Raw genomic sequence first — 57671 nt, 5'->3', positions numbered from 1 at the left:
ATGCTGTTCGAGCCGGAACCGAAGGAATAGGCGCGCGCATAGCGGCCATCGTTATCGGTATACAGCGGCGTCGGATTGCCATTGACCACCAGCTTGTGGACGCCGCGCTCCTTGCCCGCCCTGGCAAGCTCGCCGCGGATCATGCGCCGGCCGCTCTGCGCGCCGCGGTCGACCAGCGAATACGGATAGTTGACCGCCAGTTCCTGCGAACGGTCGGTCAGTCCCGCGCGGTTCCAGCCGCCGACGGGCGTGGACATGCTCTTGTCGCCCGCTTGCGCGCCTGCCGGTCCGGCCAGCGCCAGTGCCATTGCGCCCGATATCAGGACGAATAACTTCATATCGCCTCCAGGTTCAGGTCGACCAGCCGGCGCGCCAGCTGCTCGACATAGTCCTCGTCCTGGCCGCGCGGATGATTGCGCAGGCCCAGATGCAGGTATTCATGGGCCAGCGTGATGCGGTCTTCGCGCGTGGCGATCGGACGCATGAAGATGCGGTTGCGCGATTGCTCGGAATACGGCGCGCCAACTGACAAGGCGCAGATCAGCGGCGCCTGCGCCGGCACTTCATAACCGGCCTCGCGCAGCAGCACGCGCTGCCAGCGCGGCACGGCGCTTGCCAGCCACGCTTCGTTGGCGTCCAGCCGCTGGCAGCGCGCGCCGCTGTTGCCGACGGTGGCCAGCGCGCCGCCCGGATAGGCGTCGGCCAGCACTTCATCGTATCGTTTGCCCTGTTTTGCCAGCTGTACCGCGCGCGTCCACGCCAGCGTGTTGTCCGATGGCCGGTCGCTGTGATAACGCACCGTCACGCCATCGACAATCAGCTGGTCGGTCCAGCGCGCGATCGCCAGCGCCGCCGGCGTGGCCGGGCTGGGACTGACGCGCTGGGTGGCGCTGCTGTCGGCAATCTGCTGGCAACCGGCCACGGCCACCGCATTCTGCTGCAGATAGGTGCGCGCGGCAATTGCCAGCGCCTTGGCCGCTTCCGGCTCGGTGGCGCTGGCCTCGCGGTCGAGCACGCGCGCCACATATTCATTGATGCCGAAGCGGCCGCGCAGCTGTATCTGGCCACCGGCGTCCTTCGACAGCATCATTTCGCCGTTGCTGCGCAAGGCCAGGTTCTGGCCGTTTTGAAACTGCACGTGATAGCGGCCATTCATGGTTCCCACCGGCGCCGCGCCCTGCTCGCCACGCACGCTGCGGATCGGATAGCGCTTGAAATAATCGACCACCACGCAGCCGCTGTCTTCCACCGCGCGCAGCGGCGGCAGGCTGGCGGCCAGGCGCGGCGCCCACTGCTCGAACACATTGCTGCTGCCGCCGGCGCCGCCAAACCAGACCGGCGTGCCGTCGGCCAGCCAGCCGGCCGCGCCACCGATGCGCTTTCTGTCCTGCTGCCAGGAGTAGGTCTTGACGCGCAACTGGCCGCCGAACCAGCGGGCCGTGCCGGCGCCGCGTCCGTCCAGCACCACCCGCAGCAGCGCCGCTTCGGCGTCGAGGCGGCTGGCGGACGGGATGCTGTCCAGTGCGCGCAGCAGGCTGTCCAGGCGCACCATGCGCTCCGGCGCCAGCCGCGAGGGATCAGACAGCCAGGCAAACTCGCCTGCCGGCGCGGCACCCAGGCGGCCGGTCCAGTACTTGCGCCAGGGCGCTGCCGTGATCATCAGGCGTTTGGGAGAAAAGAACAGGCCGCACGATTGCGCCAGCGCCGCGTCGTGGCCGATGCTCTGGCCGGCGTCGCAGCAATACACTTCTTCCGGATCGCGCCCGCCGCAGCGGTAGTCCGGCATGGCCACCTTGCTATCGGTTGCATACACATACACGAACAGCTTCCACAGGCTGGCCAGCGGCACCTGCCGTGCGCCGTCGAACGGTGGCGGCGCGGCGCCACCCTGGCGCAGCTGGCGTACTTCGATCTGGTCGCCACGCCACCACGCCACATCGAGCGAGGCCGCGCCAGATGGCACGGCCACCAGCATGGCCAGCAGCGCAGCGATGGAGGCACGTCGCAGCATTACTCGACCTTCAGCGCGCGCATGGTCTTGCCGCCGCCTTCGAACGCTTTCTGCTCCGGCTGGTACATACGGTAGAAGCGCGCCGGCGGCAGTACGTAACTGCCCTTCTGTGCAAAGCGGATCAGATGGCGCACGGTGACGTCGCCTTCCAAAGGCTCGACCGGCACTGCGTAACCGTCGCGCAGCTCGGTATGGCGCGCGCGTTCCAGCGCGGCCGGCTTGTCGCCCGCCATCACCATGCCCCAGGTGGTCGATTCGACCATTGCACCAGGCGGCAGCGCCACTTCCAGCAGGCCGAAACGGTGCTTCGTTCCCGGCGCGGGCTTCAGCGTGATTTCATCCAGGTACAGCGCGTCCGTGCTCAGCGCCTCGCCCGGCTTGACCAGCTCCGTGGTATAGCCGCCCTTGCCCGCCTTCATGCGCAGGATGCGCCGTTCGACGGTGACCGGCAGCGCCTGCGCTTCGGCGGCGCGGCTGTCGTACTGCACCACCGCCACCGTGCCTGCCGGCGCGGCCGTCGCAGCGAGGCGCAAGCGGTCCGGCACGGCTTTCGCGTCAGTCCAGCGCCAGACTGCCTGACGGCTGGCACTCTCATGCTTTTTCCATGCTCCGTCGAGCGTGACGGCGGGCGCAGTGCCGAACGAAGCGCCGCCCAGTTTCTTCTGCACCCACAGCAAGGTCATGGCGCGGTCCAGGGTCGGCATTTCTGCGCGCACGCCGGCCAGCACCGCATCGGCCTGCGTCGCCGGCACTTCGCCGGCCAGCATCAGCACTGCCTGCGCCACCGGCGCTTTCGACTCGCGCAAGACCTGCCATGCACTGGCCACCTGCAGCTGCAGCCCATGCGGCAAGGCGATGCCGTTCTGGCCGGCGACCAGCGCCACCAGACCCAGGCTCATGGCCTGCGACTCGCGATCATCGGCGCCGCCCAGCAGCAGGCTGCCAGTATCGCCAGGCTGGCGCGGCTTGCCGCCCAGCGTGGCGATTGCGCTGTCATCGACCAGTCCCGAAGCCAGCGTCTGCGTCGGCAGGCCCATCTCGCGCGCCATCCACAGCACCAGCGCACGGTCGGTCAGCGAGTCCTTGCGGCCATGTTCGCTGTACACGGCCAGCAGCTTGTTCCAGTGCTCGGGCGGCAGCTCGATGCGCAGCGCGCGCGAGGCATACCAGTCGGCGTAATAGGCGTACGCCGTCATCAGCGCGTTGCCAGCGGTGGCGTTGCCCCACCAGCCGAAAACGGCGTTGGGACCTGCCATCGACACCAGGCGCAAACGCTGCGCGGTCAGCATCGCCTGCAGGCGTTCGTGCGGCACGCCGGCATCCGGCCCCAGGCTTTGTATCGCCAGTGACAACGGAATCAGGCGGCTGGCCGTCTGCTCGACGCAGCCATACGGGTAGTCGATCAGGTCGTCGGCGATACGCGCGAAGTGGCTGGCCGCGCCCTGCGCAAACGAGACGCGGATATTGCGCGCGTCCGCCGGCAGCTTGAGCGCAATCTCGCCGGCGGCGCCATCCAACGGCAGCACCAGCGAGCGCGGGCTGCTCCAGGCGGCGGGCAGCGTCTGCATGGCGGTGTCCAAAGCATCGACCAGCTTGCCGTTCTGTTTCAGTTCCAGCCGCAGCGGCCCTGCAGCGCCAGCAGCGAGCGGAAACTCGACGTAGTTCACGCCCGGCCTGGCCGACAGTTTTTCCGTCCTTGCCGGGGTGCCGCCTGCGCCGCCGGACAGCGTGAGGTCCAGCGCCTGCTCGGTGCCGGTCTGGTTGAACACGGCCACCGAGGCGCGCGGCGCGTCGCCGGTGCGCATCCAGTCGGGCGCGGTCCACTTGGCATAGAAGTTTTTATCGGAGCGCAGATAGCCGGTGCGCTGGCCCACGCGCCCCTGGTCGTCCATCGCGCGGCCGGTAATCCTCCAGCGCGTCAGCGCGTCGGGCATGGTGAAGGTCACGCGCGCATTGCCAGCCGCATCGGTCCTGAGCGACGGCGCCCAGTACGCGGTATCGATATTGTCGCGGCGCGGGCGTTCCAGCACCTTGACGCCACGCTCGTTGTAGTTGTGGCGGGCCGGCGCGCCGGCGGTGCGGCCCTGCGCCATGTCGTAGCTGATGAACGACAGGCTGGCCGTGGTGCGCACGTTGTTGCGGCGCGGATGGTAGAAGAAGTCGCCGATTTCGGGCGCGATTTCCGGCTGCAGCACATAGATCATTTCATCGACCACGCCCAGCGCCACCAGCGTGCTCAGAGGCTTGCCATCGAGCGACGCCTTCACGTCGAGCGTTACCTTTTCGCCGGGCTGGTAGACCTCCTTGTCGGTCTTGAACTGCAGCGCGATGCGAGGCTCGATCACCTGCAGGCCGGCGTTCTCGAACACGAAGTCGCCATTGCGCGTGTACGCCACCGAGAACGTCATGTTCGGACCATGCTCTTCTTTCACCGGAATGCGCACGCGCCACTGCCGCGCTGCCACGCGCTTCGCCTGGTACCAGTCGGCGCCGCCGGCCATCAGGCCATGGTGCTCCACCTTGTCGCGCTCCAGCGTGAACAGCGCCTGGTCGACCTTGTCGGAGAACGTGATCAGCGCCTCGGCGGTATCGCCCGGACGATAGCGGGCGCGGTCCAGCACGATCTCGATGCTGCCCGGCGTGGCCTGCACGCCGTCACCGGTCACCCAGTGGCTGGCGGCGGCCAGCAGGTTGCCGCGCTCGTCGCGCAGCGCCAGCTGGTAGGAACCCGATGCGGGGAACGTCACGTCCCAGCCCTTGGCGTTCGGATCGAACGCGCCATCGGTCTTGGTCTGTTTTTCCAGCTGCACCATCTCCCAGCGCACCGGCCTGGTAGTGCCCTGGCCGTTCGCCACCAGGTCGAAATGCACGGACTGGTTCGGATCGGAAAACTGGCGCGTGGCCTTCAGCTGGTAGGTAGTGATCGAGCGTTCGATCATCAGCTCGCGCGTGGCCTTGACGCGGTAGGCCGCGCCATCGGTGGCCAGCACCGTCAGGATGTAGCGCGACGGATCGGTGGCGGCCGGCAGCGTGAAATTCACGTTGCCGCTGCCATCGCTGGTGACTTCCTCGGTCTTCAGCGCCACCGGGAACAGGCCGCTGTAACGCAGCTCGCCTTCGACCATGGTGTTTTGCTGGCTGCGCAGCGACAAGGTCATCTTCGCGTTTTTGACCGGCTTGCCATCGGGGTAGCGCAGCGCGATGCTGCCCTTGATTTCTTCGCCCGTCTTGAACTCGGGTTTCGCTGGCTGCACATTGATTTCAAAGTGCGGCTTGACGTATTCGGCCACGCGGAAGGCCGCGCCATACACGCCATCCTTGTAGTTGAAGCGCAGCTCGTAGCCGCCGGCCGTCGCTTCCGCAGGCAGGCGGAAGCGCGTTTCGGCGCCCGTCTCGCCGGACAGTTGCAGCGTTTGCGTCAGCAGCGGCGTGCCGTTCGGATTGAGTACCGTCAGGCTGATGGGCGCCGCGCCGGCCGCCTGCGAGTCGCGTGCGGAAGTAAATTCGCGGCCCAAAAACTTCACGTTGACTTCATCGCCGGGCCGGTACAGGGGCCGGTCGGTCACCGCATAGATCTTGGTGTTGTAGATCTCGCTGTCGTAATAAAAATTCTCGGACACGAACACGCCGCCAGCGCGGTCCTCGCCCAGCACATAGGTGTGCTCCGGGCTGCCGCGCTCCATCGAGGCCACGCCATCGGCGCCGGTGGCGGCCGACTGCAGCACGCCGGTGCCGTCGGTCCAGACCACGCTGGCGCCAGCGACGGCCGCGCTGTTGTCGCGCCGCGCGGTCCACACCAGCATCTGGCCGGACGACACCTTGGTCACCGCCATCGTGTCGGACACGAACACCAGCGTGGTGGCGCGGTGCTCGCCGATGATCGCTTCGATCAGGTACAGGCCGGGCTTGCGTTTGCCGAGCGGGATCATCACGTTGCCGGCGCCGGCGACGATGAAGTCGCTGCTGGAGCCATCGAGCTTGACGCCTTTCGGCGGCTCGATCGCTTTCGCCTGCCACAGCGGATAGCGGAAGCTGTCGACCAGCTCCATGCCCTTGATCGGCTTGTACTGCGGATGGTTGGCAAACACGGTCGGACGGCGGATCGCGTCATTGGTGGCCAGCTGCGGCTGCTCTTTCGTCACCGCGCGGCGCGCCTCGCCCGAGAACAAGCGGCGCCAGACCAGGCGCGACTGCTTCCACCAGCTGTCCCACAAAAAGCTCAGCGTATTGGCCAGGCCCTCGCCCTGGTAATTGCCCTCGACCTGGATGCGGTGCAGATTGCGCTGCTTTTTCAGGAACTCCATCGGTTCGGGCACGCGGTAGACCACGATATCGGCGCCGGAATACGCTTCCAGGTTCATGCGCCCCATGTCGCGGCCCGGCACTTCCAGGCGCACGCGCGCTTCGTCGCCGCTGCCGTACGTGGCGTCCGACAGCAGGAAGAAGGGTTCGCCCTTGAAGGTGGTGTAGTTGCTCGGCTGGCGCTCCTGCGCCGAGGCGCCGCCCATGAGCACGAACGCCAGCAAACTCGCAAAAAGCAGCTTCATGATAAAAACGCCAGCCGGTATACCCCGGCGAAATTGGGATTGTTGGGCACAGGTTGCCACCGCGTGTCCTTCCAGGTCGTGAGTTGTTTGATATCGACGGTCCGCAGACCATTGTCGTCGGGGGTGACGGTGCCGGTGTGGTAGGCGATGCGCGCCCCCATCCAGACCATCAGATGCTGTTCGTCGCCCTGGTCGAAAAACAGCAGGTCGCCAGGCAGCGCCTGGCTGATCTCGCGGGCGACAAAGCGGCTGTTGTGCTGCACCAGCGCCAGCGCCGTGACGAAGTGGCCCACGGTGCCGCCCGTTTGCACCCAGCGGTTGCGCAAGGCCGCCTGGTTCGGATCGAGCTCCAGCTCGGGCGGCAGGCGCCGGTCGCTGGCGATGCCGTTCGCATGCAGCCAGCGCGCGTCGTGCACGGTGAGCGCTTCGTTGACGGCAAAGCGCACCAGGCCGGCGCAATCGCGATGGGTCCAGCGCGGCGATGGTCCCCGTTCGATCTGGGCATTGACGATGCGCAGCATCCAGGCCTGGAAGGCGCGGCTTTGCGCCTGCGACAGCCGCACCTGCTCCTCGGCGGGCATACGCAGGGCCCATGCACCTGGTACGGCCGCCATCGCAGCGCAGCCGGCCAGCAGGCGCAAGGCGGCACGGCGCGCAGTGACCACTGTCATCGCGCCGCCTCCTGCCATTCCAGCGGTACCCAGGCGGTGCCGCTGGCTGGCTGCTGTGTGAGCACCATGCGCAGCGGCGGATATTTTTTCAGCGCGTCCAGGCGCGGCACCAGGTGTTCATTGGCCGCCGCGCGCAGCACCGGCTCGTTATTGGCCGGCAGCGTGTCGAACGCCTCGAACTGGATCAGTTTGGCCAGCGAGGCCGGCGCGATCAGGCCGATGGTGCGGGCGCCATCGGGCAGCAGGTCGCTGGCTGCCGGCGCCTGCTTGCGGCGCACCGCCAGCACCTGGTCCACCAGCTTGCTGTCGGCCGAGAACACCACCGTGTTGCCCACCACCGCCAGCGCCGGCGTGGCCTGGCCCAGCGAGGTCGCAATGCTGCGCTCCCAGCGCACTGCGCCATCCTTGCCGGCCGTCTTGCGCACCGGGTCCTTGCCGCCGATGGCCGCTTCGAACAGGCTGCCGTACAGTGCGTCGTCGCCGGCCTGGGCGCTGCGCGTGGCGACAAACACGGGCGTATGCAGGCGTGAATTGCCATACCAGCAGGCGGCGGCCGGCCCTTGCAGGTGGCCGGCCAGCGGCACCACCGGCTCCGAGGTCTTGCTGCCCAGGCGCTTGAGCACGGGCGCCAGGGCGTTCCAGTCCACCGGCACGCTGAAACAGGCGCTGGGACTATGCGGCAGCACCGGCCACAGGGCGCTGCTGTCATAGCCGCCCTTGCCATCCTTGCCGTCCTTTTTCAGCTTGTCGGCATTGAGCAGCACTGTTGACTGCCATGCCCCTTTCTGAAAATCGAAGCGCAGCGCTTCGAGCGCGCCGAAGAACGGCTGGTAGCCGAACGACAGGAAATCCGCCTTGACGGCGATGCTGTGGCCGTCGGGTGCGGCCTGGTCGAGATGGAACTGCGGGTGAAAGATATTCTGCTTGTCCGCCTGCGGCGCCAGCAGGCTGGCCACGGTTTTCTCGGCCGTGCCATCGCCATCCTTGTTCTCCTCGCCGCCGTACAGCATGCCGGGATGGGACAGGATCACCAGGCGCTGGCCATGTGCGGCAAACAGCAGGGTGCGCCGCCAGGCATAGTTCAATGCATAGACCGGTACCGTGTCGCCATCGACGCGCAGCCTGCCGGCCACGCTCATCTGCGTATCCTTCAGGGCGACCTTGCCCACCTCTTCCAGCAACCGCGTCAGCTGGTTGCGCGAGACGGCGATCGCAAAGTGCTTGAGCGAGCCGTCGGCATCGCGCCACAGGGCCACTTCGGCCGGCTGGTCCAGCACCATGCGCAGCAGCTGGTCGCCCCAGCCCAGTTGGTGTTCATAGGCGATGCGGCGCAGGCTGCCCTTCAGGCCCAGCCGGTCTTCGCTTTGCTCGTAATAGAACAGGAATTCCTCGCGCAGCACGTCGCGCGCCAGCGGCACCGTCAGCAGGTCGCGCGGCAGGGTGGACAGGCTTTTCGTCCTGACCAGCGCATCGGGCCTGGATAAATCCAGCTTCAGGCTGTTGACGGGGCCCATCGCACCCCAGCCGAAGACGCGGTAGCTGACCAGCGCCGCGGCCACCACCGCCACTGCGGCCAGGGAGCCGAACAGGACTTTTTTACTGAATGCTTTTTTAGCCAGCACGTTGTATCCTCTTTACCGTAGCATTGCCAAGTTGGTAATTATTGATAAATGGTAACATGGCATTTGGCGCCGCAGCGCACCGCTGACACGACAGCGTAAAATAGCGGTTTCGCCGATTCCAGCTGCCGCCATGACCATCCTGCTCACCACCCTGAACGCCCGCTATACCCACGCTTCGCTGGGGCTGCGCTACCTGCTGGCCAACATGGGACCGCTGCAGGCGCAGACGCGGCTGCAGGAATTCGTGATCGGCGCGAAAACCACGGAACTGGTCGAACGCATCCTCGTCAACCAGCCGCGCATCATCGGTTTTGGCGTGTATATCTGGAACGTTGAAGAGACGACCAAGCTGGTGGCCATGCTCAAGCGCGTGGCGCCCGAAGTAATCATCGTGCTGGGCGGGCCCGAGGTGTCGCACGAAGCGGGCGAGCAGGAAATCGTCCGGCTGGCCGACTACCTGATCACGGGCTGGGGCGACGTCACCTTCCCCAAGCTGTGCGGCGAGATCCTGAACGGCCCGAAACCGCTGATGAAGATTCACGCCGGCGTGCAGGCGCCGCTGGCCGAGCTGCAAACGCCCTACTCCTTGTATACAGACGACGACATCAAAAATCGCACGCTGTACGTGGAAGCGTCGCGCGGCTGCCCGTTCAAGTGCGAGTTCTGCCTGTCCGCGCTGGACAAGACGGCCTGGCCGTTCGCGCTCGAGAATTTTTTGGCCGAGATGGAGTCGCTGCATGCGCGCGGCGCGCGCCTGTTCAAGTTCGTCGACCGCACCTTCAACCTCAATATCAAGACCAGCCTGAAGATCATGCAGTTCTTCCTCGATAAAATCGAGGCCAATCCGGACGATCCGATCTATGCCCACTTCGAGCTGGTGCCCGACCACCTGCCCGATGCACTGAAAGAGGGCATCAGCAAGTTTCCGCCCGGCGCGCTGCAGTTCGAGATCGGCATCCAGAGTTTCAACCCGGAGGTGCAGGCGCTGGTCAGCCGCCGCCAGGACAACCAGAAGGCGGCCGACAATATCCGCTGGCTGTGCGAAGAATCGAACGCCCACCTGCACGTGGACCTGATCGCCGGCCTGCCCGGCGAAGATGAAGCCAGCTTTGCGGCCGGCTTCAATAAATTAGTGGCCCTGAAGCCGCACGAGATCCAGTTCGGCATCCTGAAGCGGCTGCGCGGCACGCCGATCATCCGCCACACGGAAGAATTCGGCATGGTGTTCGACCCGCATCCGCCCTACACCATCCTGGCCAACAAGCACCTGGACTTCATGAGCATGCAGCGCCTGGTGCGCTTTGCCCGCTACTGGGACCTGGTGGCCAACTCGGGCCGCTTCGCCAATACGGTGCAATGGATGCTGGGCGACGCGCCGTTCGAAAACTTCATGGATTTTTCGAACTGGCTGTATGCGAACACGGACGCCACGCACCGCATCGCGATGGAAAAGCTGGCCAAACTGGTGGCGCAATGGCTGCAGACGCGCGGCATGAGCGCCGTTGAAGCCAACGCGCTGGTGGCCAGCGACTATGCGGGCGGCGCCAAAGCGGCGACGCATGGCCACCCGGCCGAACCGCCGAAAGCGGCGAAAGCACCGCCACTGGCGGCATTGCCGCAACGCCAGGCCCGTCATTTGGCGTCCTAGAGCGAGCCAGGCCACATAGCGAACTGATGAGGAATGGAACATCTGTGGCAGTCTTTGCCATTCTCCCTTAAACTGGCGCGATGCCGACTGTACAATCGCCGAAACTGACCCTCTCCGACGCCAGCTCCCAACAGGGAGCTACTGTCGCTGCCAGCGGCACCTGGCAGGTGCACGCACTGGCGCAAGACAATGCGATCAAGGCCATCAACGCCCAGCTCAAGCCGCTCAAGGATGATGCGAATGTCAGCTGGGACCTGTCGGCGATCGACAGCATGGACCATATCGGCGCCCAGCTGTTCTGGAATGCATGGGGCAGGCAGCGCCCGGCGCAGCTGACGCTGGCGCCAGCCCAGGAAGAATTTTTCAAGCGCATCGAAGAAACCGGCCCGCTGAAAATTGCGCAGTCGCGCGCCAACCGCCTGACGCCCGTGATGAAGCTGGGCATGGCGATCCTGGTGTTTTTTGAACATCTGAAAGGCTTTATTGCCCTGATCGGCCAGGTCACGCAGGACATGGGGCGCTTCCTGCGCCATCCGCTGCGCGGGCCGTGGCGCGAAATTTCCGCCAATATTTTCCATGCCGGCTTCCAGGCGCTGGGCATCACGGCGCTGGTGGGGTTTTTGATCGGCGTGGTGCTCTCCTACCTGTCGGCGCAGCAGCTGCGCAACTTCGGCGGCGACATATACCTGGTCAACCTCCTGGGCATGAGCGTGATCCGCGAACTGGGGCCGCTGCTGGCGGCGATCCTGGTGGCGGGCCGCTCGGGTTCGTCCATCACGGCCCAGCTGGGCGTGATGCGCGTCACCGAGGAACTCGACGCCATGCTGGTGATGGGCATCTCGCACGGTTTCCGCCTGATCATGCCGAAAGTGCTGGCACTGGCCATCTCGATGCCGCTGCTGGTGATCTGGACCGACACGGCCGCGCTGATCGGCGGCATGGTGGCGGCCAAGATGGAACTGAACCTGTCGGCGCGCTACTTTATCCAGAAGCTGCCCGATGCCGTGCCGCTCGCCAACTACATGATCGGCCTGGGCAAAGGCGTGGTGTTCGGCATGCTGATAGCGCTGGTGTCGTGCCACTTCGGCCTGCGCATCAAGGCCAATACGGAAAGCCTGGGGCGCGGCACCACCACCGCCGTGGTCACCGCCATTACCGTGGTGATCCTGGCCGACGCCGTGTTTGCCATCGTCTTTAATGGAGTGGGCTACTGATGAGTGAAGACAGCAGCTGCGCCGTGAAGGAGAAAGACGGCGAGAATGAAAGCAAGCTCGATTTCCACGGCGACACCCCGGTGGTGGAAATCACCAATCTGTGGACCAAGTTCGGCCGCACGGTGGTGCACCAGGACCTGAACCTGGAAATCGAACGGGGCGAGATCCTGTCCATCGTCGGCGGCTCGGGCACCGGCAAAACGGTGCTGCTGCGCCAGATGCTGGGCCTGGAACATCCGTCGCGCGGCTGCGTCAAAGTGTTTGGCGAAGACATCAACAAGGCCGACCGCGACCATCTGCAGCAGTTGCGCAACCACTGGGGCATGCTGTTCCAGCAAGGCGCGCTGTATTCGGCGCTGACCGTGTTCGACAACGTGGCCCAGCCGATGCGCGAACTGCGCGTGCTGCCCGAGGAACTGATCCGCGATGCCGTGCTGCTGAAAATGAACATGGTGGGGCTGGGGCCGGAACATGCGATGAAAATGCCGTCGGACCTGTCGGGCGGCATGATCAAGCGCGTGGCGCTGGCGCGCGCCCTGGCGCTGGAACCGAAGCTGTTATTTCTCGACGAGCCCACGGCCGGCCTGGACCCGGATTTGTCGGAAAGTTTTGTTACCCTGATCCAGTCGCTGCACCGCGAGCTGGGGCTGACGGTGGTGATGGTCACGCACGACCTCGACACCCTGTTTGCCCTGTCCACGCGCATTGCCGTGCTGGCGGAAAAGCATGTGATCGCGCTGGGCACCACGCGCGAAGTCATCGAAGTCGATCACCCGTTCATCAAACAATTCTTCCTGGGCGACCGCGGCAAGCGCGCGCTGGCCGTCCTCGATGAAAAACAGGCCGCCGAGGCGCCGCCGGAACCTGCCCCCGGCACTGACAAGAAAGCGGAGAATTAATGGAAAACAGATCACATGCCCTGCTGACGGGCTTCTTTACACTGGCCCTCTTGATTGCCGCGATTCTGTTCGGCATCTGGTTCAACCGCGACCGCGTCGAGCGCGTGCCCTACCTGCTGGCCACCACCCTGTCGGTGCCGGGCCTCAATCCGCAGGCGGCCGTGCGCTACCGCGGCCTGGAAGTGGGCAAGGTCGACGCGATCGATTTCGATACGCAAAAAGCCGGCCAGATCCTGGTGCATATCAGCGTCGCGCCCGACACTCCGGTCACCAGCACCACTTTTGCCACCCTGGGCTACCAGGGCGTGACGGGCATTGCCTACATCCAGCTCGACGATGAAAGCGTGGGTTCGAAACTGTTGGGCACCAGCAAGGAGCGGCCATCGCAGATTCCGCTGCGCGCCGGCCTGCTGGACCAGCTGGAAAAACGCGGCAAGCGCATCCTCGACCAGGCCGAACAGATCACCAATAAAGTCAACAACCTGCTCAGTCCCGACAACCAGGAAGCCATGCTGGCCGCCTTTACGGAAGTGGGCAAGACGGCCAAGGCCTTCGGCGAGATTCCGAAGCAGCTGCAGCCGACGCTGCAGCAATTGCCGCAGCTGACGGACGAGACGCGCAAGAGCATCGCCGCCATCAAGGGTGCGGGCGATAACGTGACGGAACTGTCGCTGACCTGGAAGAAACTGGGCAATGACCTGCAAGCGCCCGGTGGCGTGCTCGACAATGTCAACGGCACGGTGGCGCGCGTGGGCCGCTCGGTGGAAACGGTGGCCGATGGCGTGTCGCTGGAAGTGCTGCCGCAAGTGATCGAACTGAGCGGCGAAGCGCGCTCGTCGATGCGCGCCCTGAAAAACACCATGAGCACGCTGAACGAGCAGCCGCAAAGCATCTTGTTCGGCAACCCCGACATTCCGCCCGGCCCGGGCGAGCCCGGCTTTTCGTCGCCCGGCAAATAAGGAGATCCTAGATGACTTTTTCTGCAACTTCACGCACCGGCGCCGGCGTAGTCACCCTGGCAACAGCGCTGCTGCTGGGCGGCTGCGCCAGCCGCGGCCCGCTGCCGACCTATTATGACTTCGGCCCGCCGGCCTCGCCGGTTGCCGCCGTGGCGCCAGCCGCCGCGCCGGCGCTGCCGGTGCTGGTGATCGCCGACGCCAATGGCCCGTCATGGCTGGATAACCAGCGCATGTATTACCGCCTGCTGTATGCCGATGCGCAGCAATCGCGCCCGTATGCCTACAACCGCTGGAACACGCCGCCGCTGCAGCTGCTGAGCCAGCGCCTGAAAACCCGCATCGCCCAGGGCGGCATCAAGGTGCTGGCGACCACCGATGCAGCCGCCGGCATACCGCTGCTGCGCATCGATGTCGATGATTTCTCGCAGAACTTCGATACCGAGAAGCAAAGCAGCGGTCAAGTGACCTTGCGCGCCTCGCTGTTCCGCGGCCATGTGCTGGTCGACCAGAAAACCTTCAGCCGCAACAGCCGGGCCGGCAGCGCCGATGCGCAAGGCGGCGCCCAGGCGCTGGCCTCGGCCTCGGACGCCATCGCCGCCGACCTGCTGGCCTGGCTGGGCACGCTGACCATCCCGAAAGAATGACACCGGCCGCAGCCCACGCCCATCCGCAGGCGGCGCCACCGCATCCACCTGCGCCCCGGCGCTCGTCGCCTGTTTCGCGCGCGGCGCTGCTGGCCTATGTGTTCCTGATCGTCTACGCCAGCTGGTTCCCGTTTACGGGCTGGCACAGCAATGGCTTGTCGCCGCTGACGTTTCTTGAAAACACCAAGATGCCGCGCTACTGGACCGGTTTCGACGTGGGCGTCAATATCGTCGGCTATATTCCGCTCGGCACGCTGATCGTGTATTCCCTGTTTCCGCGCGTGACCTGCTTCCTGGCGGTGCTGCTCGCCACGCTGTGCGGCATGTTTATTTCCGGCAGCATGGAAGCGGTGCAGACCTACCTGCCCAGCCGCGTGTCCTCGAACCTCGATTTCTATACCAACTCGGCCGGCTGCTGCGTCGGCGCCATTATCGGCGCGCTGTCGGCGCGCTGGCTGCTCGACCGCAGCCGGCTGCTGCGCTTGCGCCAGCGCTGGTTCGTCCAGCATGCGAGCCAGGGCCTGGTGCTGGTCGCGCTGTGGCCGCTGGCGCAGATCTATCCGCAAGGCTATCTGTTCGGCCTGGGCCAGCTGCTGCCCATCCTGTCGGACTGGATGTCGACGCTGATGGGCATGGAAATTGACCTGGCGTCCTACCTGCGGCCCGATACCGTGCTGACGGTCGAACAATACTGGCTGTCGGAAACCATCATTACGGCCTGCGGCATGACGGGCGCCGCATTGGCCCTGCTGTGCCTGCTGCGCCGCGCCGCGCCGCGCGCCATGCTGGTAATCGCCCTGATCGTCACCGCGCTGCTCATGCGGGCCATGGCCAGCGCGCTGCTGTTTTCGCCGCAGAATGCGTTCGTGTGGATCACGCCGGGGGCGCAGGGCGGCTTCCTGATCGCCATCATCATGCTGGGCGGACTGGCGTTTGCACCGCATGTGGCGCAGCGCCGCATCGCGGTGGCGACACTGCTGCTGAGCCTGGTGATCGTGAATATCACGCCGATCAACCCCTACTTCATGTCCACCCTGCAAGGCTGGGTGCAAGGCAAGTTCCTCAACTTCAATGGCGCGGCCCAGTTCCTGGCCCTGCTGTGGCCGTTCATCGCGCTATGGTTCCTGTGGCTGCCGTCGCACAAGCTGAACCGCCAGGAAGAACTGCAGCGACAGCGGCGCGAAGACCATCCATAAGCGTTATCATGGCGCACAGACCAACCGCAGGAGTACGGAAATGAGCGACGCCCCCTATTTTGAACGCCACGTTTTTTTCTGCATGAACAAACGTGAAGACGGCCGCAACAGCTGCGGCGACCACGGCGCCGACAAAGCGCAAAAACATTGCAAGCGCCGCATCAAGGACCTGGGCATGAGTGGCGCAGGCAAGATCCGCATCAACCAGGCCGGCTGCCTGGACCGCTGCGAAGAAGGCCCCGTGCTGGTCATCTACCCGGAAGGCACCTGGTACACCTATGTCGACAACAGCGATATCGATGACATTATCGATACCCACCTGGTCGGCGGGAAAGTCGTCGAGCGCCTGAAGATTTGACGCCAACTTAAGAGACAATTAAGAGAGAAGCACCAGTATGAGCCTGATGAACCGAAATTCCGAAAAATTCACCCTGGCCGGCCATGCCGGCAGCATGGAAGGCCTGCTCGACTACCCGGCCGACACGCCACGCGGCATCGCCTTGGTGGCCCATCCGCACCCGCTGTACGGCGGCACGATGGACAACAAGGTCACGCAAACCCTGGCGCGCGCGTTTGTCGCGCTCGGCTATGTGGTGGCGCGCATCAACTTTCGCGGCGTGGGCGCCTCGGAAGGCGTGCACGACCATGGCGCTGGCGAAACGGACGACATGCAATTGTTGTATGAGCACATGCGCAGCCTGTATCCGGGCCTGCCGGTGGCGCTGTCCGGCTTCTCGTTCGGCACCTATGTGCAGTCGAAACTCAATGAACGCTTGACTGCCGCCGGCGAGCCGGCCGAGCGTCTGGCGCTGATCGGCAGCGCGGCTGGCAAATGGGCGATGGCCGACATTCCAGCCGACACCATCCTGATCCACGGTGAACTCGACGACACGATTCCCCTGTCCGCCGTGTTCGACTGGGCGCGGCCGCAGGATATTCCCGTCATCGTGATTCCCGGCGCCGACCACTTTTTCCACCGCAAGCTCAATCACATCAAGCAGCTGGTGATTGCCTTGTGGCATGGTGACAAGCCGGCAATTGCAGCAGATGAGCCTTGAAGTGTGGGCTTACTGCTGCTTCCACGGCTATAATTGATCCGTTTTTTCCACGCGGCCATGTCATCAACAACAGCATGGCCCTCAGCCTTCACCTTTTTTCGCAGACCAGCCTCCATGAAAAAACTTTTAGCGGCACTGGCCTCCAGTGTATTTTTCCTATCCGCCGCCTTTGCGCAGACCGTTCCGGCCCCGACCATCGCCGCCAAGTCCTGGCTGCTGCTCGACGCCACCAGCGGCCAGATCATTGCCTCGCAGGATCCGGATGCGCGCATCGAACCGGCCTCGCTCACCAAGATCATGACGGCCTACCTGACGTTTGCCGCCATCCGCGAAAAGAAACTGGCGCTGGACCAGAAAGTGAATGTCTCCACGCGCGCGTGGAAAGTGGACGCCAGCAGCTCGAAAATGTTCATCGACCCGGCTACTCCGGTGTCGATCGATGACCTGCTGCATGGCCTGATGATTCAATCGGGTAACGACGCCGCCGTCGCGCTGGCCGAAGCCGTGGCCGGCGATGAAGGCACGTTTGTCGTGCTGATGAACCGCGAAGCGCAGCGCATGGGCTTGAAAAATACGCATTTTGCCAATCCGCACGGCCTGCCCAGCCCTGAAAACTATTCCACGGCGCAAGACCTGTCCGTGCTGGCCAAGCGCGTGATCGCCGACTATCCGGAATTCTATAAAATCGATTCGATCAAGAGCTTTACGTACAACAAGATCACCCAGCCTAACCGCAACCGCCTGCTGTGGCTGGACCCGACCGTCGACGGCATGAAAACCGGCCACACGGAAGCGGCCGGCTACTGCATGATCGCCTCGGCACGCCGCCCGGGCGGCTCCGGCGAGCGCCGCCTGATCTCGGTAGTGCTGGGCACCACCTCCGACCAGGCCCGTACGCAGGAAAGCCAGAAGCTGCTGAACTGGGGCTTCCAGAACTTCGACACCGTCAAGCTGTACTCGAAAGGCCAGGCCGTGGCCACGCCGGAAGTGTGGAAAGGCTCGAAGAGCACGGTAAAAATCGGCTTTGCCAACGACGTGCTGGTCACCGTACCGAAAGGCACGGCCGCCAAGATGAAGCCGGTGCTGGAACGCAAGGATCCGCTGGTGGCACCGCTGCCGCAGAACGCCGCGGTCGGCAAGCTGAAAATGGTGGTGGACGGCAAGACCCTGCTGGAACTGCCAGTGGTCGCGCTCGAACCGATCACCGAAGCCTCGATCTTTGGCCGCGCCTGGGATTCGATGCGTTTGTGGATGAAATAAGCAGTAACGCAATAACAAACAGCCCGCCGCAATGCGGGCTTTTTTTTGCCTTGCGCAAGGCTATAATCTTTCAGATCAGCCAGTCGCCACTCTCGGAAAGCCAGCCCATGACCCATGTTTTTCCCGCCAGCCTGCAAGCCCCGCGCAGCCGCCTCTCACCGAATGGACTGGAACTGTCGCGCATCGTGGCCGGCATGTGGCGCATCGGCGAATGGAATATGTCGGCGCAGCAGCGCCTGGCGTTCATCGAGCAGTGCATGGCGCTGGGCGTGACCAGTTTCGACCATGCGGACATCTATGGCGACTACAGCGCCGAAGGCCTGTTCGGCGAAGCGCTGGCGCTGCAGCCGGGGCTGCGCGACAAAATGGAGCTGGTCAGCAAATGCGGCATCAAGCTGCTTTCGCCGCACCGGCCCGGCCATGCCATCCAGCACTACGATACCAGCGCGGCCCATATCACCAGCTCGGTCGAGCAGTCGCTGCGCCAGTTGCGCACCGACCGGCTCGACCTGCTGCTGATCCACCGCCCCGATCCGCTGATGGATTTCGACGAGATCGCCAGTGCGTTCAGCGAGCTGAAAACTGCGGGCAAGGTACTGCACTTTGGCGTGTCGAACTTCAGCCGCCACCAGTTCGAGTCACTGCACCGGCGCTTTCCGCTGGCCACCAACCAGGTCGAATTCTCGCCGCTGCACACACAGCCCGTGTTCGATGAAACCTTCGATGGCCTGCAGGACCTGGGCATTGCGCCGATGGCCTGGTCGCCGCTGGCCGGCGGCCGGCTGTTCCAGGGCGGCGACGCGAATGTGGAAAATTTGCGCAATGTGATCAAGGATATTGCCGACGAACTGCAGCGACCATTCGCCAGCGTGGTGTTTGCCTGGATCATGCAGGTGCCATGCAAGCCGCTGCCGCTGACGGGCACCGGCCGCATCGAGGCGGTGGGCGTGGCCGTGGAAGGCACGCAGTTCACGCTCAGCCGCAGCGACTGGTTTGCCATCCTGCGCGCGGCAAGAGGGCATGAAGTGGCTTAATCGATTTCGTCGGGGTCGTTGAATACTTCAGGCAGAGCAATCCCGCGCCAGCCCAGGTGCCACGCCAGATTCAGCGCCAGGGTGACGGCGATATACACGGCAAAGAAGAAGGCAAAGAAACTGGTCTTCAGCCACACCAGCATGCCGACGGCCACCGCCACCACCAGCAGCAGAGCCAGGCTTTTCTTCTGCTTGGAGCTGGGGAAGCGCAGGGTCGACACCATCAGGCTGCCCACGCCGACCAGCAGCAGCATCAGCAGATAGCTGTGCAGCTGGCTGTCGATCGGCGCCGGCCAGGCCACCACCACGGCCGCCACGCAGGCGGCGCCGGCGGTGATCGGCATGCCGACAAAATACATCGGGTCGGTCCTGCCCACGTTCACATTGAAGCGCGCCAGGCGCATGGCGCCGCAGGCAACAAAGAAGAAACTGGCCATGCCGCCAAAGCGCAGCAGCAGCGGATCGTGCACGCCCATCTGCACGAAGCCGTAGCAGTACAGCAGCACGGCCGGCGCGCAGCCGAAATTCATCACGTCGGCGATCGAGTCGAGCTGCATGCCGAAGTCGGAGCCGGTGCCCGTCAGGCGCGCCACGTAGCCGTCGAGCGCATCGAACACGCCGGCCAGTACCAGCAGCGCGGCCGCCAGGCGGTAGTCGGCCGGGTCGCCCGTACCGGCGTTGTCGACCGAAATGACGATGCTGGCGAAGCCACAGGCTATCGACAACAAAGTCACCATACTGGGCAAGGCGTACTTGGCGCGCTGCAGGCGCGACTTGGGCAAGGTAGTCAAATTAGGGGCAATCAAAAAAATCGGTGGAAAAACAGTGACATGGCGAATAAAACAATGCGTCCATTCTACCCTGCGCAACAAGCTGCACACGACTGCACTTCTCTTTTCTGCGCGCCGCAAAAATACCTTAGAATCAGTTCACAGGCGCCAATTCCAGCCATCTCGGCAGTTTCTTTCTCGTTCATACAGGAGTCAGCTTGATCGCCTCGTTCCAGCATAGCAAATCCCTTGTTCCCGCACTGTTGATTGCGGTCCTGCTTGCTGCCTGCGGTGGCGGCGGTGGCGGCGACAGCGGCAGCTCCACGGTATCGACGGCCACGCCGGGGCCGCAACTGATACAGGAGACCGGCGCGCCGTCGATGACGGGCAATATCGCCACCGATGGCTACAACTGGATCAATTACCGGCGCAGCCAGGTCGGCCTGGCCGCCCTGACCCGCAACAGCCTGATCGACACGGCGGCCCAGGGCCATTCCGACTACCTGAAAGCCAACAGCACCGTCTCGCACGACCAGGTTGCCGGCAAAACCGGTTTCACGGGCACCACGCTGGCGGACCGCTTCGTCAAGGCAGGCTACACCCTGAACCGATCCAATTCCTATGCCTATGGCGAAGTGATTGCTGGTGCGGCCAACAATTCCGGCTTTTACCTGGCGGAAGAATTGATTACCGCCATCTATCACCGCTTTGCCATCTTTGAACCGGTCTTCAAGGAAGCGGGCGCCGGCGCGGCCATGGGCGCCAACGGCTATGCCTACTTCACGGCCGACTTTGCCGCCAACAATGGCTATGGTCCGGGCCTGGCGGCCGGGCAACTCGCTACCTACCCGGTCAGCGGCCAGCTCAAGGTGGCCACCAGTTTTTCCAGCGATAACGAAGAGCCCGATCCGGTACCGAACCAGGATATCGTCGGCTATCCGATCAGCGTGCATGCCAATATCTACGACATGCTCGGCGTGACGGCATTTACGGTACGCCAGCGCGGCGCCACCAGCGACCTGACGGTGCGGCTGCTGGAGCACGCCACCGACACCCAGACGCCGGCCGCCGGCGCCGCCATCATTCCGCTGGCGCCATTGACGGCCAACACCACCTATGACGTCAGCTTCAGCGGCCGGCTGAACGGCGCCAACATCACACGCAGCTGGTCATTCACGACACGCTGATCAAGAGATCAGGGAATAAGGGCCAACCGGGGCGATGGCAGGATGTAAAATGGCGGCATCTGTTTTTTGCAATCGACCCGCTTTCGCTCCCGGCAGACAGGCATGATGACACCACCAGCCACTGGCGACGATGCCGCCACCGCATCCGACACGGCCCGCCTACTCGATGTCGAGAGCGGCCTGGGCCGCATCATGGGCGACCGCCCCCTGTACCTGAAAATCCTGCGCCGCTTCCTGCACGACCACGGCGCCACACCGTGCCAGATCCACGCCGAATTCGCTGCCGGCGACTATGCCGGCGCGCGCCTGCGCACCCACACGCTCAAGGGCGCCGCCGGCATGATCGGCGCGGTCCAGGTCCATGGCCTGGCCAGCGCCCTGGAGATGGCGCTGCGCGCCCAGGCGCCCGACCTGGCGCAACAGGTGCAGCAGCTGGAACTGGCGCAGGATCAATTGCTGGGCGCCATCAGCAGCCAGCTCGGTACGCTGGAGGAAAGCCAGACGGCGGCGCAGGATGTGGCGCCCGACCCGGCCGCGCCCGCCATCCAGCTGTTGCTGGCGCGCCTGGCCAGCCATTTGCGCGAAGGCGATGGCGCCGCCATCGATATCCTGGAAAACTCGGCCAGCCTGCTGGCCGCCAGCCTGGGCGTCCATGTCTACCAGGAAGTGGCCGCCGCCGCGCATGAATTCGATTTTGAAAGCGCGCTGGAAGCTCTGCTGCGCCGGCGATAAGCCCTGTCAGCGGCTGAACTGCGCCTCTTCCGCATACGCCTCGCCGCAGCTCTTGCAGCAGAAACGCCGCACCGCATCGAGCGGCTTGTCGCAATACCAGCAAGCGCCCTTGGGCGGCAGCATGGTGGCCAGATGCAAAGGCGTGGGTGCCAGGCGCGTCGTCTCGATTTCTTCCCGCGGAGCTTGCAGCGGTTTGCGGTCCATGCCGGCCTCCTTTCCTGATTGCACTAAGTGCGTCAGGCAAGATTACGTCAGCGGCGATTGTGCTTCATGACAATTCTCAACCGCAACCGGTACGGTGACAATCTTGCTCCATAGCACTACAATCAAGACCCTTCGATTGCCGGCCCACCTCCCCATGAAATCATCGCTGCTGTTGTCGTCCTGCCTGCTGCTCACCGCCTGCGCCACGCCAGTGGCGCCGACCAGCTATACACTCAATTCCGGCGCCGAACGCACGCCCGAGCAGCTGGCGGTGGTATTCGAACACGCGGACCTGACCTTTCGCGTCGATCCCGCGCAGCGCAGCATTACCGGCGACGCCCGCCTGACATTCCTGGCCAGCGCGCCGCTGACGCGCTTTGCGCTGGACCTGGACCGCAATCTGCCGGTCGACACCGTCGAAGTCGATGGCCAGCCGCTGGCGCCACAGGACTATGCCAATCCCGAGGGGCGCCTGAGCATGACCTTGCCGGCCACCATCGCCGCCGGCCAGCGCACCACCATCCGCGTCAGATATCACGGCGTGCCGCACGTGGCCGTGAAAGCGCCATGGGATGGCGGCATGGTGTGGTCGAACACGGCGGACGGCGCGCCATGGGTGGCCAGCGCCGTGCAGGGCGAAGGCTGCGACCTGTTCTGGCCGTGCATCGACCATCCGATGGGCAAGGCGCAGCTGATCGACCAGCATATCCAGGTGCCGTCGCCGCTGGTGGCGGCCGGCAATGGCGTGGCGCTGGGCATGGACGAAAAAGATGGCTGGCGCACCTGGCACTGGCGCGCCAAACACCCGAGCACGTATGGCATCGCATTGAATATCGCGCCGTACCGCACGATGCAGGGCGAATACGCGAGCCGCTACGGCAACCGCATTCCGCTGCAATTCTGGTATCTGCCGGAAAGCGAAGCGAAGGCGCGCGGCTTGTTCGACGAATTGCCGCCCATGCTCGACTTTTTTGAAAGCGTGATCGGCCCCTACCCGTTCGGCGACGAGAAAGTCGGCATTGCCGAAACGCCGCATAAAGGCATGGAACACCAGACCATCAATGCCTACGGCAACAAGTATGCGAAAACCGGCTATGGCTACGACGAGTTGCTGCAGCACGAATTTGCCCATGAATGGTTCGGCAACCAGTTGACCAACAGCAACTGGGACGACATGTGGCTGCACGAAGGCTTTGGCAGCTACATGCAGCCGCTGTACATGCAATACCTGCGGGGCGACCAGGAGTATTTTGCTTCGCTGCAGCAAATCCGCACCGGCATCCTGAACAAGGCGCCGATCGTGTCGGGCAAGCCGAAGACGGAAGAAGAAGTGTATGACATCAAGAAAGGCGGTCCCGGCGGCGATATCTACGCCAAGGGCGCGCTGGTGCTGCACACGCTGCGCGGGCTGATCGGCGACGATGCGTTTTTCCGCGCCGTGCGCCTGCTGGTGTATGGCACCGAGCAGCCGCTGCCGGGGCAGTTCCAGCCGCGCTACGGCAGCACCACGGAATTCATGGCCATCGTCAACAAGGTCACGGGCGGCAACTACGACTGGTTTTTCCAGGTCTATCTGTACCAGGCCGCGCTGCCGGAACTGTCCGCCGTGCGCGACGGCGACACCTTGCGCCTGGCATGGAAGACGCCGGCCGACCTCCCCTTCCCGATGCCGGTGGAAGTGCGTATCGGCAAGGAAATCCAGACCGTCCCCATGGCGCTGGGTTTCGGCGAACTGCATCTGCCAGCCGGCGCCACCTATACGCTCGACCCGCATTCACGCGTGCTGCGCCGCGCCGAACATATCGAGCAATTCCAGAAGTTCAGGGAAGAGCAGGCGAAGGGGAAGAAGGGGTGATGTGAGGTAGCATTTTTTTGACCCCGGCCGTTTCGCTGTCAGGGCTGAATGCAACAAACACTCCTATTTCCGAAAACTCCTGACCGCATCATTCGCGTGGTCATCGATCACTTTCCTGATCTCCGGCTGTTTTGCATATTTCACGCGCAAGCGCTTCAGCTGCTGCTGCGCCGCCCCGCACGACTGTTCGATGGCCTGCGTGATTTCGCGCTGGCGCGCCTTGTCGTTGTCGTCCCACTCGCCGGCGAAGTGCTCGCACATCTCGGCGTTGTCGATAAACTTTGCCACATCAGCCGGCAATTTTTGCTTTGCGCCGGCCAGCAAAGGCAGGCTCAGCAACAGCGCGAACAGCAGTTTCATCAAAGCTCCTTATTTGCCGATACAGAACCGGCTGAAAATCACGCCCAGCAGGTCGTCCGGTGAAAATTCGCCGGTAATGCTCGACAGCTGCACCTGCGCCAGGCGCAGTTCTTCGGCGAACAGGTCCAGCGACTGGTCGTCCTGGGCTGCGTGCTGGGCCGCGATATCGAGGTGCTTGCCGGCCGATTTCAGGGCGATCAGGTGGCGTTCGCGCGCCAGGTACAGCGATTCGCCCGTCTGTTGCCAGCCGGCGATACGCAGCAATTCGGCGCGCAGCAGGTCGATGCCGATATGTTCATGCGCCGACAGGTAGACGTGGGTCGCGTCCGGCAAGGCATCGACGCTGGGCTTGTGGCCGGACAAATCGATCTTGTTCCACACGCGCACCACCGGTACGCCTTCGGGGAAGGCGGCGACGATGGTTTCGTCGGCCAGCGTCGGGCCGTGATCGGCGTCCAGCAAATGCAAAATCACGTCGGCCTTGCCGATTTCGCCCCAGGTACGCTCGATGCCGATGCGCTCGACGGCGTCGATGGTGTCGCCGGCGCTGCGGATGCCGGCCGTGTCGATGATGTTCAGGGGAATGCCCTCGATCTGGATCGTTTCGCTGACCTTGTCGCGCGTGGTGCCGGCGATCGGCGTGACGATCGCCACGTCGGCGCCGGCCAGCGCGTTCAGCAGCGACGACTTGCCCACGTTCGGCTGGCCGGCCAGCACCACATTCAACCCTTCGCGCAGCAGCGCGCCCTGCGCCGCCTGGGCAAACACCTTGTTCAAGGCCTCGATCACGGCCTTCAGCTGGCCGCGCGCGTTCGATTTTTCCAGGAAGTCGATCTCTTCTTCCGGAAAGTCCAAGGTCGCTTCGACCAGCATGCGCAGTCCCGTCACCTGCTCGACCAGCGCATGGATGGTGTTCGAGAACGCGCCCGACAGCGATTGGGAGGCGGATTTGGCGGCCGCTTCGGTCGAGGCGTCGATCAGGTCGGCCACGGCCTCGGCCTGCGCCAGGTCCAGCTTGTCATTCAGGAAGGCGCGGCGCGTGAATTCGCCGGGCTCGGCCAGGCGCAAGCCGCTGTCGCGGCCCGCTTCCAGCACGCGCGCCAATAAGAGCTGAAGAACAACCGGGCCGCCGTGGCCCTGCAGTTCCAGCACGTCTTCGCCCGTGTACGAGTGCGGACCCTTGAAGTGGATGGCGATGCCCTGGTCGATAATGGCGCCGTCCGCTTCGGTAAACGGCACATAGGTGGCGTGGCGCGGTTTCAATGCCTGGGCACCGAACAGCGCGGCCATCAGGGGTGCGAGGTTCTTGCCGGAGGCGCGGACCACGCCGATGCCGCCGCGTCCCGGTGCGGTGGCGATGGCGGCGATAGGGGAGGAGTCGAGTTTCATGGGGATATTGTAATAGGTACGGGACTACCTGGGTGGCGGGATCGGACCCTGCAGGTCTGACCCCAGCTTTTGCCGTGGGGGTTTGGCCTTTTTTAACCCGATATCTTGAAGGCCGGGGTCAGACCCAAAGGGTCCGACCCCAAAAAAAGCCCGCACTAGGCGGGCTTTTGCTTCGCTAACCCTGCTTACACAGTGGCTGGCGCGTATTTCTTGGTGATCACCCATTGCTGGCCGATCGACAGGACGTTGTTGACGACCCAGTACAGCACCAGGCCCGACGGGAAGAAGAAGAACATCACCGAAAATGCCAGTGGCATGAACAGCATCATCTTCGCTTGCATCGGATCGGCAGGCGCCGGGTTCAGCTTGGTCGTGATGAACATCGAGATCGCGTACAGCACCGGCAGGATGCACCATGGGTCATGCTGGGCCAGGTCGGTGATCCAGCCGATCCATGGCGCGCCGCGGATTTCCACCGACGCGTTCAGCACCCAGTACAGCGCGATAAATACCGGCATCTGGATCAGGATCGGCAGGCAGCCGCCCAGCGGATTGATCTTCTCGGTCTTGTACAGCTCCATGGTGGCCTGGTTCATCTTCTGCGGATCGCCTTTGTAGCGCTCGCGGATCGCCTGCATCTTCGGCGTCACCAGTTTCATCTTGGCCATGCTGCGGTAGCCGGCGGCCGACAGCGGGAAGAACGCCAGCTTGATCAGGATGGTGAAGGCGATAATCGTCCAGCCCCAGTTGCCCAGTACGCTATGGATCTGTTCCATGACCCAGAAGATCGGCTTGGCGATAATCGTCAGCCAGCCATAATCCTTGACCAGTTCCAGGCCCGGCGACACCGGTTCGAGCAGGTGCGCGATTTGCGGACCCGAGTACAGCTTGGTATCGATCGCAGCCGATGCGCCCGGCGCCAGCGATGGCAGGGTCATCAGGTTGCCGATGGCGTAGGTGTTGGTGCCCAGCTTCTTGGTAAAGATGTCGCGCGAGATATTTGCCGGCGGCACGAAAGCGGAAACGAAGAAGTGCTGCGAGATGGCAAACCAGCCGCCGTCAGCCTTGGCCGGGTGCAGGGCCTTCATGGCCGTGTCCTTGCCGGTTTTTTCGTCTTCCACTGCCGCTTTTTCGATCTTCTCGAACGTCATCTTCTGGTACTTGTCCTGCGGCGTGTACAGGGTCGGGCCCGTGTAGCTGCTGTTGAAGAACGAGTCGCCGACCGGCTTGTTGCCGTCGTGTACCAGTTGCAGGTACAGCTGCGGCGTGACTGGCGCGGCGCCGACGTTGGCCACGTCATGGCGCACGTCGATCACATAGTCGCCGCGCTTGAAGGTATAGGTCTTGGTCAGCTTGACGCCGCCCTGCACCGCTTCCATCACCAGCTGGATCTGCTTGCCGTCGGCCAGCGTGCGTACGCCAGGCTGTACCGTAAAGCCGGTGTTGTGCGTCGGGAAAGGACCGCCCACCAGGCCCGATTGGGCCAGATAGGTGTGGTTTGCGCCTTCGTCGAACAGCACTTCGTTTTGCTTGCCTTCGTCAGGCTGGCACCACTTGAACAGGCCGAAGCAGCCACCGAACCAGCCCGGATTGCCCGCGCCCTTGAACTTCAGCAATTCCAGACGCTTGACCTGGCCACCCAATGTGTCGATATCGACCTTGATGACATCGGTGGTGATGGTAATCCGCTCATTTTTGAACACGGCAGGATCGGCATTCGCGCCAGGCAAGGCTGCCGCGCCATTGGCCGGCAAGGCGGCGGTGGCGGCAGGAGTGGTCGGCGCCTTGGCGGTCTGTTCCGTGTTCGCGGAGAACATCGACGGGCGACCGGTCGAGATCATCCATTCGTTCCAGAGAATTACCAGCGAGACGGAGAACACGATCCACAGGATGGTACGTTTATTGATATCCATTAGGGGTATTGGTCAGGAGTGGTTGCAACCGCAAGCGGTCGTTGAAGATGATTTGCCGTCGGCCGGTGGTACCGGATCGACGCCCCCGTCATTCCAGGGGTGGCAGCGGCACACGCGCCTGGCAGCCAGCAGGCTGCCTTTCGCGGCGCCGTGCACGCGCAAGGCTTCCATCGCGTAATGCGAACAGCTTGGATAGAAGCGGCAATTCTGTCCCAGCATGGGGCTGATCACCAACTGATAAGCTCGCAGCAGGAACAGCAGCAGGGTTTTCATGGCGCGGACGGTGGTGGCGCAACAGCAACAGAACGGGCCTGGGCCGCGACTTGCGCCGCAAACAGGCGGCTCAGTTCGTCACGCAGTTCGGCTTTCAGCCTGGCCGTGGTGGCCGGACCATCCTTGCTGTTGACGGCGCGCGACAGGCGCACCACACAGTCGACCGGCGGCAGCGCGCTGTTGCGAAACAGCTCGCGCGTCACGCGCTTGATCGTGTTGCGGGTCGCCGCGCGCGGCGCGAAACGCTTGGCCACAACGACGCCCAGCCGCGCATGCGGCAATAAATTGTGTCGGGTATACAGCACGAAATGCGCTGTTTTTTGCGAGGGGCGCAAACGAAAAACGGATGAAAATTCATCCGTTTTAACGATACGCCGAACGCGCGCGAAGTCGTGTGAACCTTCGCGTTGATTGCCGACTGGAGTACAGCTAGCCACGCGATCAGCTGTCAACGACAAGCCTAGACGGCCAGACGTTTGCGGCCCTTTGCGCGACGTGCGTTGAGCACATCACGGCCACCACGGGTAGCCATACGAGCGCGGAAGCCGTGCGTACGCTTGCGGCGAACGACGGAAGGTTGGTAAGTACGTTTCATGTTGGTCTCGCTAAAAACAAAAAAAATGCAAAATCGGGTCTGACGTCCCGTCAGTTTTTGGTGCCAATGACAATCGCGCACTTATGCCAAGGCACAAGGGCCAATCTCATCGCCCGCTTAATCCACGCTTAGTCCATATTGTCGTTCCAAATGAATAAACACGGAATACGGGCGGGGAACCCTGAATTATTCAGCATATCACCCCCTCGTGTCAAGGATTGCCGCAGGTTTCCCGTGTTCGGCTGGAAATTTGCGCACGCGTCCCCATCTGTCCCGAATGCCGCATTTCCGCTGCGCGGGCAAGGATAACTCAAGACTTGTACACATGCTTGCGCCGCCACCATACGCAAAAATAACGAGCGCGCCTGTGGATAACTTTGCCGGTCGGGAGTAGAATAGCGCGTTACGTGTGGCGAGCCCTCGCGCGACGCCGGCCTTGCAACACGGTGCACGCAGGGCTGTATCGATACGCCCTCCCACACCTTTTCACATAGACATACATGGACAATTTCTGGCAGGCCTGTTCCGCGCAGTTGGAACTGGAGCTGACACCGCAACAATTCAGTGCGTGGATCAAACCGCTTATCCCTCTCGATTACGAAGAGGGCAAGCTGCGCATTGCTGCGCCCAATCGATTCAAGCTCGATTGGGTCAAGACCCAGTTCGCCAGCCGCATTACCGCTCTTGCAATCGACTACTTCGAAGCGCCGACCGAGGTGCAGTTCGTGCTCGACCCGCGCTTGGCCCTGCCGAAAAAACCGGTAGCGGCCAGCACGCCTGCCAGCGATCCGAACGGTGGCGCGCCGAGCGCGCGCGCTCCGGAGCCGCAGCCGAGCGTGCCGGAAATGAGCATCGGCGCCGCCCCGCGCCGCGAGCAAAGCCGCATCAACACCGACCTGACGTTCGACAGCTTCGTGACGGGTAAAGCCAACCAGCTGGCGCGCGCCGCCGCGATCCAGGTGGCGAACAACCCGGGCGTGTCGTACAACCCGCTGTTCTTCTACGGCGGCGTAGGCCTCGGCAAGACCCACTTGATCCATGCGATCGGCAACCAGGTGATGGCCGACAACCCGGGTGCGAAGATCCGCTATATCCACGCAGAACAATATGTGCGCGACGTAGTGACTGCTTACCAGCGCAAGGGTTTCGACGACTTCAAGCACTATTATCACTCGCTCGATATGCTGCTGATCGATGATATCCAGTTCTTTGGCGGCAAGAGCCGGACGCAAGAGGAATTCTTCTATGCGTTCGAAGCTCTGATCGCGGCCAAGAAACAGATCATCATCACTTCGGATACCTATCCGAAGGAAATCACCGGCATGGACGACCGCCTGATCTCGCGCTTCGATTCCGGCCTGACGGTGGCAATCGAGCCGCCGGAACTGGAAATGCGCGTGGCGATCCTGCTGAAAAAGGCCAAGCAGGAAGGCGTGACGTTTTCGGACGACGTGGCCTTTTTTGTCGCCAAGCACCTGCGCTCGAACGTGCGCGAGCTCGAAGGCGCGCTGCGCAAGATCCTGGCGTACTCGCGTTTCCACGGCAAGGACATCACGATCGATATCGTCAAGGAAGCCCTGAAGGACTTGCTGTCGGTACAGAATCGCCAGATTTCCGTGGAAAACATCCAGAAGACCGTGGCCGACTTCTTCAATATCAAGGTCGCCGACATGTATTCGAAGCGCCGCCCCGCCAATATCGCGAGGCCGCGCCAGATCGCCATGTACCTGGCCAAGGAATTGACGCAGAAGAGCTTGCCGGAAATCGGCGAACTGTTCGGCGGACGCGACCACACGACCGTGCTGCACGCCGTGCGCAAGATCGCGCTGGACCGCACCAAGAATCCGGAATGCAATCATGAATTGCATGTTTTGGAACAAACCTTGAAGGGTTAAACACGGCTTATTGGCAGGCTGGCTCAAAACGTGCTTTACCCTTATCATCCGGTAGCGCACCGCAGTCTGTCTGCCGGGGCTCCCCTCGCAAGATTTGTTAAATTAATACGTTAAACTTAATACCGTTAAACCTATACATTGAGGATAAATATGCAATTGGTCAAAACCACCCGAGATACCCTTCTCCGGCCACTGCAGATCGTGAGCGGTATTGTCGAGCGTCGGCACACTATGCCGATTCTGGCCAATATCCTCATCCGCAAAGACGGTGAAAATGTCTCCTTCCTGTCGACCGACACCGAAGTGCAGATCACCACGCACGCCCAGATCGGCTCGGGCGCGGACGTCACCGGCACCACCGTGGCCGCGCGCAAGCTGCTGGACATTTTGCGCGCGCTGCCCGAGTCGGGCGACGTCACCATGACCCTGCTGAACAAGCGCCTGACGGTACAAACCGGCAAGTCGCGCTTTGCCCTGCAGACGCTGGCGGCCGAAGAATTCCCGACCGTGCAACAGGCCGAAAGCTACAACGCGACCGTCACCCTGCCCCAGAAAACCCTGAAGCACCTGTTCAACATGGTGCATTTCTCGATGGCGCAGCAAGACATCCGCTACTACCTGAACGGCCTGTTGCTGGTTCTGGATGGCAATAACGTGATCGCCGTGGCCACCGACGGCCACCGCCTGGCCTTCTGCCAGGTCGCCACCGAGCAGACCTTTGCGCGCCAGGAAGTGATTATTCCGCGCAAGACGATTATTGAACTGCAGCGCCTGCTGGAAGAGAACGACGAGCCGGTGCAGCTCGACATCGCCGCCAACCAGGTGAAACTGACCTTTGCCGACATCGAGCTGATCTCGAAACTGGTGGAAGGCAAGTTCCCCGACTACACGCGCGTGATTCCGAAGGGCTACAAGAACGACTTCACGATCGGCCGCGATGAGCTGCTGCGCTCGCTGCAACGCGCCGCCATCATGACCAGCGACAAGTTCAAGGGCGTGCGCTGCATTATCACGCCAGGCAGCATGAAGATCAGTTCGACCAATGCCGACCAGGAAGAAGCGGTCGAGGAACTGGAAATCGACTACAGCGGCGACTCGGTCGACATCGGTTTCAACGTGACGTATCTGCTCGACGTGCTGAACAACCTGAAGTGCGAATACGTCAACATCGCGCTGGGCGACTCGAACTCGTCCGCGCTGATCTCCATCCCGGACAACGCCGACTTCAAGTACGTTGTCATGCCGATGCGGATATAAAGACCACAGCAGTGACGTAGGTCGGATTAGGCGCAAGGCGCCGTAATCCGACAACACCAGTGAAACAAACAATGTTGTCGGGTTACGCGCGCAGCGCTAACCCGACCTACGCCAGCAGTCCCGAATCAATCAGTAATCGCTATTTGAGAAAGCAGTCCATGTCCGAGAATCCACAAGACCCCCCGATCCAGGCCAAAACGGAAGAATACGGCGCCTCCTCCATCCAGATCCTGGAAGGCCTGGAAGCCGTACGCAAACGCCCGGGCATGTATATTGGCGACACCTCGGACGGCACCGGCTTGCACCATCTGGTGTTCGAAGTGCTGGACAACTCGATCGACGAGTCGCTGGCCGGCCATTGCACCGAGATCCACGTCACCATCCACAGCGACAACTCGATCTCGATCACCGACAACGGCCGCGGCGTGCCGACCGGCCTGAAGATGGACGACAAGCACGACCCGAAACGCTCGGCGGCCGAAATCGTCATGACCGAACTGCACGCCGGCGGCAAGTTCGACCAGAACTCGTACAAGGTCTCGGGCGGCCTGCACGGCGTGGGCGTATCGTGCGTCAACGGCCTGTCAAAACTGCTGAAACTGACCATCCGCCGCAACGGCAAAGTCCATTACATGGAATTCGTGCGCGGCGTGCCGCAAAACCGCATCATCGAAATGGTCGATGGCGTGGCGACGTCCCCTATCCAGGTGATCGGCGACACCGACAAGCGCGGCACCGACGTGCACTTCTGGGCCGACGAAGAGATTTTCACGCACGTCGAATTCCACTACGAAATCCTGGCCAAGCGCATCCGCGAACTGTCGTTCCTGAACAATGGCGTCAACATCAAACTGTCGGACCAGCGTACCGGCAAGGAAGAAGTGTTCGCCTTCGAAGGCGGCACGCGCGGCTTCGTCGAGTACATCAACAAGGCCAAGTCGGTCTTGCACCCGACCATTTTCCAGGCCACCGGCGAGCGCCTGTCGGACCAGGGCACCAATATCACGGTCGACGTGTCGATGCAGTGGAACGATGCCTACAACGAACAGGTGCTGTGCTTTACCAACAACATCCCGCAACGCGACGGCGGCACCCACCTGACGGGCCTGCGCGCGGCGATGACGCGCGTCATCAACAAATACATCGATGAACACGAGTTCGCCAAGAAGGCGAAAGTGGAAATCAACGGCGACGACATGCGCGAAGGCCTGACCTGCGTGCTGTCGGTGAAAGTGCCGGAACCGAAATTCTCGTCGCAGACGAAAGACAAGCTGGTGTCGTCCGAAGTGCGCGGCCCGGTCGAAGAGATCGTTGCCAAGACGCTGGCCGACTACCTGCAGGAAAAACCGAACGACGCCAAGATTATCTGCGGCAAGATCGTCGAAGCGGCGCGCGCGCGCGAAGCGGCCCGCAAGGCCCGCGACCTGACCCGCCGCAAAGGCATCATGGACGGCCTGGGCCTGTCGGCCAAGCTGGCCGACTGCCAGGAAAAAGACCCCGCCCTGTGCGAACTGTACATCGTCGAGGGTGACTCGGCAGGTGGCTCGGCCAAGCAAGGGCGCGACCGCAAGTTCCAGGCGATCCTGCCGCTGCGCGGTAAAGTATTGAACGTGGAAAAAGCGCGTTTCGAGAAAATGCTGTCGTCGGAGCAGATCACCACCCTGATCGCTACCCTGGGCACCTCGATCGGCCCGGACGAATTCAACGCCGACAAGCTGCGCTACCACCGCATCATCATCATGACCGATGCGGACGTCGACGGCGCCCACATCCGTACCCTGCTGCTGACGCTGTTCTACCGCCAGATGCCGGAACTGGTCGAACGCGGCCACATCTACATCGCGCAACCGCCGCTGTACAAAGTCAAGGCCGGCCGCGACGAGCGCTATCTGAAAGATGACGCCGAAGAAGCCACCTACATGATGACGGTCGCGCTGAACACGGCAGTCCTGGTGCCGCGCGAAGGCGCCGAAGGCATCTCGGGCGACACCCTGGCCGAGCTGGTGCGCAAGTTCAACCTGTCGAACACCATCATGACTCGCCTGACCCGCGTGATCGACCGCGCCGCCCTGACCGCCATCATGACCGGCGTGCAGCTGGACCTGTCCACCCTGGACCTGGCCGAAACCTCGGCGCAAGCCCTGCAGGCAGCCATCAACGACACGGCCGTCAAAGTGGTGGTGCGCTCCGACGACCTGTCCGAAAAACACATGCTGCGCATCGAGCGCATGCACCACGGCAACGTGAAAGTCAGCGCCATCGACGCCGACTTCGTGCAAAGCCCGGACTACGCCGTGCTGAGCACGGGCGCCGCCACCTTCGAAGGCCTGATCGGCGAAGGTGCATTCGTGCGCCGCGGCGAAGGCGAGCGCATCAAGGAAATCGCCGTCACCGACTTCCACCAGGCCATGCAATGGCTGCGCGACGAAGCCGAACGCACCGTCTCGAAACAGCGCTACAAAGGACTGGGCGAAATGAACCCGGACCAGCTGTGGGAAACCACCATGGACCCCACCGTGCGCCGTTTGCTGAAGGTGCAGATCGAGGATGCGATTGCGGCGGACCAGATCTTTACCACCTTGATGGGCGATGATGTGGAGCCGCGCAGGGCGTTTATTGAGAACAATGCGTTGAGGGCGGGGAATATTGACGTTTAAGCAGTATTTTTGATACAGGAGGCGACACGAAGTGTCGCCTTTTTTTGATCGTATGAATGGCACGACGACATTAACCCTGAACTACTACAAACAAAACGCCACAGCGCTCTTTAACAATACCGCCAACGTCGCTATGAATGTATTGCATGATCGATTTTTGTCTACGGTATGCGCTAGTGGGAACGCCTCGGGTTCTGAGTTATATCAATAATCGCGCGAGCTGCGCATAGAAACTGAGCAATCCGTATTCGGCAACATGTTTGCCAGAGACAGACCTGTGCTTCGCGCTAACCCGCTGCTTGACGGAAGCCCTCGCCCTCAGCAGTTTCACTGATCGAAGCCAGCCGTTTCCAATCTTTCTGCAGTCCAATTTTCAAGAATCCCTGAAGGGTACTGGCCTTTAAGACGAGTGCGCGGTCCGTCGGTGACAGGTGCGCACCACCCTTTGGCCAAGAATAAAGAGAAGCCCAATAGCCTGATTCAGTCAAGTGCAGCAATTTGCTCTGCAGGTCGATAGCATCATCGACTTGACCCTGTTTTCGGTTATCTGCCTTCTTTCCTTGGTAGATGTCTTTGGAGATAGTCATGCCACGAGCGGTACTGACGTAAGGGATTTCCAAGGCAGCGATGGCATCCCAGCACTCTGTGCGCTTGCACCATTCACCGATGTTCCTGATCCCATTTGGTGGTGAAAGCAAAGTTTGCTGCACCAGAGGAGCAATTTCTTCTAGCCTTGCCGCAACTTCTTCCCCTGCATCTTGACTGTTCCAAATACGCTCAAGATCGAGTTCTTCGCGCGTATTCCTGATGTCTTGGAAAAGTTTTGCAAGTGTGTAAGTAACAATATTGACTCGATAGCCTCCTTCGTACCATGATTTGCGGCCTGCATCGACCGTTTCTTCCATTTTCTTCCAAACGAGACACACCGCTACCATGTTGCGAAAAAATGATTCACCGTAAAGAGGACTAAGACGTTCCCAATTCTCGGACTCGGAGATTTCAGCGCTCCCACTTGAAAATGCGCCGGCAAACTTGGTGAAATTTTTCTGGGCACCAAGACTAACCCAGTGTGGCCTTGTATCCCACGTATGAGCGTACTTGGCCAGATCGGTTTTGCTTATAAGCTGTTCTGCAGGATACTCCCGCTCGAACACCGCTTTCTTGGATTTGTCGAGATAAATCTTGCCATTTTGATACTGTCCACGGGCTCGCTCGTAGAACCATTTGCTCTGAATACGCTGACTGGCACGTGCTGGTGTAAGCAGCCGGCGCGATATTTCTTCCATCTTCCTGTGGAATGGATGATTTGAGAAGAAGTCCGCTGCCGCCACCTTGTTTTGCGTGTTAGCGAACTCTGCAATGCTAGGAATCAGCTCCTGCGCCCTATCAGGAAAGACTCGCGTGAGCTTCATCGGTACCGATACGCCTGTGAGACTAAGATGGTCTTTCTTGCGAGCACTAAGTATGCTAGCTGTGGTCTGGCCTCCATTTACGATCTGCAGGTCAGTCAATCCTGTTATCATTAGCTGGCCATTGCGTGACTCAACCGTTACATCAGATGCAGTCGCAGCGATGCCGTTGTTATAAGCAAAAAATAACCCTGGTTCATCTTGAATCGTAGCGCGAATGCCCTTGTTGACTCCACCTTTCATTCCAAGAAACGCGCGTACATTACCTTCGAGAAGACGACTTCCGTAGCGTTCAAACATGTCGGCCAGTTGATCACCTTTTACGACACATAGGTAGGAGCAGATATCACCGCTACGTGCAGCTTCAAGACACGGGATTGCTGTACCACCACTCTCTTCAAGTTCGATCCTTACTGCTTCGCGTTCGCGCCCTGACTCATACAACGCGGTCAATCGATTTAAATCCCATATGTGGCGCTCTATGGGAATGCCTGCAATATCGTCTCGACTGTCTTCCTTGAAGCGACTGCTCAGTGAAAGGTTGCTAAAGATATGGATACGAATTCGGTTAATCCGATGCACTTCGCTATTAAGCTGAAGCGCTAGATCATAGGCATCATTCGCGTGAGCAATCTTCTCGTGCAGATTGTTTTCAACTGCCTCACGAACAAAATTTTCCACCCAAGAGGAAAGCTGATCGACCACAGCGGTTCCAAGCGTCTGCGGCGCTGTGATATCCTCCCATTTTCCGATAACAATACCGACAGTGCCGTCGGATTCATCGATCGGTGTGAAGCCATGCAACTTCAGTGTCCTATTTTTCGTTCCGGGTGACTGGTATTCCACTGAACGAAATTCACCGAACACGGGGTCGTCTGCGAGTCTGTCAGCTACTTCATGTACGAAGGCCAATGTATCGACGAGATGCCTGGCAGCACTTCTCCTTGCCACCATCTGCGTTAGTTCGTCAAGAAAGTCCTCAGGCTGCATCTTGTGTCTCCAGCACCCTGAATTTCTCGAGCGCGGAGAACAGGATGGAATAACTAACATCAGGAATTCCGACCGGTAGCAAGGCAGGAATAATTCGGGGAAAGGCAGGACTCACTGCATAGTGCCGGCTCTCGAGTGGCGAATACGCTACGCTTCGGTAATATTCGTGTTCCACATAGCCTGCCTCAAGCAGCTTTTCTCGGAAGACAGCATTGCCACCGGGAGAACCCGCCAGAAGTTGTTCGATGCGTGCCGCAAGCAGGGGCAGTGTGAGAGCACCGGCTTCCTCTGCTGATGCCTCACGCAGCACATACGTGCGAAGTATCAATGGCAATAGACAGTCTAGCTGTTTTGCAGACGAAATACTGACTGCCACTGCATTGGCGGAGACTGCCTTTACCTCAACCGCATGGTCGGAGAAAAGAAAATCCTGACTTGTGCCTTCGGGACCTGTCCAAGCCATTACGGATAGCAATGGCTCGTCAGGACGGAGCTGTATAAACTCTTCGAGTGCGATTAACTCGCCCATCAAACCCTTGATCTGGAATCTTTGAAGCAGCCCATTTCCACCGTCTCGGAATAGTCGCTGCCAAAGCATCAGACGCTCTCGAAATAGAGCAACAAGAGCCGTTTCGGTGGCAACCTCCGCCGCCGCGTCAGCCAAGTCTTGGCACAATCGACCGAACACGTCTTCGAGACCTTGGCCTGCCAATCGCAACCCCATTAGCCAGCGCCCTCCGAAACGCTGGAAACGTATATAGTCCAGTGCGCCTGTATCGCCATTGATCGATGGGGGAAGTGCGCTCGTCCCGATGGCGAGCATCGCAAGCCCGTTCTCATCAATGGCTGCATAGATATCGAAGGGATGATCTGGATCGAGCCTGACTAATTTCCACCCGTTGTCAGTCTGCGGACTAGTAGTAGCCTCGTTACGCATCACCTGCCATAGATCTTCAATCTTCGTCATCATCTTCTCCTGCGTCATCGCCGAACAGATCCCGCAGCGCAACTTGGTTAAGCCGATATACCACTTTCTCTCCGTCCGAGAACGGATCGAACTCTGGGAAACTAAGGCTAACAGCGACCATTGGTGCCATTCCGATCTCCGACACAGGCATCATCCTACCCTTGCTCAGGTTCTTTTCGGTCGGCTCTTTCGCTTGGATAAAATGAATCGTCATCAAAGGACGCAAACGGAACTTACGGTATTGGTGAGCTGGTACCGAGGACGTTTTCTGATCTTTCCTGTTTTGCTGTTCCCAATTGAGTTCCGCAGCTTGAATCTCCATAGCATCCATCTTTACAAGCTCGTCGCTTGTATCACCGACCCGCTGCTTGTTCAGTCGGAGATATGGAACTCCTTTTGACACTTTCTCGAACTGCCGCTCTCGGCAGCGTACGGAGCCGGTACTGCCGTCGGCAAGCAGTACCTTCACCCCTTCCACCATGTCACCTAAGCCCTGTGGAATGCAAACGTCCCATTTGTCGAGCATAACGAACGGATTACCCCTAATGAAACCTACCAAGGGACGTGTTCCATCCTGTGAGTCGGGAATAAACTCCGTATTCATGTTGCTGATATTTAGTGCTGAAAGGAAGGTGGCGATCCGGCCCCGGTCAATTCCGGTCCAAACATAACGGTTACCAGCCATATCGGCAGCACCCTGTTCAATCACAAATTTCTCTACCAACCGGACGTTTTCTGAGTTCAGGGCCGGCAGCCGGGGGACGCTTGCCGTTTCGGTGCCGAATGCGCTGAATGACACGGAGTGCTCTACATCCTGTCCGCTTCGCATCTTATTCTGGGCGGTGACAATCAACGTATCCGGATGGGACTTTACCCGAATGCCAAACTTGGACGGAGGCATGCGGTTGGCACTCATGCGCCGAAAGTCGGTCCGCAGTTCCGCAACTGCTTGGGCGATGTGCGCATACCAGTCTTGAGTATCGGCATCCATCCAGATACGGAACAAATCGTCATATCCGGCACGATAACCAAACCAGCGCCCCATCTGCAAAAGCGTGTCATATGCTTTGGAGTTGCGATAAAAATAGCTTACGCTCAGACCCTCAAGGGTGATTCCCCGGGATAGCGTAAGCCCTCCAACCGCGATGACGCGGCGACCTTTCTCTGTGTTGCGATAGGTCGAGTAATCGAGCTTTTCTTCCGGCGGCGATTTCTGATTAATCGTCACAACTTTGATGGAAGCAACAGAGTCATTAAGGGTCTTTCGAATCTGGTCCCAAGTCACTTTCACGTTCTGGAATTCTTGATCCCAAGCGGCCTTCAGACTAACGAGTTCTGGGTGGGCGCTCCAAGATCTGCTGGCAAGGTACTGATGAATTTCCTGTTTCAGGTTATATAGAAAGCTGTTGATCTTCTCCGATACGCGTCCCTGAACATCAGTAAACCTGCTCACGTTGACGAGCATAGAGCGGTGCTTCAGTTCTTCGCCGCGAATATCGCGCACGGCACAAGTGAGCAAAAATACGCGGACAGCGTCGTGCAGGCTCTCAGGTAGCGCGCCTACAATGTGCTCTTTCTTGTGCGCGTACGGAACGCTGTCCTCCGCGTCGATGATGTCACGAAGCTGCTTATAATACTTGCCATCATCGAGAAAGATGCTTGAGGCGCCGATGTAATGTGATGGCGTGTTGAGGCTGTAAATGAAATTTGACGGGAAGAGATCAGTTTCATTATCCGGATTGATGAACACGTTGGCAAATGGCGTTGCGGTATAGGCCACGTAAGATGAGCGGGAAAACTTCCCAATAGCCTGGCGGATGAGGCGGTTGATCGTCGCGGGCTCTTGCCCTTCCTTTCGAACATTAACCGATGCGTTGTCTGCCTCGTCGTCTATAACAAGCAGTGGCATGTCGTGGACAGTGTGGCCCGTCAGCTTCAGTTGTGCGTCAAGCCACACCACGAGATTCTCCAACGGCGCTTTATTTTTTTTCATGACGAACAGGATTGGTTCGCTGATATTTGCCAGTGGAATACCATTGAGCACTTGGGCATTACTAGTCAGAAAATCACGCTCGACCGACGTTAGCACATTGGCGGAGCGCTTTCTGTTTATTCCAGCCCCGATGGCTTTGCTCTTACGATCACGAGCAAGAAGCTTACTGCTGTCACGCCCGACAAATCCCAAGTCGAGCCGTTCTTGGGTCTGCTTGCGCAGATCCTCGAGCATGCCCGTCAGCAAAACAATCACCCGATAACCGGCGTCTGCGGCCTTCGCGATGAGTCCGCTGTAGTTTGCAGTTTTACCCGACTGAACATCTCCCATAACCAGACCACGAATTCCCCAAGAGCCGTCCTTGGCGGGATTGCCGCATTCAGTCAGAATGCCATCTGTATCCTCGTCGAGCACGCGGACAACATTGGGACTCCAGCCTTGGCTCTGTAACAACCGTCTGTAACTATCCCAATAATTCCATTCGATACTACCCTTTACGTCGGAAACCCACGGGGCAAAGCTGCTCTCACGTACGACTTCACCGGTCGTCATGCGGATGCCGATTGTCGATTCCAACTTCTTGCGGACGTACGCCAAGCCTTCTTCACCAAGGCCTGCATCGAGCAGGGCTAGCTTCCCAAGAACTTCGTGAAGAAGTTCGTCGGTAAGCGCACGTCCATTGATTAACATCATGGCCATTCCAACGTGGTCGATAGAAAAACTGGTCATTGTTCAAATTCCTTCAGTAACTGTTCGTGATATTGAGGAAAACGTGCAACCGGATCGAGATCGACCACTGTCTTGATTGGGAATCCGGTAATTTCCATAATTCTTCCTGCGACGGCCACTGTCTCCGCATACCTATCTTCTCGATCTGTCCTCCGGTCACCGCACATATCGGAATAGATTGATTCCAGCGGCAACGCGGCCGCCACCAGATTGAGGATATGTTGCAGCGCTTTTTGTGCAGGCCCGTCAAGCGTATCTGTCAGACTACGGATGATCGAATGATCCAGATTAAGCTCATAGCGAAAGGCTCCGGGCGAAGGCTCGATCCGATCCCAAAGTGGCTCGAAACCGGGAGGCTGCTTCTGTCGGCGTCCTGGAAAGGTAACCGTTTTCCTGCTGGTACCGGCGAAGTGCGGAATCAATTCACGAAGGCGGTTACGGATAATATCAGGCGGATAGGCTGCCGATTTCTTGATGTCCAACGACCATAGATGATCAAGCGTGTTTGGGATATCGACTTGCACGCGAGTCAGCTTGAAAAATTCTTCCTTTGGCACTAACCGGAACCAAGTACCCGAAATGACCAGACGGCGGTTGCGGTAAACATAAAACCCTTGGCTGCTGCGTAGACCCTCGCGACCGCCCGCACACTCAGCCTCATCCGGGGTCAAATAGTTCATGTGTGGTAGCACGTAAGGCTGCACATAAATTGACTGTCCGTTCACACTGATAGTTTGACCTTCCAGCGGCTGGGTGAAGCTATTGCTCTTCAGAAATGGATCGATCAATTTCAGTGGCAATCCATTAATTGCAATGGCTACAGGAAGGCTGCCAGCCTCTCGTCGGGTATAACGGTGAAACACAAAGGAAAGGTGTTGGTGGAGATTCGCCATGCGCGCAGTCATCTCTGCTGCAGGGTCGAGCGAGCCCGACATCATACGGTCCAACTGCTGCCAAACCACCAGCGTTCCGCTATCCTGTCCCCGCAGTGTTTCGTACAGCGGCAGCCTCCTGCATTCACGTAAGTCAGGTACTACAACAACCCAGCGCTTCTCGGCACGTACAACGTCCAGATCCCAGCAGCGAACATGAATTTTGCTCTCCTGCTTGGTAACGACAGTAAGGCGGCGGCACTGGGATAGAGAGGCCGTTTTCAGTCCTAGACCGAAACGGCCGAGATCCTGTACCGGTCGGGCATCAACCGGGTTGCTGCTGCCGTGACGCATGGCATTGGTGAGATTGGCAGCGCTCATACCATGCCCGTCATCAAGAACAGCTACAAACGGTTCGCCGGTGCCATCATATTCAATATTGACGCTAGTCGCACCTGCAGAAATGCTATTGTCGATGAGATCTGCCAACGCGGTTTCAGGTGTATATCCAATCGCGCGCATGGATTCAATAAGGCTTACCGGATCTGGAAGCACTTCAAGGGTCTTGGCCAAAAATTTACTTCCTCGACAAGGTTATAATGATTGCCCCCGCTCGCAGGACATCGATGATATTTGAAGGATTCGGGCTAGACAGTTTTCTGAGATGCGCTGCAAAATGCATTCGCGCGACTCACTCGGCTTTTGCCTGCGGGAAATCGATGATTTAGCTCGGCCTACTAAAGATTAACCGTTCGCAACTTCTTTTCTAGAATACATCTTTCTGCAAGTCACAACAAGCATCTGAATCGTGTCTCGTTTATACAAAAGTGTGCGAACGGCATTCAGAAACCGATGAAGGTGGCTGATCAACGTTTTTCTGACTTATTTCGCGAGCAAGCCGTTGAAGCCTGTCCAGCGATTCACGCTTGAGCTCGCATTCCCATATAACGAGCACGCGCCATCCCTTTTCCTGCAACGCAGCAAGATTCTTGACATCGCGTTCCACGTTGCTCTGGAACTTCGTTTTCCATCGTTCGATATTTGAGGCAGGTTGGGTCGCATACCGACAGCCAGTGTGTCGATGCCAGAAACAGCCGTGCACGAAAATCGCTACGCGGTATTTTGGCAGTAGAAGATCGGGCGACCCAGGAAGATCGCGAGCGTGCAACCGGTAGCGGAAGCCTTGCGCATGAAGGTATCGTCGCACGGTCATTTCGGGCTTGGTATTTTTCGACTGAATCCCTGACATCATTCTGGACCGAGTAGCTGCATCGACTACGTCCATTTTTCCTGGTATCCTATGTGTCTATACGAGTTTTTATCTAAGGCAAAGTTGCTCATCAAACAGAAATCCAGTTTTACGGGAAATATTCCTATCGTTGACCTCTTTGCTGGCCCGGGAGGCCTTGGTGAAGGATTTTCGTCGTTAGAAAGTGACCCTTTCAGAATAATTGTATCGGCAGAAATGAGTTCCTCTGCGCACAGTACACTTCGTCTGAGGGCTTTCTATCGTCTACTCAAACGTCGAAGTGGAAATTCCACTGATTCATATTATCGCTTTTGCAACGGCGAGTCAGAATGCCCGTACGACGAAACCAACCATGATGCATGGGTGGAGGCAGGCGAAGAAGCCCTACAGCTGGAGCTGGGGAAGCCTAATGATAACGATGTGCTTGACCGGAGAATTTCCGCTCACAAGCTTGGTCCGGACACGCCATGGGTGTTGATCGGCGGCCCGCCATGTCAGGCGTACTCAGTCGTGGGACGGGCTCGCAACCGAAGCAACGTCGAATACCGTCCCGAAAAGGATCATCGTCATTTCCTCTATAAGGAATACCTGCGAATTATTCAGAAATACCGTCCAGCAGTGTTCGTAATGGAAAACGTAAAGGGTATCCTTACAGCAACTGTTGGTGGAAAAAAGATCTTCGAGACGATCCTTGAAGATCTTTCGGATCCTGACAAGGCAATGAAAATGCCCGCTTCCGGAACTGGGTATCGCATCCATTCGCTTACGTGCGCAACCAATTATTCCGCGAAGGACTCCCCACGCAACATCGATGTGCACGATTTCGTCATCAAGGCAGAACAGCATGGAATACCACAGGCACGACACCGTGTGATACTTATCGGTGTGCGCGAAGGCATCGGCTTGGGTACTCCCGGTCAGATCGAGAAAGCAGGTGAGGTTACAGTCGAGCAAATTATTGGTTCTCTTCCCAATCTACGCAGCCGGCTCAGCAAAGAGCCTGATTCGGATGAGGGCTGGGGCGACGTGGTTGCAAACCATTTCAGCGAGATGGCACGTGAGGTGAGGGACGGCCATGGCGATGCTGGATTGCAGGAGGTGCTCAAGGAGGCATCTGTTTCGATCAAACGAGGACTCGGCACAGGCAACAGGCAGCTTGGTATCCTGAAGGAGGATGTGGAAAGCCCAAGATTACTCGATGGCTGGTATCACGATCCAAAGCTTACGGTCTGGCTGAACCATGACGCACGGGGACATATGCGCACAGATCTGCGGCGCTATGCATACGCGGCGGCATTTGCCGAGGCGTTTGGCTGGTCGCCTAAAGGGCATGGCGAATTCTCACTGGAGGGATTGAGACCTAATCATGATAATTGGGAAACGGGCAAGTTCTCTGATCGCTTCCGTGTTCAGTTGCGCGGGCGACCAGCTACGACGATTACCAGTCATATATCCAAGGATGGTCACTATTTCATCCATTACGATCCAAAGCAGTGCAGAAGTCTGACCGTCCGGGAAGCGGCAAGACTGCAAACATTCCCGGACAACTATTTTTTCCAAGGGAATAGAACCGAACAGTTCCACCAAGTAGGAAATGCTGTTCCACCTCTTCTCGCAAAAAAAATTGGCGACATTGTGTACGCATTGTTATGCGGCGCAGATGCCGGTATCTCAACTCCTGCGCAACAAGATATGTGGATGCAAAACACTCAGCAGGCGGCTGAAGTTTGATCTCAACGAGCGACGTCAATTCTCCAGATTGATCACGGTAAACTAGAGAGTCAGATGCGCGCCAACAACAGCGCGGAAAGCATAAAACTGCTGCATATACTTGCTGATGATCAGCTCCAAACCGGACCAACAGCGATGTTGAGGTTGGTGATGTTTACAGAAAAAGTGGCGTTCCCCAGTATTACGCGCATTGATTGCCATGACGAAATATGTAGCCAATGATCGAAACGTCGACGCTGACACGTGAAGAGAAAATAATGACCACATCCAAAGAAGAACGTGCCGTGCGTGTCGCGCAAATGCGCGCACGCTTTGCCCAAGAGGGAGGAGTTGCGGCACCTGAAAAGGAAGCGTTGTTGGACCACTTTATCGAAGGCACTGTCTCTCTGACCGACCTCGTCGATCATGCTCCCGAGTCTCTCACCACAGCGCAAGAACACGAAGCACTACGCCAAGCCAAGGAAAGCGACGCCGCCGCCTTCCAGCGCATGCGTGAGCAATATGAGGCCAGCCTCCCTGATTACGAGGAAATGAAGAGGCAGCGCAACCTCGAACGGCCAGGAATGAGCGCGGAACAACGCAAGCGCCATGAGGCGCTCGATTTTGCGCGGGCGAATGTCGAGCTGTCTGGCGGCAAGATCAGCGAAGAGGCTGCACAACAAGGCCTGCGCTGGGCGAATGGTGAAATCAGCATGGATGAATATCTGGCGGCAGTGCGAGCGAAAATTGCTCAGCCGTAAATGAAAATAGCACTTTGCCATTCTGCGGTATGATTTCCTATCGTGCCGCCCTGCCCCGCCCCTGCTTCGCGCACTCTTTGTATCCAGGCTTGTAGCAGCCTGGATAGTTTTCTCTCCAAGGACCTTCTATGTTCGGTTTTAACCTGCGCGTCGCCAAGATGGTGTGGACGGCTTTTCTGGTCGCATTTTTGTTGTTCATCACATACAAGGTGTCGTCGACGCTGATCGTGGTGGTGTTCGCGGTGTTCTTCAGCTACCTCGTGTATCCGTTGATCGGGCTGCTGGAACGCTATGGGCCGAAACGCCTGCCGCGTACGGCCAGTATCGGCATTGTGTTCCTGGTGGTGATTCTGCTGGTGGCGGTGCTGGGATCGGTGTTCGGCTCGCGCATCGAGGACGAGGCGATCAAGCTCAGCGAGCAGTTGCCGACGCTGCTCAAGGGGAACAACTTTGCCGAGCGCATTCCGCTGCCGGATTTCATGGAGCCGCTGCGGGCGCGGATGCTGGCATTCATGCAGGCGCAGCTCAATAGCGGCACGGGGCAGGCGATGCCGCTGGCGAAGGAGCTGGGGCTGACGGTGATGCATGCGGCCAGCAACCTGATTTATCTGGTGCTGGTGCCGGTGCTGAGCTTTTTGCTGATCAAGGAAGGGCCGGACATGCGCGACGGCTTGCTTTCCTTGTTGAACCGCCCGAACAAAAAACTGTGGGGCGCCATCATCGATGACCTCGACATCCTGCTGTCGCGCTATGTGCGCGCCTTGCTGTTGCTGTCGATCGCGACCTTTATTTCCTACAGCGTGGCGTTTTCGCTGATGGGCGTGCCGTACGGCCTGCTGCTGGCGGGGGCCGCGGCGCTGCTGGAATTTATTCCGTTTGCCGGTCCGCTCGGCGCTGCCGTGATTGCGGTGGTGGTGGCCGGCTTCAGCGGCTTCGAGCACGTGTTCTGGCTGATCGGCTTTATTGCCGCCTACCGTTTGTTCCAGGATTATGTGGTCAATCCTTACCTGATGAGCGAAGGCGTGGAAGTGTCGCCGCTGATGGTCATCGTCGGCTTGCTGGCCGGTGACCAGTTGGGTGGTGTGGTGGGAATTTTCCTGTCGGTGCCGGTGATGGCGGCGATCAAGATTGTGTTCGTGCGCGCCAGGGCGGCCTTGCAGGCGCGCCATGATGCACATGAGAAAGCGGAGCTGGCGGCCGAGGCGGCGCGCGCCAAGGCAGCCGAAGAGGCGGCGCGGGCGCTGGACCAGCGCAACCACACCGCCCTCGATCTGTAACTATTTAAAACTCTTCCCACTCGCCGCTGCTGTCGGCGGCCGGTTTTGAAGTGCGCGGCTTGGCGGCAGCGGTCGCCATCGCAGGCTTGGCCAGTTTCAATGCCGGCTTGACGGCAGCCGGCCTGGCTGCCGCCGTGACCGGTTTGCGCAGCACCGGCTGGGCCGTCGGCGCGCTGTGATTGGCGTCGAGCTTGAAGCGGCTGACCATTTCGGCCAGCGCCGCCGCTTGCTCCTGCATCGATTCGGAGGCAGCGGCGGCTTCTTCCACCAGTGCGGCATTCTGCTGCGTGACGGTGTCCATTTCGGCCACGGCCTGGTTGATCTGGTTGATGCCCAGTTCCTGCTCGCGGCCGGCGGCGCTGATTTCGCCCATGATGTCGGTCACGCGGCGGATGCTCGATACGATCTCGTCCATCGTGGTGCCGGTTTGCGTGACCAGGTCGCTGCCGGTGCCCACATTCTGTACCGACGCTTCGATCAGCTGCTTGATGTCTTTCGCGGCACTGGCCGAGCGGTGCGCCAGGTTGCGCACTTCGGTGGCGACCACGGCAAAGCCACGGCCCTGCTCGCCGGCACGCGCCGCTTCCACGGCCGCATTCAATGCCAGGATATTGGTCTGGAAAGCGATGCCGTCGATCACGCCGATAATGTCGGCGATCTGTTTCGACGAGTCGCTGATGGTGCCCATGGTGGCCACCACTTGCGCCACCAGCGCGCCGCCCTTGACGGCCACGTCGGAGGCCGACACGGCCAGCTGGTTGGCCTGGCGCGCGTTGTCGGAATTCTGCTTCACGGTCGAGGTCAGTTCTTCCAGCGACGAGGCGGTTTCTTCCAGGCTCGACGCCTGCTGTTCGGTGCGGCTCGACAGGTCGAGGTTGCCCGAGGCGATTTCATTGCTGGCGGTGGCGATCGCGCCGCTGCCGTCGCGCACGCCGCGCACGGTGGCCGACAGGCGGTCCTGCATCTGCTTCAGGCCGCCCAGCAGGGCGCCCATTTCATCGTGGCGCTCGATCACGATATCGTTGGCCAGGTTGCCGTCGGCAATCGCGTCGAAGTGGCGCAGCGCCTGGTCCAGCGGACGGAAGATGGCGCGCAGCAACAGGATGCTGGAGACGACGATCATCAGCAGGCCGATCACCAGGCCGGCAATGGCCACGCCCACTTGCGTATCGTACTTGGCCTGGCTGGCGGCATACATGCTGGCAGCTGCCGTGATCTGGAACTGGGTCAGCTTTTCAGCGGCGCCGTCCATCGTGCGGTACAGCGGCGTCATGCCCGTCATCATCAAGGCGTCGGCCTGTTCCGTCTTGCCTTCGCGCAGGGCCTTGCCCAGCGCCAGCAGGCCGTTGTTGATGTAGTCGCTGCGCTTCTTGTCCAGGTCGTCGGACAGGATCTTTTCTTCCGGGCTTTGTGGCAGCGCCAGGTAGACTTTCCACGACTTGTTCGACGAGTCGATGAATTGCTCGCCGCGCGCGACGATATCCTTGGCGTCGGCCGCTTCCGGGTGCACCACTGCGCGGTCGATCGTAAAGCGGGCGCGGCCCAGCAGGATCTGCGATTCGCCGATGGCTTGCGTCGAGGCCAGCTGGTTGCTGTAGACCTCGTTCAGGGTATTGTTGGCCGACTTCAGGCCCAGGATGCTGGTGACGCCCAGGATGGCGATCAGCAAGCCGAGCACGGTCATGGTGACGATCAAGCGCAGCTTGATGGTGATGTTGGATGACATAAATTTTCCTTGAGCAAACCCATAGGAGCGCAGTCGTCCTTGTAGAACGGCCGGCGTCATGGATGAACGATTTGTCTGTGTATGCAGTTGACGGAGTGTTGTGCGGCGGCAGGGAAAAGGCAGCCCACTCGTATCAGGAGAGAGGCGCGAAAAACAATTCAGGGTTTTTCGCGCATTTTTTTATTTCTTGATTGCAAGGCTACAGGGAATATTTGCTATGGGCAATATATGGCTGCAAAAATCACGCTTTGTCACCGGAGACTGACGTTTTTTTGTCTATCTGCCCACCTTGTCATGCTTTTAATCCATTCATTTCTGCGCCAACTCTTTATTCACGTTCCATATTGCTGTTTGTCACTTCGCGCGAACAAGGGCCGCTGCACGGTCTGCGCCAGCAACACGCCCAGCAGCGACACGCCACCGCCGATCAGGTGGAAAGCGTGCAGGCTGTCGTGCAGCCAGACGATGGCCAGCAGCGCCGTCAATCCCGGCAGCAGGTTGACGAAAATGCTGCAGCGGTTCGGCCCCAGCAATTTGACGCCTTCGATCCACAGGAACGACAGCAGGATGGAAGACGCCAGGCCCGCATAGGCGATCAGCGGCACAGTGGCGGCGTTCAATGGCGCACTGCCCTTGGGCAAACGCAGGAAGAACGGCAGCATGCACAGCAGCGCCGCCAGGGCCTGGCAGTAGATCGATTGCCAGGCGGGCACGGCCAGGCGCCAGCGGCGCAGCAGCACGCCGTACAGGGCAAACACCAGGCAGGCCAGCAGCATCAGCGCATCCCCCGCATGCACGCCCTGGTGCAGCAGCGCCAGCACATCGCCGCGCCCCACCAGGTACAACAGGCCGCCGAACGACAGCATGCCGCCCGCCGCCATGCCCAGCGTCAATCGTTCGCCGAGCAGCAGCACGCTGAGGATCGCCGTCATCAGGGGTGCCAGCGCCGTGACGATCGCCATATTGGTGGCGGTGGTGCTTTCGGCCGCGCGGTACGACAGGCTCTGGAACAGCGCCATCGACATCAGGCCGCACAGCGCCAGCTGCCACCAGTGGCGGCGGATGGCGACACGGTTGCGCCACAGCGGACGGATCACGAACGGCGTCATCACCAGCAGCACCAGCACCAGCCGGTAAAAGGTAATGGCGGCAGGGGCGATGCTGGCGGCGGCCAGCTTGGAGACCACCACGTTGCCGGCCCACAGCAGCATGGCGGCCAGCGGATAGAGGTAATGGCGGGGATGGATTTTGTCGTGGGCAAGCATGCAGGCTCCGGCGTGTATTTACGGAAAACCATCATGCCGCAGCCGCGGTGCGCTTTCTCGCGCTAATATGCCGCAAGCTATCGCAAAACTGACGCATCATGCATATTGAATCGAACTATCAGGAACTGCTGCCTGTCACCGCGCGCGCCATGGCGCTGGCGGTCGACTATGCGCACGGTCACGTGATCTCGGTGCACCGCCACTCGCATGCCCAGCTGATCCATGCCATCGAAGGCGTGATGACGATCGAAACCGACAGCGGGCGCTGGGTGGTGCCGCCCACGCGCGGGGTGTGGCTGCGGCCCGGCGTCGAGCACCAGATCCGCATGAGCGGCGACGTAAAAATGCGCACCGTGTTCGTCAACTGCGCCAATTCGCCGCTGCTGCCGCGCCATAGCTGCGTGCTCGACATCAGCCCGCTGCTGCGCCAGCTGATCGTGGCGGCGGTCGATATCGCGCCCGATTTTGCCGATGGCGGGCGCGACTGGCACCTGCTGCAGCTGCTGCTGCACGAACTCGACAGCCTGCCGGTGCTGCCGCTGTACCTGCCGCTGCCGCTGGACGTGCGCCTGCGCGGCATCTGCGCGCAGCTGATGAGGGAGCCCGGTGAACAGGTGACGGTGGCGGCCTGGGCCCGGCAGCTGGCGATTACCGAGCGCAGCCTGCACCGGCTGTTCCAGAAGCAGACCGGCATGCGCTTCGGCCAGTGGCGCCAGCAGGCGCGGCTGCTGCGGGCGCTGGAACAGCTGGCGCAGGGCGGCAAGGTGATCGATGTGGCGATGGACAACGGCTATACCAGCCAGAGCGCGTTTGCGGCGATGTTCAGGAAGCACTTCGGCACCACGCCGACGGCGTTTTATCGCCCGCAACCACAGCCGGGCAAAAAAAATGCTGCTACGCATCAATAATCATGGGAGATTGGGGGCGGGCTTGCTATCATCGCAAGCCTGATAAAACCGCGCTTGTCTATACCGGTTTGCAACCTGATTTGGCACCCACATGACCCAGAATTTTTTCCAGACTTTTATCCTGCTGTTGCTGGTGACCGACCCGTTCGGCAACGTGTCCCTGTTCGTCAATGCGCTGAAAAGCGTGCCCGTCGAGCGGCGCTGGAAGGTGGTGGTGCGCGAATGCGCGATCGCCTTCGGCATCTTGCTGTTGTTCATGTTTTTCGGCCGCCACTTTTTGAAGGCCATGCAGCTGTCGGAAATCGCGCTGCGCATCGGCGGCGGCGTGATCCTGTTCCTGATCGCCATGCGCATGGTGTTTCCGCAACCGTCGAACGGCAACAGCGACCACGATATTGCCGGCGAACCATTCATCGTGCCGCTGGCGATTCCCGCGCTGGCCGGCCCGTCGGCGCTGGCCACGGTGCTGCTGTTTTCCTCGCACGAAGTCAATGAAGTGATCGCCCACGTGGCGGGATTGACCGCGGTAGCATTGGTGTGGCTGGCCGTGTTCCTGTGCGCCGAGCGATTGCAGCGCGCGCTGGGGCCTAGGGTCATGACGGCGTTCGAACGCCTGATGGGCCTGATACTGACGGCGATGGCGATCGAGATGCTGCTGGCCGGTATCCGTGCATTCCTGAAGTCTGTCTAACCTCAAAGGAGACACCATGAGCCGCTGCGCGCATATCCGCATGATGGCCGAATACAACCAGTGGATGAATGCGAGGCTGTATGCGGCGGCAGCCAGCCTGCCGGCCGAGGAACTGCGGCGCGAGCGTGGCGCCTTCTTCGGCTCGCTGCTCGGTACCCTGAACCACATCATGGTGGGCGACACGCTGTGGCTGCAGCGCTACGCGAAACATCCGGCCGGCTTTCCCCTGCTCGACCCGGTCCGCGCCATCACGCCGCCCACCTCGCTGACGCAGCCGCTGTTCGACGATTTTGCGGCGATGCAGGCGCACCGCCACCGGCTCGACCAGGTGATCGTCGACTGGGCCGCGTCGATCACGGAAGCCGATCTCGACCACCTGCTCGACTACCGCAACAGCAAGGGGCCGAACCGGCGCCAGTTCTTTGCGCTGCTGATGCATTTTTTTAATCATCAGACGCATCACCGGGGCCAGGCGACGACCCTGCTGTCACAGGCCGGCGTGGACATCGGCGACACCGACTTACTGGTGTGCATCCCCAATCATTTGCCGTTATAGCGCGCCCCTTGCCACCGGGCCGTGGCCGTTCTCAATCTGGTCCGCGTAGCGGCAAAGGGACACCCTTGCAAAGACGCTGCTCATTGAGCTGCGGGGCCACCTCGTTCCATACGCGCGTGATCTCCTCATCCCACTGCTGGAAGAAATCGGGTTCTTGCAGATGGCGGTGCAATTGCGGTACACGGTCCCGCGGCAACTTATCGAACCAGCCATGCCAGAACTGGCTCGCCGCAATAATGCCATCTTCGACCGTATGTTCCAGCTTGGCATCATCCATTGCGTTGAAATGCACGGCTCGCCGGCGCACATTATCGAGCGTTGCGCGGATAAGGAAAATCATGCGGGCCGAGGGTTGGGGGTGGATGCCGCGAGCGGGCAGCGGCGTCAGCGGTGCACGGGTTCCCTGAAACACATGAAATACCAGCGTCAGGGACAACATGGCGATCCACAGCAGGTATTCAGGATGGTGCGTATGCTTATCGGGCGGTCCGGACAAGGCCAACACCAGATCAAGGCTGCGGCAAATTCCTTCATGGTCCGCCGCCAATTCCAGGACTTGGCGAAACAGTGCCTCTTCGCCAATGGGAATGTCACTCCAGTTAAAGGCTTCGGTAAAATCCGCATTTGTCAAAACCGCTAGTCCGGCTATCGCGCAGTCTGCGGTGCTGCTGATTCAAATGACCAACTTCATGAAAAAAAACAAAAGACAGGCAAAATACAAAGATCAATTGTCGGGTATCGCGCCGCACGTATTTTGAGAACACTTGCTTGACGATGCCAGAAACAGACCCTTCCGTACGAGTTGTCGTATAACTGGCACATTCAGCCGATACATGGTCCAGCTTTTCCAGCAAGCCGTCATTGAGCAATATTTTGTGCACAACCGGCTGATGACTTGACGCGCAAGCGCCCGCGTTCACGCTGGGATCAGGACAAAAACTATAGCTCAAGGTATGGTGCTCATAGCCGATAGCCTGCATGCGCTTCAGGCACGACTCCAGGACCTGCGTCGCTCGCTGCCGAATCTCCACAATGTTCCCCATTCCAGTCCTTTCATGATGTGAAATTCCAGTCTGCGTCGCCGAAATATGTCATTGCAGCATATAAATACATGTTTGACTTGAGAAATTTCAAGACGTTATGAATCGTTAAGGACAAACACTTGGAACGAGACACGTCAAGCATTCGGTTGCCACCCCGGCAATATCAGCAACTTACGGCGCCTTTCCATATCTTATGGCCAGGTAGCCGGAATATGTCGCCAATACTGCGCGTCTTCATCGATTTTCTGGTAGCAAATCTGTTTATAAAAAGCTGAGTTTGCTTGCAGCGACTCCCCACGTTGTTTCCACACGACAACTTGTTTCAGTAGCTGCTTTTTTTGTAACTTGATACAGTTTTTTGTATTGCCGTATGGATTTTTGAGGAACAATTACAGCCTCGCTGCGTTAAGTACTAACCCGTAGCCGATGGACCTCCTCTTTTCTCCGGAAACACGAAAGCAATCATGTCACTCACACAATTCAAGATCGGTACCCGCCTCGGGATCGGCTTTGCCGTCGTTCTCGGCCTGCTGGTGGCCGTGCTGCTGGTCGGCCTGTACTCCATGGGCCAACTGAGCGCCCGTACGCACGATATCGTCGCCGATAAAAACGTCAAGATGGCGGCCGCCAACACCATGAGCGACAACGTGCGCAGCATTACGCTGGCGATCACCAGCGTGGTGGTGGCGCCGACGGACGCGCTGATGCAGGAGCACCTGAACAAGATTGGCGAAGCGCGCAAGAAATACGGCGCGGCCAAGGAAGTGCTGCAAAAGATGGTGTCGACCGACAAGGAAGCGGCGCTGATGTCGCAGCTTGATGCGGCCCTGAAAACCGGCGCGCCGCTCAACAACAAGGTGGTCGAACTGCGCAAGGCGGGCCAGACCGAAGAAGCCGTCACCTTCCTGACGCAGCAAGCCGCGCCCAGCCTGAACAATGTGCTGGTCGCGCTCGACAGCCTGGTAGCCTATGAAGCGCAGCAGGCGGCGCAGGCGGCCGACGATGCGGCCGCGCTGAGCACCAAGGCGCGCACCTCGATGCTGGCGCTGGGCATCGTGGCCCTGCTGCTGGGCGCCTTCGTGGCGTGGATCATCACGCGTTCGATCACCCATCCGATCAATGCCGCCGTGGCGGTGGCCGAAACGGTGGCCTCGGGCGATTTGTCGTCGCGGATCGTGGTCAATTCCAGCGATGAAACGGGCCGCCTGCTGGGCGCGCTGAAAGCCATGAACGACGGCTTGCTGGACGTGGTGGCGCAAGTACGCCACGGCACCGATTCGATCGCCACGGCATCGAGCGAAATTGCCGCCGGCAACCTCGACCTGTCCTCGCGCACGGAAGAACAGGCCAGCTCGCTGGAAGAAACCGCGTCCGCCATGGAAGAGCTGACCTCGACCGTGAAACAGAACGCCGACAATGCGCGCCAGGCCAACCAGCTGGCGAAAAGCGCATCCGAAGTGGCCGTGCGCGGCGGCGATATCGTCTCGCAGGTGGTCGATACCATGGGCACCATCAACCAGTCGTCGAAGAAAATTGTCGACATCATCGCGGTGATCGACGGCATCGCGTTCCAGACCAATATCCTGGCATTGAACGCGGCGGTGGAAGCGGCGCGCGCCGGCGAACAGGGCCGCGGCTTTGCCGTGGTCGCCACGGAAGTGCGCAACCTGGCGCACCGTTCGGCCTCGGCCGCCAAGGAAATCAAGGAACTGATCGCCGCTTCGGTGGCCAACGTGGACACCGGCTCGCGCCTCGTCAATGAAGCGGGCCAGACCATGGGCGACATCGTCGACAGCATCGTGCGCGTGACCGACATCATGGGCGAGATCACCTCCGCCACCCACGAACAGACCCTGGGCATCGAGCAGATCAACATGGCGATCGCACAGATGGATGAAGTGACGCAGCAGAATGCGGCGCTGGTGGAAGAAGCGGCAGCCGCCTCGCAAAGCATGCAGGAGCAGGCGGGCGAACTGGCGCAGGTGGTCAGCTTCTTCAAGACCGGCACGGCGGTGGCGGCAGCCAAACCTGCCACGAAACTGGCGGCGGTACACAGCAGCAAGCCGGCGGTGGCAGCACGCGCACCGGTCGCCAAAGCCGTGCCTGTACGCAAGGCTGTGGCCAACGCATCAGCTACGACGGCACGTCCCGGCGACAGCGAATGGGAAGAGTTTTAAGCAGCTGACAGTTGCTGTGTGACAGAAAGCCAGGCTGGAAGTTGCTGCCTGGCTTTTTTTCGCCTGTAACAACGGTTTTTTTTGCGCCGCAATGCCGGGAATGCACGAAAGCGCAAAACACGCGGGCCGCATACGCTTTACAATCCCCGCTCGCTTTTCAAAATATTGGTCATCATGAATCAGGCAGAACAGCAGCGCCTCCTGGCTATCCTGGAGTATTGGCACAAGATCGAATTCTTTATACCGTTTGACCTGAATCAAATCACGGAAGTTGAAGACCAGTCCACCGTGCGTCTCCTTCATCGTGAACAGCTGGCGCAGTTGCCGCCGCAGTTCTTTACGCAATTGCAGGTCGGCTCGGACCGCGAGATCGACGGCTTTTCCCTGTTCCTGGGCGTGTTCGACAAGGGCGAAATCGGCAAGGCCGTGCCGGCCGGTGCGGAAAGCATTGCCGACACGGAAAAAACGGAACTGGTCGGGCGGTCGTGTTTTGCCCGCCTGGGCCTCAATGCACTGGGCGAACCGCAGTTCGATCCGGTGTCGGTATCGACCCTGCCATGGGCGCTGGGCCGCCCGCGCACGGCCGACTGGGCCGGTTTGACGCTGGATGCCTGGAGCGACAGCCAGCTGGCGCTGCAGGACAGCCTGCGCAATTTCGCCGCCGCCCGCACGCCGGCGCCGGTGGTCGATGCGGCAGGCCATGTCTCGACACCGTTGTCGGGCATGGAGATCGCCGCGCTGGCGCACCTGCTGATGGACTGGGCCAATTTTCATCCGTCGTCGGCGCAGCCGCTGGCGGTGCTGGAAATTCGCACGCGCAAGAAACGCCCGCCCAAGGAGGCCACGCTGCCCGGCATCGAACCGGCCGAAAACCGCGCGCTCGACTTTGGCGACCCGGTCGAACCGGCGATCGACATCCTCAACAGTTTTTACCTCGATGACCTGGAACAGATCATCCGCGCACTGCGTGGCGGCAAGCTGCCGGCCTCGCTGGCGGCCTACCTGACGCCGCTGGCGCAGGACGCGCGCATCGACCTGTACAGCGCCGACGGCCGCCAGGCGCTGGCCGCCATGCTGAACCCGGCCAACATGAACCGCGGCCACTGGCTGGAAGACTCCAGCTATGCGATGAGTTTGATGCAGCAGTTCGCCATCCATGGCGCGCGCACGGGACTGCAGGAGCGCGGCATTTTTTCCGTCAACGGTCCGCCCGGCACCGGCAAGACCACCCTGCTGCGCGAACTGTTTGCCGACAATATCGTGCGCCGCGCCAGCGTGCTGGCCTGCCTGGACCGCGCCGCCGACGCGTTTATCGGCAAGGTCGCCGTCGCCTTCGAAGGCGTGCGCGACCCGATCACGATCGCCCGCCTGCGGCCCGAGCTGACGGGCTTTGAAATGGTGGTGGCCTCGTCGAACAATGCTGCGGTGGAAAACATTTCCGGCGACCTGCCCAAACCGAAGCAGCTGGGCAAGGAATGGGCGCGCACGCGCTATCTGGACAGCGTGGCGCGCCGCGTGGCAGCCGATGGCAATGGCGCCAACCGCCTGCTGGCCGAGGAAGAAACGCCGTGGGGCATGATCTCTTGCGCGCTGGGCAACAGCAGCAACCGCCGCCGCTTCATCAGCAACTTTTATGATGACGACTGGGACAAGAGCACGCCGCGCAAGACGCCGAACCTGCAGAATATCCGCCAGTGGCTGGCCAGCTACCAGGGCGTGGGCTTTGCGCAGGCCTCGCGCGAATTCCGCGAAACCGAACACGTGGTGGAAAAAGCATTGGCCGAGCAGGCGCAGTACGCGAGCCTGTGGCAGTCGGTGGGCACCTGCAGCGAGCAGGAATTCCTGCAGGCCAGCGTGGACACGCTGCGCGCGGCCGAAGTGGAAATGGAATCGGCCAACGAAGCGCTGGCCAGCGCGCTGGCCCAGCAGGACACTTTATTGGCCAGCAAGAAGGACTTGCTGGAAGAAGAACGGCTGGTGGCGTTGACCGAACCCGGCTTTTTTGCCAAGCTGTTCCGCACCGCGCCGGCGCGCGCGTTCAAGGACGCCGTGCTGGCCAACGCCGAAGCGCAGCGCCAGACTGCGCGCGACATCTCGGCCATCAAACTGCTGTTGAAGGGCGAACTGGAGCCACGCTGCGAGCGGGCCCGCAACAGCCTGCACTTCGCGCTGCGCGGCGCCCAGTCGCGCGAACGCGAGTGGGATGACAGCACGGAAATGCTGCGCCGCGCGCGCCTGCGCTTCCCGACCATCGGCTCGCCGGCCTCGCTGGAAGAACTCGACGGCGACGCGCTGCAGGTCCAGGGCCTGTGGCATGAACCGGCGCTGGCGCGCCTGCGCTCGCGCCTGTTTGCCAAGGCGCTGGCGCTGCACGAGGCATGGCTGGCCGAAGTGGCGAAAAAAGGAGGCCCCGGTTTTGGCGGCAACCTGCTGGCCGTGTCGAAATTACTGAAAAACAAGCGCGCCTACGACCAGTCGCATATCGCCATGGTCTGGCAAAGCCTGTTCATGGCGGTGCCGGTGGTCTCGACCACCTTTGCTTCGTTCTCGCGCCAGTTCCAGGGCATGGGCGCCGAGTCGCTGGGCTGGCTGTTTATCGATGAAGCGGGCCAGGCCGTGCCGCAGGCGGCCGTCGGCAGCATCTGGCGCGCAAAACGAACTGTGGTGGTGGGCGATCCGCTGCAGATCGAACCGGTGTTTACGGTGCCGCCGCGCCTGGTGCACACCTTGTCGGCGCTGTCCGAGCACACGCAGGATGGCAGCTACGCCCCCACTGCCGCGTCGGTGCAGACGCTGGCCGACAGGGCCAACCGCTACGGCGCGCTGGTCAACGCAGCCAGCCCCCATCCGCTGTGGATCGGCAGCCCGCTGCGCGTGCACCGCCGCTGCGTCGAGCCGATGTTTTCGCTGGCCAACGCCATCGCCTATGAAGACAAGATGGTGTATGGCCTCGCCGAGCGCACGCCGCCGGCCGGCAGCCGCGGCCTGACGCGCGGCTCGAGCCGCTGGATCGACGCCATCGGCCCCGTCAGCTACAAGCAGGTGGTGCCGCTGCAGCTCGACTTCGTGCTGGAAGTGCTGCTGAAACTGTACCGCCGCGACGGCAAGCTGCCGGCCATGTACCTGATCACGCCCTTCAAGGCGGTGCGCAACGAACTGCGCGCGCGGATCGTGGACATGGACTGGGACCGCCGCCTCGGCTACGGCAAGGCGCCCACGCCGCGCGAACTGCGGCAATGGGCCAGCCAGATGGTGGGCACCGTGCACACCTTCCAGGGCAAGGAGCAAAGCGTGGTGATGCTGATCCTGGGCGCCGACGACAGCACCGCTGGCGCCGCGCAATGGGCGGCCGGCACGCCGAACCTGCTGAACGTGGCGCTGACGCGCGCCCGGCACTACGTGTATATCGTCGGCAACCCGCTGCTGTGGGGACAATTGCCGCATTTTGCTCCGGCCTGCGAGCAGCTGGCGCATACGGGGATGCATGAGTTTTTGGTG

48 protein-coding genes (1 of these 48 running past the window's edge) are annotated in these 57671 nt (G+C 60.7%); 25 read left to right on the top strand and 23 right to left on the bottom strand.

Annotated elements, in window-relative coordinates; translation table 11 throughout:
* The 5 genes in view from RTQ46_RS21990 to RTQ46_RS21970 are tightly spaced (each overlapping or abutting the next) and all read right to left on the bottom strand, a layout consistent with a single transcriptional unit that may run on beyond the window.
* Nucleotides 1-338: the start of a DUF2135 domain-containing protein gene (locus RTQ46_RS21990; RefSeq protein WP_312439718.1), read on the bottom strand. It extends 463 nt beyond the left edge of the window; only the first 338 of its 801 coding nucleotides appear in the window; the start codon lies at nucleotides 336-338; its stop codon lies off the left edge, out of view.
* On the bottom strand, nucleotides 335-2011 hold the full coding sequence (locus RTQ46_RS21985; RefSeq protein ID WP_312439717.1) for a DUF2300 domain-containing protein: 1677 nt from the start codon (nucleotides 2009-2011) through the stop codon (nucleotides 335-337). Before RTQ46_RS21985 ends, RTQ46_RS21990 begins: the two co-directional genes overlap by 4 nt.
* Nucleotides 2011-6558: an alpha-2-macroglobulin gene (locus RTQ46_RS21980; RefSeq protein WP_312439716.1), complete on the bottom strand. Its 4548-nt coding sequence runs from the start codon at nucleotides 6556-6558 to the stop codon at nucleotides 2011-2013. Before RTQ46_RS21980 ends, RTQ46_RS21985 begins: the two co-directional genes overlap by 1 nt.
* The gene (locus RTQ46_RS21975; protein WP_409518363.1) at nucleotides 6555-7229 is read right to left on the bottom strand and encodes a DUF1175 domain-containing protein; all 675 of its coding nucleotides are present in this window, start codon (nucleotides 7227-7229) and stop codon (nucleotides 6555-6557) included. The genes RTQ46_RS21980 and RTQ46_RS21975 overlap by 4 nt, the downstream gene beginning before the upstream one ends.
* Nucleotides 7226-8851 carry a DUF2138 family protein gene (locus RTQ46_RS21970; protein ID WP_312439715.1) on the bottom strand — a complete coding sequence of 542 codons (1626 nt, stop codon included), beginning with the start codon at nucleotides 8849-8851 and terminating at the stop codon, nucleotides 7226-7228. Before RTQ46_RS21970 ends, RTQ46_RS21975 begins: the two co-directional genes overlap by 4 nt.
* Before the next feature lie 130 nt (nucleotides 8852-8981).
* On the opposite strand from RTQ46_RS21970, the gene RTQ46_RS21965 reads away from it, so the two are divergent.
* From RTQ46_RS21965 to RTQ46_RS21920, 10 genes are all read left to right on the top strand, one after another.
* Complete coding sequence (locus RTQ46_RS21965; protein ID WP_312439714.1) at nucleotides 8982-10499, top strand: DUF4080 domain-containing protein; 1518 nt, start codon at nucleotides 8982-8984, stop codon at nucleotides 10497-10499.
* 80 nt (nucleotides 10500-10579) lie between these two features.
* On the top strand, nucleotides 10580-11713 hold the full coding sequence (locus tag RTQ46_RS21960) for an ABC transporter permease (protein WP_312439713.1): 1134 nt from the start codon (nucleotides 10580-10582) through the stop codon (nucleotides 11711-11713).
* The gene (locus tag RTQ46_RS21955) at nucleotides 11713-12612 is read left to right on the top strand and encodes an ATP-binding cassette domain-containing protein (protein WP_312439712.1); all 900 of its coding nucleotides are present in this window, start codon (nucleotides 11713-11715) and stop codon (nucleotides 12610-12612) included. Before RTQ46_RS21960 ends, RTQ46_RS21955 begins: the two co-directional genes overlap by 1 nt.
* The gene (locus tag RTQ46_RS21950) at nucleotides 12612-13571 is read left to right on the top strand and encodes an MlaD family protein (RefSeq protein ID WP_312439711.1); all 960 of its coding nucleotides are present in this window, start codon (nucleotides 12612-12614) and stop codon (nucleotides 13569-13571) included. Before RTQ46_RS21955 ends, RTQ46_RS21950 begins: the two co-directional genes overlap by 1 nt.
* A gap of 11 nt (nucleotides 13572-13582) precedes the next feature.
* Nucleotides 13583-14215: an ABC-type transport auxiliary lipoprotein family protein gene (locus tag RTQ46_RS21945; RefSeq protein WP_312439710.1), complete on the top strand. Its 633-nt coding sequence runs from the start codon at nucleotides 13583-13585 to the stop codon at nucleotides 14213-14215.
* On the top strand, nucleotides 14212-15411 hold the full coding sequence (locus RTQ46_RS21940; protein WP_312439709.1) for a VanZ family protein: 1200 nt from the start codon (nucleotides 14212-14214) through the stop codon (nucleotides 15409-15411). Before RTQ46_RS21945 ends, RTQ46_RS21940 begins: the two co-directional genes overlap by 4 nt.
* A gap of 40 nt (nucleotides 15412-15451) precedes the next feature.
* The gene (locus tag RTQ46_RS21935) at nucleotides 15452-15769 is read left to right on the top strand and encodes a (2Fe-2S) ferredoxin domain-containing protein (RefSeq protein WP_312439708.1); all 318 of its coding nucleotides are present in this window, start codon (nucleotides 15452-15454) and stop codon (nucleotides 15767-15769) included.
* Between the two features lie 46 nt (nucleotides 15770-15815).
* Nucleotides 15816-16469, top strand: a complete 654-nt coding sequence (locus RTQ46_RS21930; protein ID WP_312439707.1) for a serine aminopeptidase domain-containing protein — start codon at nucleotides 15816-15818, stop codon at nucleotides 16467-16469.
* A gap of 114 nt (nucleotides 16470-16583) precedes the next feature.
* Nucleotides 16584-17729, top strand: a complete 1146-nt coding sequence (locus RTQ46_RS21925) for a D-alanyl-D-alanine carboxypeptidase family protein (protein ID WP_312439706.1) — start codon at nucleotides 16584-16586, stop codon at nucleotides 17727-17729.
* A 107-nt stretch (nucleotides 17730-17836) separates the two neighbouring features.
* Nucleotides 17837-18763 (top strand): aldo/keto reductase, encoded by a 927-nt coding sequence (locus tag RTQ46_RS21920; protein ID WP_312439705.1) that lies wholly within the window; start codon nucleotides 17837-17839, stop codon nucleotides 18761-18763.
* Here the strand turns inward: RTQ46_RS21920 and pssA are convergent.
* Nucleotides 18760-19530 carry a CDP-diacylglycerol--serine O-phosphatidyltransferase gene (gene pssA, locus RTQ46_RS21915; RefSeq protein ID WP_312439720.1) on the bottom strand — a complete coding sequence of 257 codons (771 nt, stop codon included), beginning with the start codon at nucleotides 19528-19530 and terminating at the stop codon, nucleotides 18760-18762. The genes RTQ46_RS21920 and pssA overlap by 4 nt on opposite strands.
* A 221-nt stretch (nucleotides 19531-19751) precedes the next feature.
* On the opposite strand from pssA, the gene RTQ46_RS21910 reads away from it, so the two are divergent.
* Both RTQ46_RS21910 and RTQ46_RS21905 read left to right on the top strand, forming a co-directional pair.
* Nucleotides 19752-20720: a CAP domain-containing protein gene (locus RTQ46_RS21910; RefSeq protein ID WP_312439704.1), complete on the top strand. Its 969-nt coding sequence runs from the start codon at nucleotides 19752-19754 to the stop codon at nucleotides 20718-20720.
* 102 nt (nucleotides 20721-20822) lie between these two features.
* Nucleotides 20823-21452, top strand: a complete 630-nt coding sequence (locus RTQ46_RS21905) for an Hpt domain-containing protein (RefSeq protein WP_312439703.1) — start codon at nucleotides 20823-20825, stop codon at nucleotides 21450-21452.
* A 6-nt stretch (nucleotides 21453-21458) separates the two neighbouring features.
* On the opposite strand, the gene RTQ46_RS21900 is transcribed toward RTQ46_RS21905, so the two are convergent.
* Complete coding sequence (locus RTQ46_RS21900) at nucleotides 21459-21656, bottom strand: hypothetical protein (RefSeq protein WP_312439702.1); 198 nt, start codon at nucleotides 21654-21656, stop codon at nucleotides 21459-21461.
* 154 nt (nucleotides 21657-21810) lie between these two features.
* Here RTQ46_RS21900 and RTQ46_RS21895 point away from each other — a divergent pair, with 154 nt between their 5' ends.
* On the top strand, nucleotides 21811-23511 hold the full coding sequence (locus tag RTQ46_RS21895; RefSeq protein ID WP_312439701.1) for a M1 family metallopeptidase: 1701 nt from the start codon (nucleotides 21811-21813) through the stop codon (nucleotides 23509-23511).
* Nucleotides 23512-23574: 63 nt separating this feature from the next.
* Here the strand turns inward: RTQ46_RS21895 and RTQ46_RS21890 are convergent, their stop codons facing one another.
* The 6 genes from RTQ46_RS21890 to rpmH all read right to left on the bottom strand — a co-directional run bounded on the left by RTQ46_RS21890 (nucleotide 23575) and on the right by rpmH (nucleotide 28041).
* On the bottom strand, nucleotides 23575-23871 hold the full coding sequence (locus tag RTQ46_RS21890; RefSeq protein ID WP_312439700.1) for a hypothetical protein: 297 nt from the start codon (nucleotides 23869-23871) through the stop codon (nucleotides 23575-23577).
* A 9-nt stretch (nucleotides 23872-23880) separates the two neighbouring features.
* Complete coding sequence (mnmE, locus tag RTQ46_RS21885; RefSeq protein WP_312439699.1) at nucleotides 23881-25260, bottom strand: tRNA uridine-5-carboxymethylaminomethyl(34) synthesis GTPase MnmE; 1380 nt, start codon at nucleotides 25258-25260, stop codon at nucleotides 23881-23883.
* 185 nt (nucleotides 25261-25445) lie between these two features.
* Nucleotides 25446-27173: a membrane protein insertase YidC gene (gene yidC, locus RTQ46_RS21880; protein WP_312439698.1), complete on the bottom strand. Its 1728-nt coding sequence runs from the start codon at nucleotides 27171-27173 to the stop codon at nucleotides 25446-25448.
* A gap of 12 nt (nucleotides 27174-27185) precedes the next feature.
* Nucleotides 27186-27446 carry a membrane protein insertion efficiency factor YidD gene (yidD, locus tag RTQ46_RS21875; RefSeq protein ID WP_312439697.1) on the bottom strand — a complete coding sequence of 87 codons (261 nt, stop codon included), beginning with the start codon at nucleotides 27444-27446 and terminating at the stop codon, nucleotides 27186-27188.
* Entirely contained in the window at nucleotides 27443-27883 is a 441-nt protein-coding gene (gene rnpA / locus RTQ46_RS21870; protein ID WP_312439696.1) for a ribonuclease P protein component, read from the bottom strand. The genes yidD and rnpA overlap by 4 nt, the downstream gene beginning before the upstream one ends.
* A gap of 23 nt (nucleotides 27884-27906) precedes the next feature.
* Entirely contained in the window at nucleotides 27907-28041 is a 135-nt protein-coding gene (gene rpmH / locus RTQ46_RS21865; RefSeq protein WP_010401996.1) for a 50S ribosomal protein L34, read from the bottom strand.
* A 500-nt stretch (nucleotides 28042-28541) separates the two neighbouring features.
* On the opposite strand from rpmH, the gene dnaA reads away from it, so the two are divergent.
* From dnaA to gyrB, 3 genes are all read left to right on the top strand, one after another.
* Nucleotides 28542-29936 (top strand): chromosomal replication initiator protein DnaA, encoded by a 1395-nt coding sequence (gene dnaA, locus RTQ46_RS21860; protein ID WP_312439695.1) that lies wholly within the window; start codon nucleotides 28542-28544, stop codon nucleotides 29934-29936.
* Nucleotides 29937-30086: 150 nt separating this feature from the next.
* Nucleotides 30087-31193, top strand: a complete 1107-nt coding sequence (dnaN, locus tag RTQ46_RS21855) for a DNA polymerase III subunit beta (protein WP_312439694.1) — start codon at nucleotides 30087-30089, stop codon at nucleotides 31191-31193.
* 158 nt (nucleotides 31194-31351) lie between these two features.
* Nucleotides 31352-33850 (top strand): DNA topoisomerase (ATP-hydrolyzing) subunit B, encoded by a 2499-nt coding sequence (gene gyrB / locus RTQ46_RS21850; RefSeq protein WP_312439693.1) that lies wholly within the window; start codon nucleotides 31352-31354, stop codon nucleotides 33848-33850.
* 287 nt (nucleotides 33851-34137) lie between these two features.
* Here the strand turns inward: gyrB and RTQ46_RS21845 are convergent, their stop codons facing one another.
* The 5 genes from RTQ46_RS21845 to RTQ46_RS21825 form a co-directional block, all read right to left on the bottom strand.
* Complete coding sequence (locus tag RTQ46_RS21845; protein ID WP_312439692.1) at nucleotides 34138-36249, bottom strand: AIPR family protein; 2112 nt, start codon at nucleotides 36247-36249, stop codon at nucleotides 34138-34140.
* On the bottom strand, nucleotides 36239-37219 hold the full coding sequence (locus RTQ46_RS21840; protein ID WP_312439691.1) for a PD-(D/E)XK motif protein: 981 nt from the start codon (nucleotides 37217-37219) through the stop codon (nucleotides 36239-36241). The genes RTQ46_RS21845 and RTQ46_RS21840 overlap by 11 nt, the downstream gene beginning before the upstream one ends.
* On the bottom strand, nucleotides 37203-39938 hold the full coding sequence (locus RTQ46_RS21835; RefSeq protein ID WP_312439690.1) for a Z1 domain-containing protein: 2736 nt from the start codon (nucleotides 39936-39938) through the stop codon (nucleotides 37203-37205). Before RTQ46_RS21835 ends, RTQ46_RS21840 begins: the two co-directional genes overlap by 17 nt.
* Nucleotides 39935-41383, bottom strand: a complete 1449-nt coding sequence (locus tag RTQ46_RS21830) for an ATP-binding protein (RefSeq protein WP_312439689.1) — start codon at nucleotides 41381-41383, stop codon at nucleotides 39935-39937. The genes RTQ46_RS21835 and RTQ46_RS21830 overlap by 4 nt, the downstream gene beginning before the upstream one ends.
* A gap of 244 nt (nucleotides 41384-41627) precedes the next feature.
* Nucleotides 41628-42095, bottom strand: coding sequence for a DNA mismatch endonuclease Vsr (locus RTQ46_RS21825; RefSeq protein ID WP_312439688.1), 468 nt, complete (start codon nucleotides 42093-42095; stop codon nucleotides 41628-41630).
* A 48-nt stretch (nucleotides 42096-42143) separates the two neighbouring features.
* Between RTQ46_RS21825 and RTQ46_RS21820 the strand changes: the two genes are divergently transcribed.
* The 4 genes from RTQ46_RS21820 to RTQ46_RS21805 all read left to right on the top strand — a co-directional run bounded on the left by RTQ46_RS21820 (nucleotide 42144) and on the right by RTQ46_RS21805 (nucleotide 45807).
* Nucleotides 42144-43790: a DNA cytosine methyltransferase gene (locus RTQ46_RS21820; protein WP_312439687.1), complete on the top strand. Its 1647-nt coding sequence runs from the start codon at nucleotides 42144-42146 to the stop codon at nucleotides 43788-43790.
* A 54-nt stretch (nucleotides 43791-43844) separates the two neighbouring features.
* Nucleotides 43845-44012 carry a hypothetical protein gene (locus RTQ46_RS21815; RefSeq protein WP_312439686.1) on the top strand — a complete coding sequence of 56 codons (168 nt, stop codon included), beginning with the start codon at nucleotides 43845-43847 and terminating at the stop codon, nucleotides 44010-44012.
* A gap of 35 nt (nucleotides 44013-44047) precedes the next feature.
* Nucleotides 44048-44530, top strand: coding sequence for an antitoxin VbhA family protein (locus RTQ46_RS21810; RefSeq protein WP_312439685.1), 483 nt, complete (start codon nucleotides 44048-44050; stop codon nucleotides 44528-44530).
* A gap of 128 nt (nucleotides 44531-44658) precedes the next feature.
* On the top strand, nucleotides 44659-45807 hold the full coding sequence (locus RTQ46_RS21805) for an AI-2E family transporter (protein ID WP_312439684.1): 1149 nt from the start codon (nucleotides 44659-44661) through the stop codon (nucleotides 45805-45807).
* Between the two features lie 4 nt (nucleotides 45808-45811).
* Here the strand turns inward: RTQ46_RS21805 and RTQ46_RS21800 are convergent, their stop codons facing one another.
* Both RTQ46_RS21800 and RTQ46_RS21795 read right to left on the bottom strand, forming a co-directional pair.
* Entirely contained in the window at nucleotides 45812-47533 is a 1722-nt protein-coding gene (locus RTQ46_RS21800; protein WP_312439683.1) for a methyl-accepting chemotaxis protein, read from the bottom strand.
* Between the two features lie 332 nt (nucleotides 47534-47865).
* Nucleotides 47866-48798: a DMT family transporter gene (locus tag RTQ46_RS21795; RefSeq protein ID WP_312439682.1), complete on the bottom strand. Its 933-nt coding sequence runs from the start codon at nucleotides 48796-48798 to the stop codon at nucleotides 47866-47868.
* Between the two features lie 98 nt (nucleotides 48799-48896).
* Between RTQ46_RS21795 and RTQ46_RS21790 the strand changes: the two genes are divergently transcribed.
* The 3 genes from RTQ46_RS21790 (at nucleotide 48897) to RTQ46_RS21780 (ending at nucleotide 50953) form a co-directional block, all read left to right on the top strand.
* On the top strand, nucleotides 48897-49706 hold the full coding sequence (locus RTQ46_RS21790) for a helix-turn-helix transcriptional regulator (RefSeq protein ID WP_312439681.1): 810 nt from the start codon (nucleotides 48897-48899) through the stop codon (nucleotides 49704-49706).
* Nucleotides 49707-49797: 91 nt separating this feature from the next.
* Nucleotides 49798-50397 carry a MarC family protein gene (locus RTQ46_RS21785; RefSeq protein WP_312439680.1) on the top strand — a complete coding sequence of 200 codons (600 nt, stop codon included), beginning with the start codon at nucleotides 49798-49800 and terminating at the stop codon, nucleotides 50395-50397.
* A gap of 16 nt (nucleotides 50398-50413) precedes the next feature.
* Nucleotides 50414-50953: a DinB family protein gene (locus RTQ46_RS21780; RefSeq protein ID WP_312439679.1), complete on the top strand. Its 540-nt coding sequence runs from the start codon at nucleotides 50414-50416 to the stop codon at nucleotides 50951-50953.
* Nucleotides 50954-50984: 31 nt separating this feature from the next.
* Here RTQ46_RS21780 and RTQ46_RS21775 read toward each other — a convergent pair whose 3' ends face one another.
* Together RTQ46_RS21775 and RTQ46_RS21770 are read right to left on the bottom strand one after the other, a co-directional pair.
* Nucleotides 50985-51584, bottom strand: coding sequence for a hypothetical protein (locus tag RTQ46_RS21775; protein WP_312439678.1), 600 nt, complete (start codon nucleotides 51582-51584; stop codon nucleotides 50985-50987).
* Nucleotides 51553-51996, bottom strand: a complete 444-nt coding sequence (locus RTQ46_RS21770; protein ID WP_312439677.1) for a hypothetical protein — start codon at nucleotides 51994-51996, stop codon at nucleotides 51553-51555. The genes RTQ46_RS21775 and RTQ46_RS21770 overlap by 32 nt, the downstream gene beginning before the upstream one ends.
* A gap of 464 nt (nucleotides 51997-52460) precedes the next feature.
* On the opposite strand from RTQ46_RS21770, the gene RTQ46_RS21765 reads away from it, so the two are divergent.
* On the top strand, nucleotides 52461-54173 hold the full coding sequence (locus tag RTQ46_RS21765) for a methyl-accepting chemotaxis protein (protein WP_312439676.1): 1713 nt from the start codon (nucleotides 52461-52463) through the stop codon (nucleotides 54171-54173).
* Here RTQ46_RS21765 and RTQ46_RS21760 read toward each other — a convergent pair.
* Entirely contained in the window at nucleotides 54126-54476 is a 351-nt protein-coding gene (locus RTQ46_RS21760) for a hypothetical protein (RefSeq protein WP_312439675.1), read from the bottom strand. The two genes, RTQ46_RS21765 and RTQ46_RS21760, sit on opposite strands and share 48 nt — an antisense overlap.
* On the opposite strand from RTQ46_RS21760, the gene RTQ46_RS21755 reads away from it, so the two are divergent.
* Nucleotides 54462-57671: AAA domain-containing protein (locus RTQ46_RS21755; RefSeq protein WP_312439674.1), on the top strand; the 3210-nt coding region annotated here is incomplete at its 3' end. The genes RTQ46_RS21760 and RTQ46_RS21755 overlap by 15 nt on opposite strands.

The sequence above is a fragment of the Janthinobacterium sp. genome, assembly GCF_031995485.1.
GTDB lineage: Bacteria > Pseudomonadota > Gammaproteobacteria > Burkholderiales > Burkholderiaceae_D > Janthinobacterium.
The sequence above is the reverse complement of the archived record's forward strand: the minus strand, read 5'-3'. Positions and strand labels throughout refer to the sequence as shown.

What these genes read in the sequence shown, in the direction of transcription:
- yidC (WP_312439698.1), bottom strand. Translation starts at nt 27,173, where the DNA reads ATGGATATCAATAAACGTACCATCCTGTGGATCGTGTTCTCCGTCTCG.
- RTQ46_RS21800 (WP_312439683.1), bottom strand. Translation starts at nt 47,533, where the DNA reads ATGTCATCCAACATCACCATCAAGCTGCGCTTGATCGTCACCATGACC.
- RTQ46_RS21835 (WP_312439690.1), bottom strand. Translation starts at nt 39,938, where the DNA reads ATGACCAGTTTTTCTATCGACCACGTTGGAATGGCCATGATGTTAATC.
- RTQ46_RS21955 (WP_312439712.1), top strand. Translation starts at nt 11,713, where the DNA reads ATGAGTGAAGACAGCAGCTGCGCCGTGAAGGAGAAAGACGGCGAGAAT.
- RTQ46_RS21815 (WP_312439686.1), top strand. Translation starts at nt 43,845, where the DNA reads ATGCGCGCCAACAACAGCGCGGAAAGCATAAAACTGCTGCATATACTT.
- RTQ46_RS21980 (WP_312439716.1), bottom strand. Translation starts at nt 6,558, where the DNA reads ATGAAGCTGCTTTTTGCGAGTTTGCTGGCGTTCGTGCTCATGGGCGGC.
- RTQ46_RS21960 (WP_312439713.1), top strand. Translation starts at nt 10,580, where the DNA reads ATGCCGACTGTACAATCGCCGAAACTGACCCTCTCCGACGCCAGCTCC.
- RTQ46_RS21780 (WP_312439679.1), top strand. Translation starts at nt 50,414, where the DNA reads ATGAGCCGCTGCGCGCATATCCGCATGATGGCCGAATACAACCAGTGG.
- RTQ46_RS21925 (WP_312439706.1), top strand. Translation starts at nt 16,584, where the DNA reads ATGAAAAAACTTTTAGCGGCACTGGCCTCCAGTGTATTTTTCCTATCC.
- RTQ46_RS21945 (WP_312439710.1), top strand. Translation starts at nt 13,583, where the DNA reads ATGACTTTTTCTGCAACTTCACGCACCGGCGCCGGCGTAGTCACCCTG.
- RTQ46_RS21905 (WP_312439703.1), top strand. Translation starts at nt 20,823, where the DNA reads ATGATGACACCACCAGCCACTGGCGACGATGCCGCCACCGCATCCGAC.
- mnmE (WP_312439699.1), bottom strand. Translation starts at nt 25,260, where the DNA reads ATGAAACTCGACTCCTCCCCTATCGCCGCCATCGCCACCGCACCGGGA.
- dnaN (WP_312439694.1), top strand. Translation starts at nt 30,087, where the DNA reads ATGCAATTGGTCAAAACCACCCGAGATACCCTTCTCCGGCCACTGCAG.
- RTQ46_RS21935 (WP_312439708.1), top strand. Translation starts at nt 15,452, where the DNA reads ATGAGCGACGCCCCCTATTTTGAACGCCACGTTTTTTTCTGCATGAAC.
- RTQ46_RS21845 (WP_312439692.1), bottom strand. Translation starts at nt 36,249, where the DNA reads ATGCAGCCTGAGGACTTTCTTGACGAACTAACGCAGATGGTGGCAAGG.
- RTQ46_RS21805 (WP_312439684.1), top strand. Translation starts at nt 44,659, where the DNA reads ATGTTCGGTTTTAACCTGCGCGTCGCCAAGATGGTGTGGACGGCTTTT.
- gyrB (WP_312439693.1), top strand. Translation starts at nt 31,352, where the DNA reads ATGTCCGAGAATCCACAAGACCCCCCGATCCAGGCCAAAACGGAAGAA.
- yidD (WP_312439697.1), bottom strand. Translation starts at nt 27,446, where the DNA reads ATGAAAACCCTGCTGCTGTTCCTGCTGCGAGCTTATCAGTTGGTGATC.
- RTQ46_RS21825 (WP_312439688.1), bottom strand. Translation starts at nt 42,095, where the DNA reads ATGGACGTAGTCGATGCAGCTACTCGGTCCAGAATGATGTCAGGGATT.
- RTQ46_RS21795 (WP_312439682.1), bottom strand. Translation starts at nt 48,798, where the DNA reads ATGCTTGCCCACGACAAAATCCATCCCCGCCATTACCTCTATCCGCTG.
- RTQ46_RS21840 (WP_312439691.1), bottom strand. Translation starts at nt 37,219, where the DNA reads ATGATGACGAAGATTGAAGATCTATGGCAGGTGATGCGTAACGAGGCT.
- RTQ46_RS21940 (WP_312439709.1), top strand. Translation starts at nt 14,212, where the DNA reads ATGACACCGGCCGCAGCCCACGCCCATCCGCAGGCGGCGCCACCGCAT.
- RTQ46_RS21785 (WP_312439680.1), top strand. Translation starts at nt 49,798, where the DNA reads ATGACCCAGAATTTTTTCCAGACTTTTATCCTGCTGTTGCTGGTGACC.
- RTQ46_RS21930 (WP_312439707.1), top strand. Translation starts at nt 15,816, where the DNA reads ATGAACCGAAATTCCGAAAAATTCACCCTGGCCGGCCATGCCGGCAGC.
- RTQ46_RS21920 (WP_312439705.1), top strand. Translation starts at nt 17,837, where the DNA reads ATGACCCATGTTTTTCCCGCCAGCCTGCAAGCCCCGCGCAGCCGCCTC.
- RTQ46_RS21895 (WP_312439701.1), top strand. Translation starts at nt 21,811, where the DNA reads ATGAAATCATCGCTGCTGTTGTCGTCCTGCCTGCTGCTCACCGCCTGC.
- RTQ46_RS21770 (WP_312439677.1), bottom strand. Translation starts at nt 51,996, where the DNA reads ATGGGGAACATTGTGGAGATTCGGCAGCGAGCGACGCAGGTCCTGGAG.
- rpmH (WP_010401996.1), bottom strand. Translation starts at nt 28,041, where the DNA reads ATGAAACGTACTTACCAACCTTCCGTCGTTCGCCGCAAGCGTACGCAC.
- RTQ46_RS21760 (WP_312439675.1), bottom strand. Translation starts at nt 54,476, where the DNA reads ATGAAGGAGACGCACGGTGGACTGGTCTTCAACTTCCGTGATTTGATT.
- RTQ46_RS21900 (WP_312439702.1), bottom strand. Translation starts at nt 21,656, where the DNA reads ATGGACCGCAAACCGCTGCAAGCTCCGCGGGAAGAAATCGAGACGACG.
- RTQ46_RS21790 (WP_312439681.1), top strand. Translation starts at nt 48,897, where the DNA reads ATGCATATTGAATCGAACTATCAGGAACTGCTGCCTGTCACCGCGCGC.
- dnaA (WP_312439695.1), top strand. Translation starts at nt 28,542, where the DNA reads ATGGACAATTTCTGGCAGGCCTGTTCCGCGCAGTTGGAACTGGAGCTG.
- RTQ46_RS21965 (WP_312439714.1), top strand. Translation starts at nt 8,982, where the DNA reads ATGACCATCCTGCTCACCACCCTGAACGCCCGCTATACCCACGCTTCG.
- RTQ46_RS21975 (WP_409518363.1), bottom strand. Translation starts at nt 7,229, where the DNA reads ATGACAGTGGTCACTGCGCGCCGTGCCGCCTTGCGCCTGCTGGCCGGC.
- RTQ46_RS21890 (WP_312439700.1), bottom strand. Translation starts at nt 23,871, where the DNA reads ATGAAACTGCTGTTCGCGCTGTTGCTGAGCCTGCCTTTGCTGGCCGGC.
- RTQ46_RS21765 (WP_312439676.1), top strand. Translation starts at nt 52,461, where the DNA reads ATGTCACTCACACAATTCAAGATCGGTACCCGCCTCGGGATCGGCTTT.
- RTQ46_RS21950 (WP_312439711.1), top strand. Translation starts at nt 12,612, where the DNA reads ATGGAAAACAGATCACATGCCCTGCTGACGGGCTTCTTTACACTGGCC.
- RTQ46_RS21985 (WP_312439717.1), bottom strand. Translation starts at nt 2,011, where the DNA reads ATGCTGCGACGTGCCTCCATCGCTGCGCTGCTGGCCATGCTGGTGGCC.
- RTQ46_RS21810 (WP_312439685.1), top strand. Translation starts at nt 44,048, where the DNA reads ATGACCACATCCAAAGAAGAACGTGCCGTGCGTGTCGCGCAAATGCGC.